General features: G+C 67.0%; 49 protein-coding genes (2 of these 49 running past the window's edge). 10 read left to right on the plus strand and 39 right to left on the minus strand.

Going from position 1 to position 57,671, the window contains the following annotated elements:
- From AASM09_RS12695 to mtnC, 5 genes are all read left to right on the plus strand, one after another.
- A protein-coding gene (locus AASM09_RS12695; RefSeq protein ID WP_100443543.1) for an amino acid permease crosses the window boundary here: on the plus strand, positions 1-1,371 show its 3' portion. It extends 105 nt beyond the left edge of the window; only the last 1,371 of its 1,476 coding nucleotides appear in the window; its start codon lies beyond the left edge, outside the window; the stop codon is at positions 1,369-1,371.
- Between the two features lie 82 nt (positions 1,372-1,453).
- Positions 1,454-2,881 carry an amino acid permease gene (locus AASM09_RS12700; protein ID WP_049429050.1) on the plus strand — a complete coding sequence of 476 codons (1,428 nt, stop codon included), beginning with the start codon at positions 1,454-1,456 and terminating at the stop codon, positions 2,879-2,881.
- A 498-nt stretch (positions 2,882-3,379) separates the two neighbouring features.
- Entirely contained in the window at positions 3,380-4,021 is a 642-nt protein-coding gene (locus AASM09_RS12705) for a methylthioribulose 1-phosphate dehydratase (protein ID WP_049426740.1), read from the plus strand.
- Between the two features lie 92 nt (positions 4,022-4,113).
- A complete protein-coding gene (locus AASM09_RS12710) occupies positions 4,114-4,671 on the plus strand; it encodes a 1,2-dihydroxy-3-keto-5-methylthiopentene dioxygenase (protein ID WP_049426741.1) in 558 nt (185 codons plus the stop codon).
- A 3-nt stretch (positions 4,672-4,674) separates the two neighbouring features.
- Positions 4,675-5,370, plus strand: a complete 696-nt coding sequence (gene mtnC, locus AASM09_RS12715) for an acireductone synthase (protein ID WP_049426742.1) — start codon at positions 4,675-4,677, stop codon at positions 5,368-5,370.
- Positions 5,371-5,545: 175 nt separating this feature from the next.
- On the opposite strand, the gene AASM09_RS12720 is transcribed toward mtnC, so the two are convergent.
- The 6 genes from AASM09_RS12720 to AASM09_RS12745 form a co-directional block, all read right to left on the minus strand.
- Positions 5,546-8,164: a beta-mannosidase gene (locus AASM09_RS12720; protein ID WP_049426743.1), complete on the minus strand. Its 2,619-nt coding sequence runs from the start codon at positions 8,162-8,164 to the stop codon at positions 5,546-5,548.
- A 90-nt stretch (positions 8,165-8,254) separates the two neighbouring features.
- Positions 8,255-9,481 carry an AGE family epimerase/isomerase gene (locus AASM09_RS12725; RefSeq protein ID WP_049426744.1) on the minus strand — a complete coding sequence of 409 codons (1,227 nt, stop codon included), beginning with the start codon at positions 9,479-9,481 and terminating at the stop codon, positions 8,255-8,257.
- On the minus strand, positions 9,478-10,473 hold the full coding sequence (locus AASM09_RS12730) for a carbohydrate kinase family protein (RefSeq protein ID WP_049426745.1): 996 nt from the start codon (positions 10,471-10,473) through the stop codon (positions 9,478-9,480). The genes AASM09_RS12725 and AASM09_RS12730 overlap by 4 nt, the downstream gene beginning before the upstream one ends.
- A 7-nt stretch (positions 10,474-10,480) precedes the next feature.
- Entirely contained in the window at positions 10,481-11,794 is a 1,314-nt protein-coding gene (gene fucP / locus AASM09_RS12735; RefSeq protein WP_049426746.1) for an L-fucose:H+ symporter permease, read from the minus strand.
- A 60-nt stretch (positions 11,795-11,854) separates the two neighbouring features.
- Positions 11,855-12,904, minus strand: coding sequence for a LacI family DNA-binding transcriptional regulator (locus AASM09_RS12740; protein ID WP_049426747.1), 1,050 nt, complete (start codon positions 12,902-12,904; stop codon positions 11,855-11,857).
- Between the two features lie 96 nt (positions 12,905-13,000).
- Entirely contained in the window at positions 13,001-15,466 is a 2,466-nt protein-coding gene (locus AASM09_RS12745; RefSeq protein ID WP_049426748.1) for a GH92 family glycosyl hydrolase, read from the minus strand.
- A gap of 1,050 nt (positions 15,467-16,516) precedes the next feature.
- Here AASM09_RS12745 and AASM09_RS12750 point away from each other — a divergent pair.
- The gene (locus tag AASM09_RS12750) at positions 16,517-19,594 is read left to right on the plus strand and encodes a TonB-dependent receptor (protein ID WP_049427561.1); all 3,078 of its coding nucleotides are present in this window, start codon (positions 16,517-16,519) and stop codon (positions 19,592-19,594) included.
- 202 nt (positions 19,595-19,796) lie between these two features.
- A complete protein-coding gene (locus tag AASM09_RS12755) occupies positions 19,797-19,991 on the plus strand; it encodes a heavy-metal-associated domain-containing protein (RefSeq protein WP_008267227.1) in 195 nt (64 codons plus the stop codon).
- A gap of 78 nt (positions 19,992-20,069) precedes the next feature.
- Here AASM09_RS12755 and cueR read toward each other — a convergent pair whose 3' ends face one another.
- The 19 genes from cueR to hisS form a co-directional block, all read right to left on the minus strand.
- Positions 20,070-20,525 carry a Cu(I)-responsive transcriptional regulator gene (gene cueR, locus AASM09_RS12760; RefSeq protein WP_049427559.1) on the minus strand — a complete coding sequence of 152 codons (456 nt, stop codon included), beginning with the start codon at positions 20,523-20,525 and terminating at the stop codon, positions 20,070-20,072.
- Between the two features lie 11 nt (positions 20,526-20,536).
- The gene (locus tag AASM09_RS12765; protein ID WP_049427557.1) at positions 20,537-23,038 is read right to left on the minus strand and encodes a heavy metal translocating P-type ATPase; all 2,502 of its coding nucleotides are present in this window, start codon (positions 23,036-23,038) and stop codon (positions 20,537-20,539) included.
- A 130-nt stretch (positions 23,039-23,168) separates the two neighbouring features.
- Complete coding sequence (locus AASM09_RS12770) at positions 23,169-26,126, minus strand: TonB-dependent receptor plug domain-containing protein (RefSeq protein ID WP_049427555.1); 2,958 nt, start codon at positions 26,124-26,126, stop codon at positions 23,169-23,171.
- Positions 26,127-26,531: 405 nt separating this feature from the next.
- Entirely contained in the window at positions 26,532-27,263 is a 732-nt protein-coding gene (locus tag AASM09_RS12775; protein ID WP_049427552.1) for a copper homeostasis protein CutC, read from the minus strand.
- Complete coding sequence (locus tag AASM09_RS12780; protein WP_049427551.1) at positions 27,260-28,258, minus strand: N(4)-(beta-N-acetylglucosaminyl)-L-asparaginase; 999 nt, start codon at positions 28,256-28,258, stop codon at positions 27,260-27,262. The genes AASM09_RS12775 and AASM09_RS12780 overlap by 4 nt, the downstream gene beginning before the upstream one ends.
- A 51-nt stretch (positions 28,259-28,309) precedes the next feature.
- Positions 28,310-29,332, minus strand: a complete 1,023-nt coding sequence (locus tag AASM09_RS12785; protein ID WP_049427549.1) for a glucokinase — start codon at positions 29,330-29,332, stop codon at positions 28,310-28,312.
- An 84-nt stretch (positions 29,333-29,416) separates the two neighbouring features.
- On the minus strand, positions 29,417-29,701 hold the full coding sequence (locus tag AASM09_RS12790) for a hypothetical protein (RefSeq protein ID WP_049427546.1): 285 nt from the start codon (positions 29,699-29,701) through the stop codon (positions 29,417-29,419).
- A 35-nt stretch (positions 29,702-29,736) separates the two neighbouring features.
- Positions 29,737-31,326 carry a calcineurin-like phosphoesterase C-terminal domain-containing protein gene (locus tag AASM09_RS12795; RefSeq protein WP_049427544.1) on the minus strand — a complete coding sequence of 530 codons (1,590 nt, stop codon included), beginning with the start codon at positions 31,324-31,326 and terminating at the stop codon, positions 29,737-29,739.
- A gap of 99 nt (positions 31,327-31,425) precedes the next feature.
- Positions 31,426-32,046 carry a bifunctional phosphoribosyl-AMP cyclohydrolase/phosphoribosyl-ATP diphosphatase HisIE gene (hisIE, locus tag AASM09_RS12800; protein WP_049427542.1) on the minus strand — a complete coding sequence of 207 codons (621 nt, stop codon included), beginning with the start codon at positions 32,044-32,046 and terminating at the stop codon, positions 31,426-31,428.
- Positions 32,036-32,812, minus strand: a complete 777-nt coding sequence (hisF, locus tag AASM09_RS12805) for an imidazole glycerol phosphate synthase subunit HisF (RefSeq protein WP_049427541.1) — start codon at positions 32,810-32,812, stop codon at positions 32,036-32,038. Before hisF ends, hisIE begins: the two co-directional genes overlap by 11 nt.
- Entirely contained in the window at positions 32,806-33,540 is a 735-nt protein-coding gene (hisA, locus tag AASM09_RS12810; RefSeq protein WP_049427539.1) for a 1-(5-phosphoribosyl)-5-[(5-phosphoribosylamino)methylideneamino]imidazole-4-carboxamide isomerase, read from the minus strand. The genes hisF and hisA overlap by 7 nt, the downstream gene beginning before the upstream one ends.
- The gene (hisH, locus tag AASM09_RS12815; RefSeq protein ID WP_006436751.1) at positions 33,537-34,139 is read right to left on the minus strand and encodes an imidazole glycerol phosphate synthase subunit HisH; all 603 of its coding nucleotides are present in this window, start codon (positions 34,137-34,139) and stop codon (positions 33,537-33,539) included. The genes hisA and hisH overlap by 4 nt, the downstream gene beginning before the upstream one ends.
- Complete coding sequence (hisB, locus tag AASM09_RS12820) at positions 34,136-35,209, minus strand: bifunctional histidinol-phosphatase/imidazoleglycerol-phosphate dehydratase HisB (protein WP_049426901.1); 1,074 nt, start codon at positions 35,207-35,209, stop codon at positions 34,136-34,138. The genes hisH and hisB overlap by 4 nt, the downstream gene beginning before the upstream one ends.
- Entirely contained in the window at positions 35,206-36,300 is a 1,095-nt protein-coding gene (gene hisC / locus AASM09_RS12825) for a histidinol-phosphate transaminase (RefSeq protein WP_049426899.1), read from the minus strand. The genes hisB and hisC overlap by 4 nt, the downstream gene beginning before the upstream one ends.
- Complete coding sequence (gene hisD / locus AASM09_RS12830) at positions 36,297-37,592, minus strand: histidinol dehydrogenase (protein ID WP_049426897.1); 1,296 nt, start codon at positions 37,590-37,592, stop codon at positions 36,297-36,299. The genes hisC and hisD overlap by 4 nt, the downstream gene beginning before the upstream one ends.
- A complete protein-coding gene (gene hisG / locus AASM09_RS12835; RefSeq protein ID WP_019338500.1) occupies positions 37,589-38,500 on the minus strand; it encodes an ATP phosphoribosyltransferase in 912 nt (303 codons plus the stop codon). The genes hisD and hisG overlap by 4 nt, the downstream gene beginning before the upstream one ends.
- A gap of 34 nt (positions 38,501-38,534) precedes the next feature.
- Complete coding sequence (locus AASM09_RS12840; protein ID WP_005416326.1) at positions 38,535-38,843, minus strand: YerC/YecD family TrpR-related protein; 309 nt, start codon at positions 38,841-38,843, stop codon at positions 38,535-38,537.
- Between the two features lie 197 nt (positions 38,844-39,040).
- On the minus strand, positions 39,041-39,337 hold the full coding sequence (locus AASM09_RS12845; protein WP_049426989.1) for a hypothetical protein: 297 nt from the start codon (positions 39,335-39,337) through the stop codon (positions 39,041-39,043).
- Positions 39,337-40,734, minus strand: a complete 1,398-nt coding sequence (gene hisS / locus AASM09_RS12850) for a histidine--tRNA ligase (protein WP_049426987.1) — start codon at positions 40,732-40,734, stop codon at positions 39,337-39,339. Before hisS ends, AASM09_RS12845 begins: the two co-directional genes overlap by 1 nt.
- A 126-nt stretch (positions 40,735-40,860) precedes the next feature.
- Between hisS and AASM09_RS12855 the strand changes: the two genes are divergently transcribed.
- On the plus strand, positions 40,861-41,613 hold the full coding sequence (locus AASM09_RS12855) for a Crp/Fnr family transcriptional regulator (RefSeq protein WP_049426985.1): 753 nt from the start codon (positions 40,861-40,863) through the stop codon (positions 41,611-41,613).
- A gap of 86 nt (positions 41,614-41,699) precedes the next feature.
- Here AASM09_RS12855 and thrC read toward each other — a convergent pair whose 3' ends face one another.
- The 6 genes from thrC to AASM09_RS12885 form a co-directional block, all read right to left on the minus strand.
- Entirely contained in the window at positions 41,700-42,986 is a 1,287-nt protein-coding gene (thrC, locus tag AASM09_RS12860) for a threonine synthase (RefSeq protein WP_049426983.1), read from the minus strand.
- A 29-nt stretch (positions 42,987-43,015) separates the two neighbouring features.
- Complete coding sequence (locus AASM09_RS12865; RefSeq protein WP_049426981.1) at positions 43,016-43,930, minus strand: homoserine kinase; 915 nt, start codon at positions 43,928-43,930, stop codon at positions 43,016-43,018.
- Positions 43,927-46,431 (minus strand): bifunctional aspartate kinase/homoserine dehydrogenase I, encoded by a 2,505-nt coding sequence (gene thrA / locus AASM09_RS12870; protein WP_100443546.1) that lies wholly within the window; start codon positions 46,429-46,431, stop codon positions 43,927-43,929. Before thrA ends, AASM09_RS12865 begins: the two co-directional genes overlap by 4 nt.
- Positions 46,432-46,515: 84 nt before the next feature.
- Positions 46,516-46,671, minus strand: coding sequence for a hypothetical protein (locus AASM09_RS12875; RefSeq protein WP_157804743.1), 156 nt, complete (start codon positions 46,669-46,671; stop codon positions 46,516-46,518).
- 117 nt (positions 46,672-46,788) lie between these two features.
- Positions 46,789-47,739, minus strand: a complete 951-nt coding sequence (locus tag AASM09_RS12880; protein ID WP_049430934.1) for a DMT family transporter — start codon at positions 47,737-47,739, stop codon at positions 46,789-46,791.
- A gap of 175 nt (positions 47,740-47,914) precedes the next feature.
- On the minus strand, positions 47,915-48,610 hold the full coding sequence (locus tag AASM09_RS12885) for a helix-turn-helix domain-containing protein (protein ID WP_049430935.1): 696 nt from the start codon (positions 48,608-48,610) through the stop codon (positions 47,915-47,917).
- Between the two features lie 72 nt (positions 48,611-48,682).
- Between AASM09_RS12885 and AASM09_RS12890 the strand changes: the two genes are divergently transcribed.
- Positions 48,683-49,471 carry a DUF6491 family protein gene (locus AASM09_RS12890; RefSeq protein ID WP_414488816.1) on the plus strand — a complete coding sequence of 263 codons (789 nt, stop codon included), beginning with the start codon at positions 48,683-48,685 and terminating at the stop codon, positions 49,469-49,471.
- On the opposite strand, the gene AASM09_RS12895 is transcribed toward AASM09_RS12890, so the two are convergent.
- From AASM09_RS12895 to AASM09_RS12905, 3 genes are all read right to left on the minus strand, one after another.
- Complete coding sequence (locus AASM09_RS12895) at positions 49,468-50,520, minus strand: linear amide C-N hydrolase (RefSeq protein WP_049430938.1); 1,053 nt, start codon at positions 50,518-50,520, stop codon at positions 49,468-49,470. The genes AASM09_RS12890 and AASM09_RS12895 overlap by 4 nt on opposite strands.
- Positions 50,521-50,587: 67 nt before the next feature.
- On the minus strand, positions 50,588-51,001 hold the full coding sequence (locus AASM09_RS12900; protein ID WP_049430940.1) for a DUF6691 family protein: 414 nt from the start codon (positions 50,999-51,001) through the stop codon (positions 50,588-50,590).
- Positions 50,998-51,435, minus strand: coding sequence for a YeeE/YedE family protein (locus AASM09_RS12905; protein ID WP_049430942.1), 438 nt, complete (start codon positions 51,433-51,435; stop codon positions 50,998-51,000). Before AASM09_RS12905 ends, AASM09_RS12900 begins: the two co-directional genes overlap by 4 nt.
- Before the next feature lie 86 nt (positions 51,436-51,521).
- Here AASM09_RS12905 and AASM09_RS12910 point away from each other — a divergent pair, with 86 nt between their 5' ends.
- A complete protein-coding gene (locus AASM09_RS12910) occupies positions 51,522-51,842 on the plus strand; it encodes an ArsR/SmtB family transcription factor (protein WP_049430946.1) in 321 nt (106 codons plus the stop codon).
- Between the two features lie 15 nt (positions 51,843-51,857).
- On the opposite strand, the gene AASM09_RS12915 is transcribed toward AASM09_RS12910, so the two are convergent.
- The 5 genes from AASM09_RS12915 to AASM09_RS12935 all read right to left on the minus strand — a co-directional run.
- A complete protein-coding gene (locus AASM09_RS12915) occupies positions 51,858-52,286 on the minus strand; it encodes a BLUF domain-containing protein (RefSeq protein WP_049430948.1) in 429 nt (142 codons plus the stop codon).
- 83 nt (positions 52,287-52,369) lie between these two features.
- Positions 52,370-53,503, minus strand: coding sequence for a hybrid sensor histidine kinase/response regulator (locus tag AASM09_RS12920; RefSeq protein ID WP_049430950.1), 1,134 nt, complete (start codon positions 53,501-53,503; stop codon positions 52,370-52,372).
- Positions 53,500-54,075 (minus strand): chemotaxis protein CheB, encoded by a 576-nt coding sequence (locus tag AASM09_RS12925; protein WP_343368467.1) that lies wholly within the window; start codon positions 54,073-54,075, stop codon positions 53,500-53,502. Before AASM09_RS12925 ends, AASM09_RS12920 begins: the two co-directional genes overlap by 4 nt.
- The gene (locus tag AASM09_RS12930; protein WP_049430956.1) at positions 54,075-54,899 is read right to left on the minus strand and encodes a CheR family methyltransferase; all 825 of its coding nucleotides are present in this window, start codon (positions 54,897-54,899) and stop codon (positions 54,075-54,077) included. Before AASM09_RS12930 ends, AASM09_RS12925 begins: the two co-directional genes overlap by 1 nt.
- Positions 54,896-57,671, minus strand: partial view of a response regulator gene (locus tag AASM09_RS12935; protein WP_049430959.1) — the 3' portion only. Its footprint extends 332 nt past the window's final position; 2,776 of the gene's 3,108 nt are visible here — the last part of the coding sequence; its start codon lies off the right edge, out of view; its stop codon occupies positions 54,896-54,898. Before AASM09_RS12935 ends, AASM09_RS12930 begins: the two co-directional genes overlap by 4 nt.

The following is a 57,671-nucleotide window of genomic DNA, read 5'->3' on the forward strand; positions in this document are numbered from 1 at the left end:
ACCCTCACGGCTAAACACCTCATCCTGCTTGGCGTAGGTGCGGTGATCGGCGCCGGTATCTTCGTGCTGACCGGCCAGGCCGCGGCCAACCATGCCGGCCCGGCGGTCATGCTGTCGTTCGTGATCGCCGGCTTCGCCTGCGCCCTGGCGGGCCTGTGCTACGCCGAGTTCGCGGCGATGATGCCGGTCTCCGGCAGTGCCTACTCCTATTCCTACGCCACCCTGGGCGAGGGCATGGCCTGGTTCATCGGCTGGTGCCTGGTGCTGGAATACCTGTTCGCCTCGGCCTCGGTCGCGGTGGGCTGGTCGGCGTACCTGATCAGCTTCATCACCACCACGCTGCACATGCCGTTCCCGGATGCCCTCAGCGCGGCCCCGATTGCCTGGACCGGCAGCGAGTTCATCGCTTCGGGCAAGCTGTTCAACCTGCCGGCGGTGCTGATCGTGGCGGCGGTGTCCGGCCTGCTGTACGTGGGTGTGACCCAGTCGGCCTTCGTCAACGCGATCATCGTGGCGATCAAGGTCACCGTCATCTGCCTGTTCATCGGTATCGGCGCGGCCCACATCGACCCCGCCAACTGGCAGCCGTTCATCCCGGAAAACACCGGCGTGCCGGGTGAGTTCGGCTGGAGCGGCGTGTTCCGCGCGGCCACCATCGTGTTCTTCGCCTACATCGGCTTCGATGCTGTCTCCACCGCAGCCGGTGAAACCAAGGACCCGCAGCGCAACATGCCGATCGGCCTGCTCGGCTCGCTGGCCGTGTGCACCATCGTCTACATCATCGTCTGTGCGGTGCTGACCGGCATGATGCCCTACCACCTGCTGGGCACCGACAAGCCGGTGGCCACCGCGCTGGAGCCCTACCCGACCCTGTCCTGGCTGAAGACGTTCGTGGAGATCGGTGCCATCGCCGGCCTGTCCTCGGTGGTGCTGGTGATGATGATGGGCCAGACCCGCATCGCCTACACGATCTCCCGCGACGGCCTGCTGCCGAAGTTCTTCGGCAAGGTCCACGCCCGCTTCCGCACCCCGTATGTCGCTACCATCGTGGTCGGCGTGATCGCTGCCGCCCTGGCCGGCCTGGTGCCGCTGAACGTGCTGGGCGAGCTGGTGTCGATGGGCACCCTGCTGGCCTTCGCCACGGTCTGCATCGGCGTGCTGGTACTGCGCTATTCCAAGCCGGAAATCCATCGCCCGTTCCGCGTGCCGATGGTGTGGATCATCTGCCCGCTGGGCGCGGCCACCTGCCTGTTCCTGTTCTGGCAGGCGTTCGTGGTGCACTGGCACCTGTTCGTGGGCTGGACGCTGCTCGGCCTGCTGATCTACCTGGGCTACGGCATCCGCAACAGCAAGCTGGCCAAGTCGCCCTGATCCGCCTACGGGCCGGCCTCGCGCCGGCCCGTCCGTTTTCCCCGCGCGCCAGCCACGGCGCGCTTCGACAAGACCACCACACATGTTCAAGCAACTGTGGGCCACCAAGCACCCGCACGCCGCCCATGAAGACGCCAATGGCCTGAGCCTGCGCCGCCACCTCGGCCCCTGGGGGCTGACCGCCCTCGGCATCGGCGCGGTGATCGGCGGCGGCATCTTCGTCATCACCGGCCAGGCCGCCGCCAACCACGCCGGCCCGGCCATCATGCTGTCCTTCGTGCTGGCCGCCATCTGCTGCGCCTTCTGCGCGCTGGCCTACGCCGAGTTCGCCTCGATGGTGCCGGTTTCCGGCAGCGCCTACACCTACACCTACGCCACCTTCGGCGAGCTCTCGGCCTGGTTCATCGGCTGGATGCTGGTGCTCGAATACGGCGTCTCCGCCTCGGCGGTGGCGGTCAGCTGGACCGGCTACTTCCTCAGCCTGCTCAGCCAGTTCGACATCCATCTGCCCGCCGCGCTGGTCAGCGCGCCACTGGACGCACAGCTGCGCCCCACCGGCGCGATCGCCAACCTGCCCGCCGCGGCACTGGTGATGCTGCTGACCTGGCTGTGCTACGTCGGCATCAGCAAGTCCTCGGCGATGAACATGGCCATGGTCGTGCTCAAGACCGGCTTGATCGTGCTGGTCATCGTTGTCGGCTGGAAGTACGTGGATACCAGCAACTGGACCCCGTTCATCCCGGCCAACGAGGGCCCCGGCAAGTACGGCATGGAAGGCGTGCTGCGCGGCGCGGCGATGGTGTTCTTCGCCTACATCGGCTTCGAGGCAGTGTCGGTGGCGGCGCAGGAATCGAAGAACCCGCAGCGCGACATGCCGATCGGCATGATGCTGTCACTGGTGGTCTGCACCGTGCTGTACATCGCGATGGCCGCGGTGATGACCGGCCTGGTGCCGTTCCAGCTGCTGGGCACCGATGAGCCGGTGGTGACCGCGGTGGCCGCGCATCCGCAGCTGGGTTGGCTGCGCTGGGTGGTCGAGGTCGGCGCGCTGGTCGGCCTGTCCTCGGTGGTGCTGGTGATGATCATCGGCCAGCCGCGCATCTTCATGATCATGGGCCGCGACGGCCTGCTGCCACCGGTGTTCACCAGGATCCATCCGAAGTACCGCACCCCGCACATCAACACCGTGATCACCGGCATCGGCATCGCGCTGCTGGCGGCGCTGTTCCCGCTGGACATCCTCGGCGAACTGACCTCGATGGGCACGCTGATCGCGTTTGCCGCCGTGTGCGCGGGCGTGCTGATCCTGCGCCGCACCCAGCCGGACCTGCCGCGCCCGTTCCGCATGCCGATGGCGTGGCTGATCTGCGGCCTGGGCGTGCTGAGCTGCCTGGCGCTGCTGTCGGCGATGACGATGCACAACTGGATGCTGATGGGCGTGTGGACGTTCGTCGGTTTCGTGATCTATTTCTGCTACGGGTTCAGGCACAGCCGCCTGCGGGGTCAGTGAGGTTTTTTGTTTTGCAGGGCCTGCGGCCCTGCACCCGCGTCTGAAGCCAGAGCAACGGCAAGAGCGGGTGTGTTGGTTTGGCGGGGAGGCATGGGTACGCGGGGGACGCCACGTGCCCATGCCTCCCCACCCCTGACAGTCTCCCGGCGTGTCCGGTAGATCCACGCCATGCGTGGATGAAGCGTTCCCGGAAGCGAATGTATCGGGACGAATCTTCTGTAGAGCCGAGCCATGCTCGGCTGCGAGCAAGCGCAGCGCCGCGACCCGCTTTTCGCTCTTCCTTCTTCACTCCGTGGCCGGCCGCAGCCGGAACCTGTCCGAGGCGGGGCGGGTGGGCCGTGCAGGGGCGTTGGCGCCATGGATGGCGCCATCGAGCTTACAGGGACGTACTTGCAGCGTCCCCGGCACGGCCCACCCGCCCCGCCAAACCCATGAACCGCTCTGCACGACCCGCCACGAGGGGCTCAGCCGTTGGCCGAATCCAGTAAAATCACCCGCATGAACGCCCCCACCTTCCCCTACGACACCGCCCGCCTGGGCGAACTGGCCCAGCTGCTGATCGACAACGTCCGCGAGCTGGCCCAGGCCGGCTGGACCCCGGCTACCAGCAGCAACTTCTCCCACCGCCTGGACGACCGCCACGCCGCGATCACCGTCTCCGGCAAGGACAAGGGCCGCCTGATCGAGGACGACATCATGGTGGTGGACTTCGATGGCAAGGCCGTCGGCCGCCCGCTGCGCCCCTCCGCCGAAACCCTGCTGCACACCCAGCTGTACCGCCGCTTCCCGGAAATCGGCTGCGTGCTGCACACCCATTCGCCGGTGCAGACCATCGCCTCGCGCTTGTACGCGCCGCAGGGCCATGTGCACCTGGAAGGCTACGAGCTGCTGAAGGCCTTCGCCGGCAACAGCACCCACGAGATGGCCATCGACGTACCGGTGTTCGCCAACACCCAGGACATGAACGTGCTTTCGCAGCAGGTCGATGATCTGCTCGACCGCCAGAACCTGTGGGGCTACCTGATCGATGGCCACGGGCTGTACGCCTGGGGCCGCGACATGGCCGAAGCGCGCCGTCACCTGGAGGCCTTCGAGTTCCTGTTCCACTGCGAGCTGGAACTGCGCAAGCTGCGCGGCTGAACCCGCGCGCAGGTGCAGATGCCGATCCGGAATCTGCACCCTGCGCCCACCCTGCTACCCTGTCTTTCCCCCGAGACGTTCAAGCTGCCGCCATGAGCCGACTGCGCATCTACGACGACACCCGCCCCGAATCGCCGCTGCTGGACACCCAGGACGGCGCTGTCATCGCTGCCGAACTGAAGCAGATCGGCGTCACCTTCGAGCGCTGGCAGGCCACCGCACCGGTCGCGCCGGGCGCCAGCCAGGATGAAGTGTTCGCCGCCTACCGTGCGGACATCGACCGCTTGGTCGCCGAGCGCGGCTTCAAGAGCGTGGACGTAGCCTCGATCGCCCCGGACAACCCCAACCGCGCCGAGCTGCGCAGGAAGTTCCTCGACGAGCACTTCCACAAGGAAGACGAGGTGCGCTTCTTCGTCGCCGGCTCCGGCCTGTTCACCCTGCACGTGGAAGACAAGGTGTACGAGATCGAGTGCGTGAAGGACGACCTGATCGCCGTGCCCGATGGCACCACCCACTGGTTCGACATGGGCGATGAGCCCAGCTTCGTGGCGATCCGCTTCTTCACCGAGCCGGATGGCTGGGTCGGTCACTTCACCGGCACCGACATCGCACAGAAGTTCCCCCGTTACGTCCCTACCCAGGCATCCTGATCCATGCAGCCCCGCGTCATCCTGACCGATATCGAAGGCACTACCAGCAGCATCTCGTTCGTCAAGAACGTGCTGTTTCCCTATGCGCGCCAGGCGCTGCCCGGCTTCGTCGCCGAACACGGCCAGGACCCGGACGTGCGCCGCTGGCTGGACGCGGTAGCCACCGAGATCGGCGGCGCCTGCCAGGACAGCCTGGTGGTCGAAACGCTGCAGGGCTGGATCGACCAGGACCGCAAGCACACCGCGCTGAAGGCCCTGCAGGGCCGGATCTGGGACGCCGGCTACCGTCGCGGCGACTACACCGCGCACTTCTATCCGGAAGTGACGGCGGTACTGAAGGGCTGGCACGCCTCGGGCCTGCCGCTGTACGTGTACTCCTCCGGTTCGGTGCCGGCGCAGAAGCTGTTCTTCGGTTTCAGCGACGCCGGCGACCTCAGCCCGCTGGTGTCGGGCTGGTTCGATACCGAAGTCGGCGGCAAGCGTGAGGCCGACAGCTATCGCCGCATCGTGCAGGCGATCGGCGTCCCGGCCGGCGAGATCCTGTTCCTGTCGGATGTGGTGGAAGAGCTGGACGCCGCCCGCGAAGCCGGCCTGCAGACCCGCCTGATCGACCGTCTGGATGATTACCCGCTGCCGCGCACCGGCCAGGCCACCAACGGCCATGAGCGGGTCGAGAATTTCCAGCAGATCCAGCTGTAACTCGAAAAGGGTAGATGCCAACCTTGGTTGGCATGCTCCCGGCGTGCCAACCAAGGTTGGCACCTACCAGAGCAGAATATGCCTGCCCGATGGTCCGGTAGATGCCAACCTTGGTTGGCATACGGCCGATGTGTCAACCAAGGTTGACACCTACCAGAACATGGTTCGCCTGCCCTCAACGATCGTTGAGTGTTTTTACCTTCAACGCTTCTCGCAGCGTCGTCAGATCCACCGGACCACGCACTGCAATGTCCCGGGTTTCACCCGGCAGCAGGTCCAGCAGGTTGTCTTCGATCTGCACATCCAGCGCACCGAAATCGATCCACGTCGCGCGCACGTATGCCGCGCTTTCCAGCCGTAGTCGATAGTGGTCGCCTTCTATGGACAACGTGGCCTTGAGCTTCTGCCGCGGCAACACCTGGTCCTTGGCCTCGGCGAAACCGACCACCTGCCTCGCGCTCACCTTGCCGTCCTGCAGCAGTTCGAACACCGCCACCGTGCGCTTCGGGTCGGCACCGGCCAGCAGTTCGGCGTCGCGGAAATCACCGATCGAGGTGACACCTTCCCCCGCCAACGTGACCGCCTCCTCACGGCGGCCCAGCACCTTGCCCTCCACGTCCATCACCCGCAGCCGCAAACGTGCCTCCCGCGCGGCGCCATCATTGATCAGGCGCACCCGCGTATTGCCCTCGTCGCGCAGCGCAGCCACCGTCACCGGCGCGAAGAAACGCCGCGCGGCAAAGTGCAGCGCCTTCCAGCGGCCGAAGTAGTCCACGCTGGACCATGAAGCGCCCGGCCAGACATCGTTGAGCTGCCAGTACAGCGAACCCATCGTGTACGGACGCGAGGCGCGGTGATGCAGCGCCGCCAGGGCGATGCCATCGGCCTGCATCACCTGGCTCAGGTAGACGAAGTCCTCGAAGTCCTTTGGCGTGCCGTAGCCCAGTTCGATGTAATGCAGCAGGCGGCTGTTGCCCTCGCCGGCCATGAATTTCTGGTGCGCGCGGATGACCGGGCTGTCGATGCGCTGCTCGGCACGGGTGGCGATCTGGTCCACCGTCGCCACCGACGGCCACGCCTGCAGCCCGTACTCGGACATGAAGCGTGGGGTCTCGCGCAGATAGGCCTGCACCGGCAGCGCCGGATTGCCCCAGACCTGCCAGTAATGCTTGTCGCCGCGGGTGGAATCGTTGGCTTTCTCGTCCAGATCATTGCTGGGCGAGCTGGACCAGTACGGCACGCCCAGCCCCTCCTCACCCACCACCTGGCGCAGGTCGTTGCCGAACAGGTCGACATAGCCCTGCCACACCTTCGCTGCAAACGCCGGGTCGGCCGCCTTCAGGTCGCGACCGTGGCCCCAGTCCTTCCAGGCGGTTTCTTCCTCGTTGTTACCACACCACAGCACGATGCTGGGGTGATGGCGCAGCCGGCGCACGTTGTCGCGCGCCTCGGCCATCACGCTGGCACGGAAGGCCGGATCGTAACCCGGCTGCATGCCGCCGCCGAACATGAAGTCCTGCCAGACCAGCAGGCCCAGCTCGTCAGCGATGTCGAAGAACGCATCATCCTCGTAGTAGCCGCCGCCCCAGTTGCGCAGCATGTTCATGTTGGCGTCGCGCGCGGCCGTCAGTACCTGGCGCAGGCGTGCGGCATCGGCGCGCGCGGGGAAGGCATCGAACGGAATGACGTTGGCGCCCTTGGCGAAGATCTCCACACCGTTGATGACGAAGGCGAAGCCCTGTCCACCCTTGCCGTCTTCCTCACGGCGCAGCTCAACCGTGCGCAGGCCGATGCGCTGCTCGCGCACCCGCGTTGCATCGGCGCCATCATCCAGGCGGGCCTGCACGGTGTAGCGGTCCTGTGCACCGTGGCCGACCGGCCACCAGCGCTGCGGCTTGACCAGTTCGACTGGTACTTCGACAGCGTTCTGGCCGGGCTTCAACAGCACCGTGCGCTGCACCTGGGCCACGCTGCGGCCTTGCGGATCGCGCACATCGACATTGACCACCGCAGAACCGGCAGCGTTGCCCTGCTCCACCTGCAGCAACACCGCCAGCTTCGCCTGTTCCGCGCTTAATGCATCGGTGCGCACGGCAAGATCGGTCAGGCGGTGCGCATCCCAGGCCTGCAGGTCGACCCCGCGCCAGACGCCGGCGGTGACATAGCGCGGGCCCCAGTCCCAACCGAAGTGGTAGGCCGGTTTGCGCGCGAAGTTGCCGACCATCGCGTCTTTGGGCTCATCCCCATAGGGCGAAGGATAGTTGCCGGCGATCTTGTGCGGCATCGCCTGCACGCCCGGCAGCAGGGTGCGGATGGGCGATCGGAACACGATCTGCAGTTCATTGCCATTCGCCCGCAGGCGCCGGTCCACGCGCGCACGCCACGTGCGGTGCGCGTTGTCTGCACGCAGCAGCGGCTTGCCGTTGAGGCTGACCTCGGCATAGGTATCCAGCCCGTCAAAGCGAAGCTCGGCATTGGGCTTGGCCAGCGTCGCCGCATCCACGTCGAAGCGGGCGCGGTATTCCCAGGCTGCCAGGCCGATCCACTGCAGCTCCGCCTCGGGCGCACCGACGTACGGATCGCGGATCAGCCCGTGGGCCAGCAGGTCGGTGTGCACGCTGCCCGGCACCTTCGCCGCACGCCACTGCTGCAGGCCCGGATGGGCTGCACCCTGCGCGTCGCCGGGCAGCATGCGGAACTCCCACTGCGCCTGCAACGGGGCCGCCAGTGCAGGGAACACAGAGGTTGCGACCAGCAGCAGGAGCAGGCGGACAACGAGGGAAAGGCGATGCACGGGATGCTCCTGTTTTTCCGCCGGGCCTGGCCCGGCGCTACCTGCAAGTCTGATTCGAGGTAGTGCCGGGCCATGCCCGGCGTACCCATCTCAACGCACGACGTTCAATACTTCGTAGCACGCACCCATGGTGTGGTAATCCACCTTGCCTGCCGGGCTCTTCTCGTCGCTGTACTTGCGGTTGTCGGCATCGAGGATGCGGAACCAGGCACCGTACTGGTGGTCGACGAAGTGCTCCCACGAGTACGCCCAGATGCGCTCGTACCACTGCCAGTAGCGGTCATCGCCGGTGCGCTGGGCCATCAGTGCGGCGGTGGCCAGGGTCTCGGCCTGAACCCAGAAGTACTTGTCGTCGTCGCAGACGAAACTGTCGCCACCGATCGGGGCGCCCTCCATGCCCGGCTGCCGGCGCGATTCCGGCGCGAAGCCGTAGTAGAGGCCACCACGCGCCTCATCCCAGCTGCGGGCCACGGCGACATCGAACAGATGCTGCGCGGTCGCCACCAGCCAATCGGCCTGCACATGGCGGTCCAGGATCAGCAGCAGCTTGGCCCACTCGGTCTGGTGACCGGGCTGGAAGCCCCACGGGCGGAACAAGTGCTTGGGGTCGTCCAGGTTGTAGTCCCAGTCGATCTCCCAGTTCACGTCATAGTGTTCCCAGACCAGGCCACCGGCCTTGGCGGCCTGGCGGCGGGTCATGTTGTCGGCCAGCTGCAGCGCGCGTTCCACATAGCGCTGCTCGCCACTGGCCTCGAACGCCGCCAGCATCGCCTCGCACATGTGCATGTTGGCGTTCTGGCCACGGTAGCCGGTAAAGTTCCACTGGCCATCGGCCTCGTCCTTGTACAGGCCGTGTTCCGGCTCCCAGAAGCGCGCTTCCAGCAGCTGCCAGGTCTCGTCCATCCACGCGCGGGCCTGCTCGATGCCGGCCTTCAACGCACAGCTGTAGGCCAGCAACACGAAGGCCACGCCGTAGCAATGGTTCATGTCGTCCTCGACCTTGCCGTCGCGCAGGGTCCAGGCATAGCCACCGGTAACCGGATTGCGATGCACCTCGCGCAGGTAGCGCACGCCGTGCTCGACCGCGTCGCGGTATTCAGCGTTGCCGAATTCGCGGTAGGCCATCGCGTAGTTGAAGACGAAGCGCGTGCTGCTGACCAGATGGCGATGGCTGGCATCGTAGATGCTGCCGTCATCGCGGAAGTAGTGGAAGAAGCCGCCGTTCGGGTCGATGCAGCGCGGGTGGTAGAACGCCATCGTGTCGGCGATATGCGCACGCAGGAACGCGGGCGAACGGAAATCGGGCGAGGTGTTCATGCGGTAATGTCCTGGGCCTGCAGCAGCTGCTGCACTTCATCGAGCGAGGGCATCGCGGCGAACGCGCCCTTGCGGGTAACAGCCAGCGCGCCGACCGCGGCGCCGAAGCGCAGCGTGGCGGTGATCGCCTCGGGGTCCTGGCAGAACGCGGCAAAGCCTGCGCCCGCCCCGCCACGCTCCAGCAGTCCGACCAGCACCCCACCGACAAAGGCATCGCCGGCGGCCGTGGTATCGACGGTGGCTACGCGGAAGCTGGTGACCGTGCCGTGGTTGTCGCGCGTGTACCAGTGCAGCGTGGCCGCACCATCGGTAACGATGACCCAGCGTGCCTGCGCAGCCAGCAGGCGCTTCAGCACCACTGCCTCACCATCGGCACCCAGCGGTGCCGCCAGGTAGTCCAGCTCCTCGCGCGACAGCTTGACCAGGTCGGCACGCTGCAGCGCCTGCCACAGGCGCGGCGTCGGATCTTCGCTGGCCGGCCACAGTGCCGGGCGCAGGTTGAGGTCCAGGCTGACCACCGCACCGGCGGCACGGGCGCGCTCCATGCCGGCGAAGGTCGCCTCGGCGATGGACGGCTCGGTCAGGCTGTTGGAGCAGACGTGGAAGCACTGCGCGCTGTCGAAGCACGCGGCCTGGAAGTCGCTGTCACGGAACAGCAGGTCGGCGGCCGGCGGGCGGTAGAAACTGAAGCTGCGCTCGCCGCTGGCATCCAGCGCGACGAAGGCCAGTGCGGTCTTGGCCGCATCGGTACGCACGATGTAATCCGTGCCTACGCCGTGTTCGACCAGGCTCTCGGCCAGGAAGTCACCAAACATGTCGCGGCCCAGCATGCCGACGAACTGGGTCTTCGCACCCAGTCGCGCTGCCGCCACCGCAACGTTGGCCGGCGCCCCGCCGGCGTACTGCAGGAACGCGCGCGGCGTGTCGGCCGAGGCCGGCGGCTGCGCCAGTAGATCGATCAAAATTTCGCCGAAGCAAACGATGGAACCCATTCCGGACTCAGCCTCCCTGCGTTGCGGAAGCCGGCGTACGTGCGCCGACCAGTCCGTAGAAAATGATGTAGCCGTAGCACAGCAGCGGCAGGATGAAGCTGGCCTGCACACCGATGTGGTCGGCCAGCACGCCCTGCAGGTACGGCACTACGGCACCGCCGACGATGGCCATGATCAGCAGGCTGGAGCCCTTGTTGGTCAGCGGGCCCAGGCGCTCGATGCTCAGCGCGAAGATGGTCGGGAACATGATCGAATTGAACAGGCCGATCGCCACCACCGAGTACAGCGCGATGTTGCCGGAGGTCAGCATGGTCGTGACCAGCAGTGCCACGTTGACCAGCGCGAAGATCGCCAGCAGGCGGCTGGGCGAGAAGCGCGCCAACAGCGCCGAGCCGGCGAAGCGGCCGATCATCGCCATGGTCCAGTAGGCCGACACGTAATGGGTGGCCTCCTGTTCGCTGAAGCCACCGATGTTCGGCATCGACAGGTAATTGACCAGGAAGCTGCCGATCGATACTTCGGCACCGACGTAGAAGAAGATGCCCAGCACGCCCAGCAGCAGGTGGCGCTTGCGCAGCGCATCCAGGTAGCTGTGGCGGTGACCCTGGTCGGCCTGTTCGGTGGCATCGCTCAGTGCCGGCAGGCGGAACAGGAACACGAACAGCGCCAGCAGCACCAGCGCAACGGCCAGGCCCACGTACGGGCCCTGCACGGCCTGCGCCTCGGCGGCGCGGTAGGCCAGCTGTTCGGCGGGCGGCAGCGCGCTCAGTTCATCGGCGCTCTTGACCGTGTTGGACAGGATCAGCATGCCGCCGAAGATCGGGGCGATGGCCGTGCCCAGCGAGTTCAGTGCCTGCGCCAGGGTCAGGCGGCTGGAGCTGGTCTGCTCCGGGCCCAGCAGCGCGACGTAGGGGTTCGCAGCAACCTGCAGCACGGTGATGCCGGTGGCCAGCACGAACAGTGCGCCGAGGAAGGCGCCATACACGCGCAGCTCGGCCGCCGGCCAGAAGCCCAGTGCGCCGATACCGGCGATCACCAGGCCGGCCACGATGCCCTTCTTGTAACCCAGCGCCGCCACCAGGCGGCCGGCCGGCAGCGACATCAGGAAATAGGTTCCGAAGAAGGTGAACTGCACCAGCATCGCCTTGGCGTAGTTCAGCTCGAACACTGCCTTCAGGTGCGGGATCAGGATGTCATTGAGGCAGGTCAGGAAGCCCCACATGAAGAAGATCGTGGTGACCACGGCCAGCGCCTTGCCGTTGGTGACGGCGGGTGCGTTGCCCGAAGAACCCGATGGACGGGGCGTTGCGGAGATCGGCATGCGGTACGCGCCTCGATGCGCGGAAGGTCGTTGTTGCGTGGAAGGGGTACGTGGAAGGAATCAGTTCGGCCGTGCGGCACTGCTTTCGCGGATGCGCAACTGCACCGGCGCCACCGTGCGCCGTGGTGGCGCGTCCGGTTCGTCCAATCGTTGCAGCAGCAGCGCGGCCGCCTGCCGGCCCCGCTCGCGCGGATCGGCGGTGAGCGTGGTCAATGGCGGCACCGCGACCGATGCCTCGGAAATATCGTCGAAGCCGGTCACGGCAAAGTCACCGCCCGGACGAATGCCTCGCGAGTTCAGGCCCAGCATCAGGCCCAGCGCGACGGTGTCGTTGTAGCAGACCGCCGCGCTGGGGCGATGGCCATCGGCAAACAGCTCATCGGTGCGCGCAGCGGCTTCCAGCCGGTTCGGCGCCGACTCGATCATCCAGCCCGGCGGCAGCGACAGGCAGGCCTCGGCCAGCGCCTGCTGGAACCCGGCACGCCGCTGGTGGCACGAGCTCGATGCGGCGTGGCCGCCGAAGAAGGCGATCTGGCGATGGCCGCGCTCGATCAGGTGGCGCGTCGCCAGATAGGCGCCGTGCTGGTTGTCCAGGGTCAGGAAGTCCCAGTCGGCCCCTTCCAGTTCGCGGTTGAACAGCAGCACGTTGGCATTGGCGCCCAATGCCTGGCGCAGCTGCGCGGTGTCGCTGCCTTCGGCCGGCGACAGGATCAGGCCGGCCGGGGTGTGCTCCATCAGCGTGGACAGCACCGCCTGCTGGCGCTCCGGCGATTCGCCGGTGCTGCCGAGCAGGGTCACATAACCACGCCCGCCCAACGCCTCGTCCACGCCGGACGCAAATTCGGCGAAGAACGGGTTGGACAGGTCGTTGATCACCAGCGCGATGCTCGACGAGGTACGACGGCGCAGGTTGGCGGCCGCGCGGTTGTAGACATAGCGCTGCCGGCGCAGCTCGGCCTCGACCTTGGCCCGGGTATCGACATTGACCAGCGGGCTGCCGCGCAGCACCAGCGACACGGTCGCCCGTGACACGCCGATGGCACGCGCGATGTCGGTCACCGTCACTGCCTTGCCGGCGCGTTTGCTGGGACTGCTGCCGTTGTCGTTCATCGTCTTCCCGGACTCCGCTGGAGGCTCAAGCCTAATGGATCAGGGCCGTGTCGTGCCGTGCCGTTCGCTGGGTCACCGCGAACGGCACAGTCCGGCTCAGCGCAGCTGGCTGCCCGGTGCCGCGCACCAGGATACCGGCAGGTCCTTCACCGCCGTGCCCCAGCCCTGCTCCGGCACCTTCGCATCCAGCGCAAAGCGCACGCGCGGGCCCTGCTGCAGGCGGCTCCAGTCCAGCCACACCGCTGCATGTGCCTGGCCATCGACCTGCACGCCCTGCACGTACTGCAGGCGGCGGCCATCGGCGCCCGGCGCGTCGATGCGCAGGGTGCGGCCATTGCCCATGTCCACTTCCACCCTGCTGAAACGCGGGGTGTGCAGCAGGAACTGGCCGCTGCCCGGCACCGCCGGGTACACGCCGATGGCGCTGAACAGGTACCAGGCCGACATCGTGCCGAGGTCGTCGTTGCCGGTCACGCCGTTCGGGGCGTTGGTGAACAGCTGCTGCGCGGCACGCACCACGGCAGCGGTCTTCCATGGCTGGCCGATCAGCGTGTACAGCCACGGCGAGTGCAGGTCCGGTTCGTTGTTCGGGTTGTAGCGGAACTGGTTGTAGTAGCTGTACGGCCCGACCACCCACTCCTTGCGGGCAGCGTTGAGCGGGTCGGCCTGCAGCGCATCCATCGCGAAGAACGCATCGAGGCGGCGACCGGCCTGCTCGCGGCCATCCATCGCTTCGACCAGGCCTGGCACGTCCTGCTGCGCCAGCCACTGGTACTGCCACGCGGTGCCCTCATGGAAGCCATGGTGCGAACGCGGGCTGTAGTGACCATCGGCCGGGGTGTACCACTGGCCGTCCTCGGTACGCGGGCGCGGGAAACCGGTGAAGCCGGTCTCGGCATCGCGCACCTGCGGGTCCCACACCTTGCGCCAGTTGCGGCCGCGCTCACGCAGCGTCGCCGCGTCCTGCGCGTGACCCAGGCCATCGGCCATCTGCGAGAGCGCGCAGTCGGCCAGCGCATATTCGAGCGTCGCCGAGCCACCGTGGTGCGGATCGACGTCCATGCCCTTGGATGGGAACGCACGGTCGTAGACCACGTAACCCTTGTCCAGGTAGGTGGGGTTGCCGGAGCGGCCGGCCATGCGCGAGTTCAACGGCGGCGTGCCGAAGGCGTTGCGGCGCAGCGCATCCCAGGCCTGCGATTCACTGCCCTTGAGCGCACCGAAGCGCCACAGGTCGACCATGAACGGGGTAACCGGATCACCGGTCATGATGTTGGTCTCGAAGTTGGCATAGCCCCAGCGCGGCAGCCAACCGCCCTGTTCGTCAATCGCCAGCAGGGTCCGGCCGATATCGCGCGCCACGTCCGGGCGGGTCAGCGCCAGCCACTGGTTCTGCGCGCGGTAGGTATCCCACAGCGAGAAGTACTCGTAGTAGGTCCAACCATCGGCGCGATGGATGCGATCGTCGTAGCCGCGATAGCGGCCATCAGCATCGTTGCCGGTCATCGGCTGCAGCAGTGCGTGGTAGACCGCGCTGTAGAACACGGCGCGGTCGTCGGCGTTGCCGCCCTGCACGCGCACCCGGCCCAGCTGCTCGCGCCAGGACTGCTGCGACAGGGCACGCATGCGGTCGAAACCGAGCAGCGCCCCACCCTGCATGCCCTCGGCGCGCAGGTTGGTGCGCGCGCCTTCGGCATCCACGTGCGAGATCGCGCTGACCGCCGTCACCGACTGGCCCTTGGCCAGATCGAAGCTGAGCCAGGCGCCATTCGGCTTCTGCTCGCCTTCCATGCTGTGACGCGCACCGGGCAGGCCACCGCCCTCGCCCCAGGTGCCATGCGCCTTGAACGGACGGTCGAACTCGATGCGGAACCAGGTGGTGTACTGGTGGCCGCCACAGAAGCTCTTGGTGACCAGCTTGCCTTCCACCACGCGGTCACCGACCACGTCGACCACGCTGCCGATGACCGAATGGCGCTCGTTGGCCTGTCCGACATTGACCAGCACGTGGCCATCGCCGCTGCGCTGGCTGAAGGTGTAGCGCTCGGCGGCGGCGCGCGTACGCGCGGTGGCCTCGGCGTCGATGCCGCCGTAGCTGGTCAGCCGCACCTTGTAGTAGCCGGCCTGGCCGATCTCGCCGTCATGGGTGTAGTTCGATGCGTAGGCCTTGTGGTCGAACTGCTTGGCGTTGCCGGTATCGAAATCGCCACCGGGGCCGATGCTGCCGGTGACCGGCAGGATGGACACCTGCCCGCCCTGCTCCCAGCAACCGGCGCCGGAGATGAACGAGTGGCCGAACCCGCGGATCTTCTCGTCGTCGTAGCGCCAGCCGGAATAGTGGCTGCCGATCGGGCTGACCTGGATCAGGCCAAACGGTGCCGACGCGCCCGGGAAGGTATTGCCGTCGTCCTTGCTGCCGATGAAGGTGTTGACCTCGCGCTCCAGCGCTGCCGGCGCAGCCTGCAGCAGCATCGGCATGGCCGAAAGCGCCAGCAGGCAGGCCAGGCGCGCCAGCGGGCGCGAGGTCGATGGGACGGCGGGAGCGGACGGCACTGGACGCATGTCGGGTTCCTGTAGTCGATGATGCGGAGGCAGACGGCCGGGGCCGTCCGGCACCGTTCCGCTGAGCCCCGCCGTGACCGGCAGAGAGCTCCCCCTGGAATGACGCCCGACCCATTCGACCGTGAATTTAGATCGATTCAAGTAGAGCATGCAGGTTCAGCCGAATGCATTCTGCGGCGCAGCATGAAAGGGGTGTTCGGCAGGGCTGCGCCCTGCACCTGCTACGAGCTGGAGCAACAGCAACAGCAGAAGCCGGTTTCCTGTGGGGAGTCGGGGTGGGTCCGGTTGCGGGGGACGCCGTAAACCCGTCCCTGGGGGCTTGGCCGCGGCATCCATGCCGCGGACACCCCCGCAACCGGACCCACCCCGCCTTCGACAGATTTCCGCGATCTGCAACCGATCCACGCCACGCGTGGATGAACCTCTGACAGATAACGAAATCAATCGGGGTCAGATCCGTTTTCCAAAGGAAAACGGATCTGACCCCATGCCGTTACCCCATGCCGTCTCGAAGACCCATCCATCCGTCACCGGGAGACTGGCGAAGGCGGGGCGGTGTGGGCTGGCAGGACCGTTGGCGCCATGGATGGCGCCATCGAGCCCCCATGGAAGGGTTTACGGCGTGTCCTGCAAGCCCACACCGCCCCGCCCAACCAGCAGACACCCCAGAGCCGGCTGTTGCCTTTGACGTTGCTCTGGCTTGAAGGCTTCTGCAGGTGCAGGGCGCAGCCCTGCCGACCCACCCTCCCCTGCGCACGAAAACGTTTCCACTGTTTTCAGCAAACCGTCATCCCCTCGCCACGCCAGTACCATATTGCGCAGCAGCATGCGTCCGCGGGCGACCCATGCTAAAAAACGCCCGCCCATCGCTTAGATCGATCCAAGACGACATTGCGATGGCCGGGAGTTGGGGGAGCAGCAACAGGACGTACCAGGCCACGCGCACGGTGCTACTGCCACTGCATGGCGATAGCGACAATGTCACTTCAAATTAGATCGATTCAAGTTGTCCGTGCCACGTCACCGGATCAATCCAGGAGAGAGGGAGAGATGGGAATGAAGCATTCAACACGTAAGCATGGCCAGGATGCATTGTCGCTGGCCATCGCGCTGGCCCTGGCCGCCGCCGTCGTTCCGGCCGGCGCCGCCGCGCAGCAGGCAACCACCACCGGCTCGCAGGAAGCCACCAACCTGGACAGCGTCCAGGTCACCGGCTACCGCTACGCCATTGAAAAGAGCCTTGAGCAGAAGCGCGACGCCAATGCCGTGGTCGAAGTGATCACCGCCGAGGACGTCGGCAAGTTCCCCGACAAGAACGTGGCCGACGCACTGCAGCGCGTGCCCGGCGTGGTCATCACCCGCAGTGGCGGCGAAGGCAAGACCGTCAGTGTGCGCGGCCTGGCCCCGGACCTGACCCTGACCCAGTTGAACGGCAACTACGTCGCCACCTCGGAAACCAACGACGAGGCCACCCGTTCGTTCAACTACACCCTGCTGCCGTCGAACATGCTGTCCAGCGCCGAGCTGTTCAAGTCGCCGGAAGCACGCATCGACGAAGGCGGCATCGGTGGCACGGTCATCCTGCATACCCGTCGTCCGCTGGACATGGAATCCAACTCGGGCTTCGTCACGCTCGAGGGCACGTCTTCCGACACCCATCACGATATCGATCCGCAGGCCTCGGCCCTGTACTCCTGGCACAGCAAGGATGAGCGTTTCGGCGTGCTGGTCGGCGTGACGCAGCAGAAGCGCACCACCCGCACCATGGAAGCCAGCACCGAGGACTACCAGTGGTATGGCGCCGGCAAGGCGCGCGATGCCTATGGCAACGTGCAGTCGCAGGATGGCATCCACTACTGGTGGGGCAAGTCCGGATTCAACAACCAGACCGGCGGCAACTACAGCGATTTCTTCATGCCGACCTCGGCCAACTTCGCGGTGAAGGAAGAAAAGCGCGAGCGCAAGGGCGGCCAGCTGACGTTCCAGTTCAAGCCAGTCGACAACGTCACGATGACGGCCAACTACTTCCGCTTCGAGCTGCAGGGTGACTACACCCAGAACATGCTGAAGATTCCGGAATGGAGCATGGCTCGTTTCAACGGCGATGGAAACTGGGCGGGCGGACGCCTGCTCAATGGGTTGGACTTCGACCCCAGCGGCAACACCGTCACCGGTGCACAGTTCGAAAAGCTGGCCGGAAAGACCTACTACTGCAGCGAAGACCAGGCCAAGGCCGCCGGACTCAAGCCCGGTGGCTGGGGCCCGGACGACTGCACGGTTCCGACGCCGCAGCTGACTGGCGGCTACAGCAAGGAAAAGGCACTATCGCAGACCGCTGACCTGACCATCGAATGGGATATCAGCCCGCTGTGGAAGGCCTCGTTCACCGGCGGCCGCACCTGGTCCGAAGGTGGCCCGTCGATGAACTTCCGGATGTCGGCCAAGCCGCGCCGCAAGGTCGGCAGCGATTACCTGTCGGGCAACCAGTACAGCGCCTGGGACCTCACCGGCACGCCCTCGGCCACCTTCTCGCCCGACCTGCAGCAGCAGCTGATGAACGGCATCGCCGAAGTCGACACCGGTTCGACCGATTCGTCGTGGAAGCGCACCGAGGTCAAGCAGAACTACTTCCAGGCCGACGTCACCAAGCTGTTTGAATCGGGCTGGCTGGACTCGATCCAGTTTGGTGCCAAGTACCGCGACGGCAAGGTCCACCGCAATACCGGTAACACCTACTGGACCTGCCAGGGCCGTGATCCGGCCGACTACAAGGACGGCCGTTACCAAGCGGGTTGCGACCCGACTGCCGGCGACGCGCAGCCCGGCTTCTTCCTGTCCAATCCGATCAGCAACATCGCCGGCGGTTTCAATGCGAATGTGTTCCCGGGCATCAACTACCCGGCCTACATCGACTACCTGAACAAGACCTACGGCGGTTCGCACAACCGTACCGAGGAAGACTTCGTCTACAACGTCAACGAAAAGATCTACTCGGGCTATTTCCAGGCCAACTTCCGCACCGAGCGTCTGCGCGGCAACGTCGGCGTGCGCGTAGTACGCACCAAGCAGTTCGCGCAGTCCTCCGACTCGATCGAGAAGTTCAACGATTACTTCCTGGACAACGCGTCCGGCGCGCCGATGGCGTGCACCGACCCGGCTGCTGCGGCCTACCCGGGCTATGGCTGCGAGAGTGGCTTCGTGCGACTGCCGTATGATCTGGCGCAGAGCAAGACCCATGAACTGATCGGCGTCGACCGCACGTATACCGATATCCTGCCGAGCTTCAACATCGCCTGGGACATCACTGACACCCTGGTGCTGCGCGGCGCCGTGTCAAAGGTCATCGCCCGTCCGGGCTACACCGATATCGCCACCCCGGGCGCTCTGAGCTTCTACAGCGCCGAATACGTCGACGATCGTCGCGTCGCCGGCGGTGCGCCGAACCCGGGTTGGGCCGGCGAAGGCAGCAACAAGCAGCTGCAGCCGTTCAAGGCCACGCAGTACGACCTGGGCCTGGAATGGTACTTCCAGCCGGGCGCCGTGGCCGGTGTCGGCCTGTTCCGCAAGGACGTGAGCAATTTCACCGTGCCGGTCGTGCGCGACACGCAGATGACTGTCGGCGGCGAAGTGGTGACCGTGCAGAACTACAAGACCAAGGCCAATGGCCAGGATGGTGTTTCGCAGGGCGTGGAACTGTATGGCCAGTACACCTTCGATTCCGGCTTCGGCGTGCAGGCCAACTACACCTACAATGACACCAACCTGGCATCGATCGTGATTGACGGACAGAACATCGGCTCTTCGCCGCTGGTCGGCAGCGCCAAGAACCAGGCCAACGTCACGGTGTTCTACGAGAACGACAAGTTCCTTGCGCGTGCCTCGTTCAACCGTCGCGGCGAAGTTGTGGGGGGCCTGCAGAACGGCATGACGGTCTACACCGAGCCGTATGACCAGCTGGATCTGAACGTGGCCTACAACCTGACCCCGGACTGGACGCTGACCGCCTCGGTGATCAATGCCACCAAGTCCGAGCAGCGCGTGCACCTGGGCAATGACACCAAGGCCCGCCTGATCTCCAACACCTATGCAGGCCGCCAGCTGTACTTCGGCGCCACCTGGAAGTTCTAAGGCCCGACCGGGCGTGCCGGGTCCTGCCCGGCATGGCCCCGCCCCGCTCCGTGCGGGGCCATTCCTCCACGGCAGCCGCGCTGGTACAGGTGGCTGCCGTTTTCATTGGCTCCGATATGCCCGGCGTTCAGTCCGGCGCTTGACCCTGCCATCGTTGGAAGGTGCACACTGGCTCCACCCAAGAGCACCGAAGGAGCTACAGATGGAATTCCATGTCGACGGCATGACCTGCGGCGGCTGCGCACGCAGTGTGACCCGTGCGATCCAGCAGATCGATCCCAACGCCAGCGTTGTGGCCGACCCGCCGACCGGCCTGGTCAAGGTGCAGACCACCGCATCGCAGGAGCAGGTCTTCGCCGCGGTGAACGACGCCGGGTTCCCGCCGCGCACCGCGTGATCCGCAGCGTCGCATCCACAACGAAGCCCGCCCGGTGCAACCGCATCGGGCGGGCTTTTTCATGCGCATGGCAGCGTCTCAGTGCTTGTGCGCGCGCCGACGCACCGCGCCGGTCTTCGGTGCATCAACCGGCAACTGCATTTCGTCGTCCTCGCCCAGCCGCTGCAGGATCGGGCACTCCGGGCGCTCATCCCCCGCACAACAGCTGATCAACGACTTCAGCGTGTCGGCCATCTGCCGCATGTGCTCGATGCGTTGTTCCAGGTCGGCGATGTGCTGCTCAGCCAGATGCTTCACGTCGGCACTGTGGCGTGAGGTGTCGTTCCAGAGGCCGAGCAGATCGGCGATCTCGGCCACCTGGAACCCGAGATCACGCGCGCGTCGGATGAAGCGCAGGCGGTGGATGTCCGCCTGCGAATATGCCCGGTAGCCGGACTCGGTGCGATCGGCCGCAGGAATCAGACCAATCTGTTCGTAGTAGCGGATCATCTTCGCCGACACGCTGGAGGCCTTGGCGGCTTCACCGATATTCATACGGTTCTCCTTCAGTGGCTCGCAGCGGGGGCATCCGCCATCGGCGGCTGGAAGCGGCGCAGGCGCAGCGCGTTGGCCAGCACGAACACGCTGGAGAGGGCCATCGCACCGGCCGCGAACACCGGCGACAGCAGCACGCCCCAGGCGGGGTACAGCACGCCGGCCGCCACCGGGATCAACGCGGTGTTGTAGGCGAAGGCCCAGAACAGGTTCTGGCGGATGTTGCCCAGCGTCGCCTTCGACAGCGCGATGGCATTCGGCACGCCCTGCAGGTTGCCTGACATCAGCACCACGTCGGCCGATTCCACCGCGATATCGGTACCGGTGCCGATGGCCAGACCAACATCGGCCTCGGCCAACGCCGGCGCATCGTTGATGCCATCGCCGACGAACGCGACATGACCATGCGCGGCCTTCAGCCGGCGCACTGCTTCAACCTTGCCTTCCGGCAGCACCTCGGCCACCACCTCATCGATGCCCAGCTGCCGCGCGATCGCCTGCGCGGTGCCGGCATTGTCGCCGGTGATCATCGCCACCTTCAGGCCAAGCCGGTGCAGCGCCGCGATCGCGGCCGGCGTGCTCGGCTTGATCGGATCGGACACCGCGATGATCGCGGCCAGGCGGCCGTCGATGGCGGCATACAGCGGCGACCTGCCCTGCGTTCCAAGCTGGCTGACCAGTTCAGCGAACGGGCCGATGTCGACGCCGAGCTCACGCATGAATCGATCAGCACCAACCTCCACGCGCGCGCCATCAACACTGGCACGCACGCCCATGCCGGTGACCGATTCGAAATCGGCCATCGCCGGCAGCGCGATGCCCTGCTCGGCAGCCGCGTCGACGATGGCGCGGGCTATCGGATGCTCCGAGCGCGACTCCACTGCCGCCACCGCTGCCAGCACCGTACCGTGATCAAACCCGTCGGCGATCTCCAGATCGGTCAAGCGCGGGCGGCCTTCGGTCAGCGTGCCGGTCTTGTCCACCGCCACCACCTGCGCATCCTTCAACAGCTGCAGCGCCTCGCCCTTGCGGAACAGCACGCCCATCTCCGCGCCGCGGCCGGTGCCGACCATGATCGAGGTCGGCGTTGCCAGCCCCATCGCACACGGGCAGGCAATGATCAGCACCGCCACCGCATTGACCAGCGCGAAGCTCAGTGCCGGTGACGGGCCGAAGATCAACCAGACCAGGAAGGTCGCCAGCGCAGCCAGCATCACCGCCGGCACGAACCACAACGTGACCTTGTCGACCACCGCCTGGATCGGCAGCTTCGAGCCCTGCGCCTGTTCGACCATGCGGATGATCTGCGCCAGCATGGTCTGCGCGCCCACCGCCGTGGCACGTACCGTCAGTGCGCCCTTCTGGTTGACCGTACCGCCCACCACGCCGCTGCCCGGCTGCTTCTCGACCGGAATCGGCTCGCCGCTGATCATCGATTCATCGATGTAGCTGCGGCCTTCAACCACCTCGCCGTCGACCGGCACGCGCTCGCCCGGCCGCACTTCCACCACGTCGCCGCTCTGCACTTCATTGACCGGGATATCGACTGCGCGGCCGTCACGGATCACGTGGGCGACCTTGGCCTGCAGGTTGACCAGGCGCTTGATCGCTTCGGAGGTGCGGCCCTTGGCCCGGGCTTCGAGGAAGCGGCCGAGCAGGATCAGCGCAACGATCACCGCTGCCGCTTCGTAGTAGACGTTCACCGTGCCCGGCGGCAACAGCCGCGGTGCAAAGGTCGCCACCACCGAATAACCGAACGCTGCGGCGGTGCCCACCGCCACCAGCGAATTCATGTCCGGCGCAAGCCGCAGCAGCGCCGGGAATCCCTTCTGGTAGAAACGGCGACCGGGGATGGCCAGCACCAGGAGGGTCAGTGCGAACTGCAGATGCCAGCTGGTCTGCATGCCGATGTTGGCCATCACCCATTGGTGCATGCCGGGAATCAGGTGCGAACCCATCTCCAGCACGAACACCGGCAGCGCCAGCGCGGACGCCACGATCAGGTCGCGCTTCAGTTCGGCGCGCTCGGCATCCTTCTTTTCAGCGGCTTCATCATCGGACTGCACACCGGCCTCGATCGGGCGGGCGGCGTAGCCGACCTTGTCGATGGCAGCCACCAGCGCGTCCACGCCCGCCACGCCGCGTACGGTGGCACGCTCGGTGGCCAGGTTCACGCTGGCCTGGCTGACCCCGGGCACCGCCCGCAGCGCGCGCTCCACGCGACCAACGCAGGATGCGCAGGTCATGCCCTCCACCGCCAGTTCAACGGTCGCGGCGGGTACGTCGTAGCCCACACGCTCAACCGCCTGGATCAGCGCCGCGCGATCAACCGGACCGGAGGGCCGGATGTCCGCGCGCTCGGTGGCGAGGTTCACAGAGACACTGCCGACGCCCTCGACCTTGGACAGCGCTGCCTCGACCCGGCCGACACAGCTGGCACAGGTCATGCCCTCGATGGGAAGGCTGATGGTGGAGGGGCTGGCGGGGACTGCAGTGGCGCGAGGCGTACTCATGATCGGATTCCCGGGGTTCCTTCTGGATGCGGACAGGCTAAACCTTGCCATTGTGGGAAGGTCAAATCCAGCTACCCCGGGACCGACCGGTAGCGCCGGGCCATGTCCGGCCTACCGCCTGCAACCCGCCTCAGAAGGTGAACACGTACTCCAGCGCGAACTCACGGCCCACCGCACCCAGCAGGCGGGTCGGGGCGAAGTCGTAGTCCAGCTTGTACGGATCCTTGTGGTTCCAGCTGGCCGAGTTGAACGCGTTGTTGACGTACACGTTCACCTTCGCGTGTTCGGTCACCTGGTAGCCCACGTTGAAGTTCCAGGTGATGAACGGCCCGACCCGGCCGAAGTACCGTGCGGTCTGCTGCCCGGCATTGGGATTCGGGTTGGGCGAGCCATCCGGACGCGTCGCCGGCTCCAGGCAGTTCAGCGACGGGCTGTCGCTGGGCACGTAGCCATCGGCGAACGGCAGGCAGCCGCCGGGATTGTCCAGGCGGTCGGTACCCCAGTGGTAGCGCACGCCCGGCACCGAGCCGACGCGGTCTGCGTAGACATTGGCGTTCCAGTTGCCACGCTGCCAGGCCAGGCTCGCGCGCAGCTTGCTGCGCAGGTCACGATCGCGCCGCTCCGGATTCGGGTCGTTGGCGTAGCGCTGTTCCTTGGTGGAGATCTGGTTGGTGTAGTTCAGGCCCAGCTGGAAGCTGCCCCACTGCGCGGTGTCCAGGCGATAGCGTGCGGTCAGGTCGATGCCACGCACCTCGCGGCTGGCCAGGTTGAACGGACCGCGCTCGATCGATACCAGGCGCCCGTTGCTGTCACGGTTCACGCGGGCCAGGATGCCGGCGCAGTACTCGCCACCGGCCGGATTGGCCCACGGCGTACCGTCCATGTTCTTGCCGGTCAGGCAGCCCGCTTCGCTGGCCAGCACCTCGTCGGCGCCAACGTCGACGATCATGTCTTCCAGCTTGATCGCCCAGTAGTCGGCGCTGACCGACAGGTTCGGCAGCACGTCCCAGACGAAGCCGACCGTCCACGAATCACCGGTTTCCGAGCGCAGCAGCGGCGTGCCACGGCGGTTCACATCGAACGTGTACCAGACATCGGTGTTGCCGACGCCGCAGTTGTTGACCAGATAGGCGCCGCTCTGGATGCAGCGCAGGCGGTCATAGGTCTGCACTTCGGAGCTGCTCGGCTGGCCCAGCAGGTAGTGCATGTCCGGCGCATGGAAGCTGGTGGCATACGAGCCACGCACCAGCAGCGATTCCACCGGGCGCCATTCCAGGCCGACATTCCAGGTGGTTTCCTTCTGGCTGCCGATGTTCAGCGCTTCGCTGCTGTCGTCGGCCTTGTAGTTGCCATAACGGTCATAGCGCGCGGCCGCGGTGGCGGTCACGCTCTCCAGCAGCGGGATCTTGAACTCGACGCCGGCCGAATAGCGCGTGCGCTCGCCACCACCACGGTCGACATTCTGCAGATCGAAGTCGATGCCGGCGCGTGGGTCAGGACTGAGGTGATAGCCCTGCTGCGCGACTTCAGCCACGGCTGCGAACGAGATGGGGCCGGCCCAGCCCTGGAACAGTTCGCCGGTGATGTCCGCCGACGCCTGGTTGACCCAGGAGGTCGCGCGGTTCTTCGCCACCGTACCCATCTGCCAGTACTGGTCCGGCGTCAGCGGATTCCACCAGCGCGATTCGTTCAACGCGTAGATCGCCTCGCCATCGGCAGTGGTGCCCAGCTTCGGGCCGAGGAAGTAGTCGTACGACTTCTGCTTGTCGACCACGTTCTGCCGCTCTTCCACACGGTAGTACGAACGCCCTACCGTTGCGCTCCAGTCGAAACGGTCGGCGAGGCGCCCGCGCAGGCCGGCACTCCAGTCCCAGGACAGTTCGCGATTGGTGTTGCGCAGCGTATCGAGGCCGCCCACCTCGTTTGGCGTGAACTGGCGCACGCCGAGGATCGGGCGGTTGCGGTTGGCATCCCAGTAGTAGCCGTTGTCATCGTCGATCAGCGACACGCCGGGCGGATTGGTGCCCCATATCGCCTCCGAGCGGTACACCGCCAGGTTGGTCCAGGCCTGCAGGTCGTTGCTGAAATCGAAGGTGGCATACAGGTTGCCGGACACGTTCTCGGCACCGCCGGTCAGCAGCCAGTTGGCGTAGTCGGCGCTCATGCCGCACAGGCGGCCGGTATTGGTGATGGTGTTGGCGGCGTAGTTGTAGACCAGCCGGTCGGCGGTGTAGTACTCGCCGTTGAACTTCTCGCAGGTGCCGGCCGGTGGCGCCAGGCGCTGGCCGTTGCTCGGATCAATCAGCGCCAGGCCGGCAGCGGGACGGAAGCCGACCTTGCGCTGTTCCATGTTCCAGGATGGGTACGGCGCATCGTCTGCGTCGTCCATCTGCGGGCGGTCACGGCCGAACAACGGATCGCGCTTGGTGTACTGCAGCGCGTAGGTCACGCTCCAGTTGTCACCGGTCTTGCCGCCGGCCCAGGACAGATCCCAGGTATCACGGCCGCCTTCGGTCGACGTGCCGCCGCGTACGCGCACTTCATCACCGTCGTAGTTCGTCTTCAGGATGACGTTGACCACACCGGCAATCGCATCGGAACCGTAGATGGCCGAGGCGCCTCCGGTCAGTACTTCGATGCGTTCCACCGCAGCAGCCGGAATGTTGCCGTAGTTGGAGAAGTTGGTCTCGCCGCCGTACGGCAGCGGGTAGTCGGCCACACGACGACCATTCACCAGCAGCAGCGAGCGGTTCGGGCCCATGCCGCGCAGGTTCAGGCCACTGGCATTGGGCGTATGCGAGCCCCATTGCGAAGCGGCTTCGACAGTGCCGGTCGCTTCGGTCAGCGTCTTAAGTGCGTCATACACGCTGACGAAGCCTTCCTTCTGGATCTGCGCAGCGGTGATCACGTTGACCGGTGCAGGGCCTTCGACGCTGGCGCGCTTGATGCGCGAGCCGGTGACGGTGACCGCGTCGAGATCCTTGGTGGACGAGCTTGAGGCTTCCTGCGCATTGGCAGCCAGGGGAAGCAGGGCCAGGACCAAGGCCTGGGACAGCAGGTGACGGCGCTTGCGGACGATCTGAGCCATGGGTGGTTGCTCTTCGAAAGTGTGGACGCACGGACGGGTGGTGGCGCGGCACTACGGCTGATCCGGGCACCTGGATCGGTTCAAGACCGACCCGGCGCCCTCCCCTGTGGATCGATCCAAACTAAAGCACAGCTGAACTATGCGCAGCATGCCGCAACGCACAAACCGGCGACGGCGTGCCGTTATTGGCTACCGGTATCGAGAGCAATCAATGGGTTGCGGACTATCGCTGAGAGAGCAGCGCAGGAATGCGTGACACGATTGCGACAATCACGCGCGGAACGGTTCTGTCCGCGGCAAGCCTGCTGCAGGGGTCAGATCCCTTCGCAGAAGGGCTCTGACCCAATTGCGTGCGCGGTCGGGGTCGGAGCCCTTCTGCGAAGGGATCCGACCCCGCGCCTGCAATCAGCCGTCCAGCGCCTGACGCAGTGCAGCCACGGTGGCGGTGGCGGTCTGGCTCCAGTCCGGGTCCAGGCCGCGCAGCGCCGGGTTCTGGAACTGCATGGCCGAGCGCCGTAGGCCCTTGGCCGAGGCGTGCAGTTCGCTGCAGCCACTCTTCCGCGCGACCGTGGCAATGTTGGCCGGGCCCAGTCCGGCACCAGCCATCACCGTGATGCGCCCCGCCGCCTGGGTAACCAGGCCCGCCAGCACCTCGGCACCGGCCTCGGCGCTTGCCTGGCCCCCCGAGGTCAATACCCGTTGGCATCCCAGCCCGATCACCTGCTCCAGTGCGGCAGGCAGGTCGCGGGCGGCATCGAAGGCGCGGTGGAAGGTCACCTGCAACGGCCCGGCGGCCTGCACCAGTTCGCGGCACAGCGGCAGGTCGATGTCGCCCTGCACATCCAGTGCGCCGATCACAACGCCATCGCAGCCGAGGGCACGGCACTGCGCGATGTCACGCAGCATCAGTTCGGTTTCCAGCGCGTCGTAGTGGAAATCACCCGGACGCGGGCGCACCAGCACGAACAGCGGAATCGACAGGCGTTCGCGGGCGATGGCGATGCTGGCAAACGACGGCGTGGTGCCACCCTCGGCCAGGTTGTCGAACAGCTCGATGCGGTCGGCGCCGCCGGCCTGGGCGGCCAGCGCCGAGGCCAGCGAGTTGCTGGCGATCTCCAGGGTGCGCAGCTTGCTCACGCCTGCGTGCTCGTGTAGATCGACGGCGAATCGCGCAGGTCGTCCTGGCGCTGCGCATCACACACCGCGTAGACGAAACCGCGGTGCAACGCGTACGCGCCCACCTCGCCCTGCTTGTTCATGGCCAGGAAGCACACCTGCAGCGTTCTGCTCGCTTCCGGGCGCTTGCGCACCACGCGGTCGATCGCCTCGCGACAGGCCTGCGCCGGCGAGCGCCCCTGGCGCATCAGCTCGACCACCAGGAACGAAGCGGCGTTGCGGATCATCTCCTCACCTACGCCCGAGGCGGTGGCCGCTCCCACTTCGTTGTCGACATACAGGCCGGCACCGATGATCGGGCTGTCGCCGACCCGGCCGTGCAGCTTCCAGGCCATGCCGCTGGTGGTGCAGGCACCGGCCAGATGGCCCTTGGCATCCAGCGCCAGCATGCCGATGGTGTCGTGGTTGTCGCTGTTGCCGGGGATGCCACGGCGCTCGGCGTTGATCTGCGGCTGGTACTTCTCGGTCTTCAGCCACTCGCGCCAGGCCGCTTCGGCCTGCGGCGTCAGCAGGCGCTGGCGTTCGAAACCCTGCTGCACGGCAAACTGCTGTGCGCCCTCGCCCACCAGCAGCACATGCGGGCTGTTCTCCATCACTTTGCGGGCCACCGAGACCGGATGCAGGATGTCGACCAGCGCGGCCACCGCGCCACAGCGGCCATCACCATCCATGATGCTGGCATCCAGGCTCAGCACGCCGTCGCGATCCGGGTTGCCGCAATAACCGACGGTGGGGTTGCACAGTTCGCTCTCGGCCCAGCGTGCACCGGCTTCGACCGCATCCAGCGCGCTGCCACCTTGCGTCAGTACTTTCCACGCAGCCTGGTTGGCCGGCACTCCGAAGTCCCAGGTCGAAACCACCTTGGCTCCACCCTGCGCGCGCGCGAGTACGCCCGGTAATGCTGCCATGCCTGCGGCCAGTGCGCCGGCCTGCAGGAACTGCCTGCGATCCACCATCTTCCCCTCCCAGTCTGCAATGTGCGGCCGGCCCTATGCCGGTCGCAGCGATCAGTCGTGCGCGGGCTGTCGTGCGGCGTGCCAGACCGCTGCACCGAGTACGCCCAGCTGGCCGTGCTCCACGCGCCATACCGGCACCTGGCGCAGCACCTCGGTCAGCACGCCCTTGTTGAGGAAGCGCTCACGGAAGCGGCCATCGGCCAGGAAATCCTGCACATGCGCGGAAATGCCTCCGGCCAGGTACACCGAGCGTGCACCGACGGCGATCGCTGCGTCGCCGGCCAGGCTGCCCAGCCAGGCGCAGAACACCTGCAGCGTCTCCACCGCCAGCGCATCCTCGCCGCTGCGGGCGGCGCCGATCAGCGCCTCGGTGCTGGACCACACCGGGGTGACGCCACGCAGTTCGCACAGGCACGGATACAGGTTCATCAGGCCGCTGCCGGAAAGCACGCGCTCGTTGTCCACGTGCGCCCAGCGCTGAAGCAGCTTGCCCAGCACCTGCAGTTCCAGCGCGTTGCCGGCGGCAAGCGCGGCATGGCCGATCTCACTGGCCAGCACCGGGCGCTCGCCATCGGCGAAACGCAGCGCGGCGCCCAGGCCGGTGCCCGCGCCCAGCACCAGCGCCGGGAACGCCTGCGCCGGATCGGCGTCGCCGTTCAATGGCACCAACGTCTCGCGCTGCAGGTACGGGATGGCCAGTGCCACCGCCTCGAAATCATTGATCAGCTGCAGCTCGCGCAGCCCGGACTGCGCGCGGGTGGCCGACAGCGATACGGTCCACGGCAGGTTGGAATTGATCAGCACATCGCCATCGAGCAGGCCGGCGATGGCCACCACGGCAGTCTGCACCGGCTGGCTGAGGCCAGCGGTGAAATCAGCAAGGATCGCCGCCAGGCTGGGATGCTCGGCGCAGGCGTAGGTGCGATGGCTGCCCAGCAGCGGCGCCTGGCCGGGTTGCGTTTCAGCCAACGCCAAACGGGCGAAGGTGCCGCCGACATCGGCGACGACCAGATGGCGCGGAAGACCGCCGCGGGCGGAGTCGGAGGAAACCGGGGACGCTGCTGCGATGGTCACGCTGGCCTGCTTGGATCGATCGAATCGCCCCGATTCTCAGGCATCAGGGCGGCTTTGCCTAGCACGCCGGTGGTTCAGGTTGGCCTACATGCCTTCCTGTTCGGCCACCTGCACGCCGTCCACCAGCACGCGCAGGCGCTGCGGGCGGAAGCCGGCGAACAGCAGCGGCCGGGTGCGTTCCACCAGCACTTCATGGCCAGCAATGTGGCACAGCCACGACTGTACCAGCGAGAACGAGAAGTGGGTGCCCGGATGCAGCGGGTGCTGCACCCAGACCTTCTCGGTGGCGCTCTGCAGCAGCATCGCGCCGGTGAACCAGTGGCGACTGAGGGTCACCGGCGTGGTGCCGGCCATGAAGCGGATATCCATGCGGGGTCCTTTCGCTGGAGAGGCCTTGCGGCGTGTCAGGGCTGGGCAGTCTGCAGGCTGTAGCTGGTGGTGGCAGTGAACACTGCGCCATCGGGCTGGGTGGAGCGTACTTCAACCTTGTGGCTGCCCACCGCCAGATCGGTCGGCAGCGCGCCACGCCACAGGTGAGGCGATGCGGTGGCCTCCGGCGATCGATCGTAGCCACGCAGGCTGTTTGCCATATCGTCGGCCACGTTTTCCACCATCAGGCGCGGGTCGGGCTGACTGACCTGCTTCATCGGCTGCCAGGCGCCGCCGTCGACGCGGTACTCGACCACGCTGGCGTCCTCGCCCATGTAGACGTTGGCATAGATGCCCCACGCCGGGTAGGCACCCTGGCGCAGCACCTTCGGTGCATGCAGGCCGATCTGTTCGCTGGCCGGCTTGCCCGCCACCCGGTAGTGCAGCGTGTAGCTGCCGTTGCCGGCCACATCCAGCAGCGCATAGCCCTTCGGCGTGCCATCGCTCATGGTGCTGTCCGGCACACCGGCGGCATTCTTCACGCCCGACCAGAACGCGCCGCAGTTGGCACCGACGTTGTACTCGTGCAGCGGCTTGTCGCCCTTCCAGCCGTCGGCCTTGCCATGGTAGACGTGCTGCTGGGTATGGCTGTGGCCGCTGAGCACCAGCACGTTGCGGAAGTCCTTCAACAGGTCGAACAGGCGCTGGCGATCGGCGTGGCGGAAGGTCTCGCGCCCCGGCGCGGCGTCGAACAGCGGGATGTGCATGCCCAGCACCAGCAGGCGGTCCTTGTGCAGGCCCTTCAGATAGCTGGCGAGGAAAGCGAACTGGTCTTCGCGCAGGCCGCCGACATACTTCGGCCTGGCCCTGGGGTCGTACACCACGTCGTCGAGGAATACGAAGCTGGCGCCGCCCTCTTCCACCGCGTAGGTGTCCGGGCCATAGATGTTGCGCCAGCTGTCCAGCGAATGGTCGTCGCTGGCTGCATCGAAGTCGAGGTCGTGGTTGCCCGGCACATGGAACCACGGCACGCCCAGCGACGTGGTGACCTTGTTGATCGCCGGGTACAGGGTCAGGTCGTCGTTGACGATGTCACCCAGGGTTGTACCCAGGCGCGCCCTGGTCTGGCCAACCAGTGGCGCCACGATCGACTGCTGGTAGTAGCCGATGTCCTTCAGGCTGGCCGTCTGCGAATCGGTGAACACCAGCATCTGGAATCCACGGCGACTGTCATGGCGGTCCGGATGCAGCGCGAAATCCCAGTTGCGGGTGACGTCGCTGGTCGCGGCGATGCCGCCGTACTTCAGTGCCGGCGAACCCTTCGGGCGGTAGTGGCGCCAGAACGACGGCAGGCCATCGGTCGCCTTCGGGAAGGCGTAGGCGTCCGGCTTGATCACGAACACGGTCTGGCCGTCACGCACCGGAAGGCTGTAGCTGCCATCGGCGGCGGTCTTGACGATGGTCTCGCCATTGGAGACCTGCACCCCGGCCAGGCCCGGATCGGTGGCACCTCGGCCTGGCTTGCCGTCGCGCTCCAGATAGACCTTGCCGGTGACCACGGTGTCCGCGGCCCAGGCCGGCGAGGTCAGCAACAGGCAGCACAGCCACGCGGCAGGCAGTTTCATGGGACGGTCCGGGAGAGAAGAAGACTCCCTATTGTAGAGCCGAGCCATGCTCGGCTGCATTGAAAAGGTAGGTGCGGACCGTTGGTCCGCACGCCTCCTTCAACGATGGCGCTTTTCCAGCACTGCCCGCGCATCCTCCAGCGACAGACCACGCGCGCGCAGCAGCACCAGCAGGTGGTACAGCAGGTCCGAGGCCTCGCCCAGCAGCGCCTCGTCATCCTGCGCCACCGCCGCCAGCGCGGTTTCCACGCCCTCCTCGCCCACCTTCTGCGCGATGCGGCGGATACCACCCTCGAACAGACTCGTGGTGTAGCTGCCCGGTGGCCGCTGCGCCTCGCGCATCGCCACCAGCTGGCCCAGCCCGCCAAGGAAGTCCTTCGGCGCGCCATCGAAGCAGCTCTCCGCACCGGTGTGACAGGTCGGCCCGGCCGGGCGCGCCATCACCAGCAGCGTATCGGCATCGCAGTCCACGCTGATCGACTGCACCAGCAGCACGTTGCCGGACTGCTCGCCCTTGGTCCACAGCCGCTGCTTGCTGCGGCTGAAGAAGGTCATGTGGCCGATGGCCAGCGTGGCCGCCAGCGACTCTGCACTGACATAGCCCAGCATCAGCACCTGCAGGGTATCGGCATCCTGCACGACAGCGGGCAGCAGGCTTTCGCCCTTGCCCCAGTCCAGCGCCTGCAGCGCATCCAGTGACGGCCTCACTTCAATAGACATCCCGCACCTCGATCTGCTGCTCGCGCAGGTAGCGCTTCAATTCCGGAATGGCGATGGCGCCACTGTGGAACACGCTGGCGGCCAGCGCGCCATCCACATCGGCCTGGTCGAAGGCCTCGGCGAAGTGTTCCATCGCACCGGCGCCACCGGAGGCGATCAGCGGCACCTGGCAGAGTGCCCGTGCCTGCTGCAGCTGGGCGACATCGTAGCCACGGCGTACACCGTCACTGTCCATGCAGTTCAACACGATTTCGCCGGCACCAAGCCGCTGTGCTTCGACGATCCAGTCCAGCGTGCGCAGCGGCACTGCCTGGGTCTTGTCCGGGTCGCCACTGAAACGGCGCACCCGCCACTGGCCATCAGCCTCGCGCACTGAATCGATGCCCACCACCACGCACTGCACGCCGAACTCGTCGGCCAGCTCGGTGATCAGTTCCGGGCGCCCCAGCGCCGGGGAGTTGATCGACACCTTGTCGGCACCGGCGAACAGCACGCGGCGTGCCGTTTCGACGCTGTCGATACCACCGGCCACGCAGAACGGGATGTCGATCAGTCGCGCGATGCGCTCGATCCAGGCCACGTCCACTGAACGCGCCTCGGGGCTGGCGCCGATGTCATAGAACACCAGCTCGTCGGCGCCCTGGTCACGGTAGCGCTGCGCCAGCTCAGCGATATCGCCCATGTCGACGTGGTCGCGGAAACGCACGCCCTTGACCACGCGGCCATCGCGCACGTCCAGGCAGGGAATGATGCGCCGGCTCAACATGCCAGTGCCTCCGCCAGGTCCATGCGCTGCTCCAGCAGCGCCTTGCCAAGGATCGCGCCACCGCAGCCTGCACGTCGCGCTTCGGCAACGTCGGCCACGTCACGGATGCCGCCGGAAGCCTGCACCGCCACGCCCGGCAGCAGCGCCGACAGGTGCTGGTAGAGGCTGATGTTGGGCCCGGCCAGCATGCCGTCGCGGGCGATGTCGGTGCACAGCAGGTGGTGCATGCCGGCGCGTGCGTAGCGCTGGGCCAGATCATCCAGGGTCACCCCGGCGTTCTCGGTCCAGCCGTGCACCGGCAGCTGCCACTGGCCCTGTGCATCCTGGCGGGCATCAAGCGCAATGGTGATGCGTTCGGCGCCGAATTCCTCCAGCCAGCCCACTACCTCGTCGGGGCGGCGCACGGCCAGTGAACCGACCACCACGCGGTGGGCGCCGGCATCGAGGATGCGCGCCACGTCATCGCGACCGCGTACGCCACCGCCGGTCTGCACCCGCAACGGCGTCTGCGCGCGAATCGCTGCCAGCAACGGCGCCAGCGTATAGCCGCCGGCACGCGCCGCATCAAGATCGACCAGGTGCATCCACTGCGCGCCCTGCGCAGCAAAGGCCTGCGCGCGCGGCAGGCAGTCGTCGCCATACGAGATTTCCTGCGCGTAGTCGCCCTGGCGCAGCCGCACCACGCGGCCATCACGGATATCCAGCGCGGGGTAGACGATGAAACTCATGCAGCAGTGCCCTCAAGGAAGTTGCGCAGCATCAGCGAGCCGGTTTCGCCGGAACGCTCGGGATGGAACTGCGCGCCGTAGTAGCGCCCCTGCTCCACCACGGCCGTGAACAGGCCACCGTGATCGCAGGCAGCAACGGTGTGGGTATTCAGCGGCGCCGCATAGCTGTGCACGAAATAGGCGCTGGCCCGCTCTGGTACACCCTGCAACAGCAGCGACTCACGTAGCGGCAGCAGGCGGTTCCAACCCATGTGCGGCACCCGGATGCCGCAGGCCGGTACCAGCTTGCGCACCACCCCGGGAATCAGCCCCAGCGTTTCCACGCCGGCTTCCTCGGAGCGCTCGAACAACAGCTGCATGCCCAGGCAGATGCCCATCAACGGTACTTCCAGCCGCTGCAACGGCTCGACCAGGCCCTGCGCATGCAGGCGCTGCATGCCGGGACCCGCCGCACCGACGCCGGGCAGGATCACCCGCTGCGCGCCGACCAGCCCATCGGCATCGCGCACCAGCCGAACGCTGGCGCCAAGGCGTTCGAGCGCATAGCGCACCGAACCAAGATTGGCACCGCCCGCGTCGATCAGCGCTACGTCACTCACAGCGCCCCCTTGGTGGTCGGCAACGCCGTGCCCTGCCGGGCCAGCGCCGGGCGCAGCGCGCGCGCCAGCGCCTTGAAGCAGGCCTCCACCTTGTGATGGTCGTTGTCACCGCGTACCTGCAGGTTGAGGTTCAGCCCACTGGCATCGCACAGCGAACGGAAGAAGTGCGGCACCAGTTCGGTCGGCATGTCGCCCACCCGTTCGCGCTTGAACTCGCCGTCGAACACGAAGTAGGGGCGGCCGCTGAAATCCAGCGCAGCGCTGGCCAGGGTCTCGTCCATCGGCAGGGTGAAACCGTAGCGGCCGATGCCGCGCTTGTCGCCCAGTGCTTCGCGCAGGGCCTGGCCCAGAGCCAGCCCGGTGTCTTCGATGGTGTGGTGCTCGTCGATGTGCAGGTCGCCCTCGGCCTGGATGTCCAGGGCGAAACCGCCGTGCTTGCCGATCTGTTCCAGCATGTGGTCGAAGAACGGCAGTCCGGTGGCGATGCGCGCATCACCGGCACGGTCCAGATCGAGTTCAACGCGGATCTTCGTCTCCTTGGTGTTGCGCTGGACCACGGCAGTACGCGGCGCGTCGGCCAGCGCATGGGCGATGCCCGGCCAGTCCCACTCGCCACCAAACTGCTCGGTACGCAACTGGAAGCCACGGATGTTGAGATTGTCGGCGAACTGCAGGTCGGTGATGCGGTCGCCCACCATGCCGGAGCGTGCCCAGTCGATGCTGCGGTCCTGCAGATAGGCGGTCATCAGCCCGATGCCCGGCTTGCGGGTCGGTGCATTGTCCTGCGGCCAGCTGCAATCGATCAGCACGTCACGGAAGGTGATGCCCTGGCTCTCGAAGATCTGCAGCATCAGATCATTGGGGCCATCGAAGCTGGCGCGCGGGTAGCTGTCGCTGCCCAGGCCATCCTGGTTGGTGACGATCACGAACTGGTAGCCGGCATCCCGCAGCTTCAGCAGCGCCGGGATCACCTGCGGCACGAAGCGCAGCTTCTCGTAGGCATCGATCTGGAAATCGGACGGCTCCTCGATGAGGGTGCCGTCGCGGTCGATGAACAGGATCGGGGTCATGCTGCGGCCCTCCGCGCCGACAGGGTCGCAAGCACGCGGTCGTTCTCTTCGGGGCTGCCAATGCTGATGCGCAGGGCATCGCCCAGTTGCGGCGCGGCGCGCTGGTCGCGCACCACCACGCCAGCAGCCAGCAGCGTATCGAACGCGGCCTGGGCATCGGCGAAGCGCACCAGCAGATAGTTGCCGGCCGAGGCATACACGCGGCGCACGCCGGGCAGGCCGGGCAGCGACGCGAACAGGCGTTCACGCTCGGCGATGACCGTGGTCACGCGTTCGGCGGTGCGCCCCAGTACGGCCGGTTGCAGCGCCTGCACCGCCAGTTCCGCGCATGGCGTCGGCACCGGGTACGGCGCCTGGCAGCGACGCAGGACGGCAATCAGTTCCGGTGCGGCGATAAGTGTTCCGATGCGCGCGGCGGCAAGAGCGTGCGCCTTCGACAACGTTCTCAGCACCGCCAGATTCGGGTTCACGGCCAACAGCGTGGTCGCCGACGGACGTTGCGCGTACTCGACATAGGCCTCATCCACCACCACCAGCGCCTGCCCGCGCAACGCAACCGCCACGCGTTCGACCTCGTCCAGGGCGATATCACTACCGGCCGGGTTCGATGGTGCGCACAGGAACACCAGCTTGGCATTGCGCGCCTTGGCGGTGTCGATCACCGCATCCAGATCGGTGCGCAGGCCATCCTCGCTGTCCACAAGCGGCACTTCGATCAGCGCGGCGCCCTGCAACCGTGCACACACGGCGTACATGCCGAACACCGGCGGCGTGACCAGCACGCCATCACGTCCGGGCACGCACAGCGCGCGCACCAGCAGATCAATGGCTTCGTCGCTGCCGCGGCCGACCAGCAGCTGCTGCGGTTGCACGCCATACAGTGCGGCCAGGCTCTCGCGCAGCGCCAGCGGCTGCGGTTCGGGATAGCGCCGGCTGCTGCCGTCGGCATCGGCCGGATTGGCCCAGGCCGACTCGTTGGCGTTCAACCAGACCTCGCCCTGCACCGCCGCACTACGCGCCGAGCTGTAGCCGGCGAAGGCCTGCAGATCCGGGCGCACCAGTGCCAGCACGTCATCAATGGCGGCGCTCATGCGGCGGCCTCCATGCGCAGGGCCACTGCACGCTCATGCGCATCCAGGCCTTCGGCGCTGGCGATGATGCGTGCGCAGCCGCCGATTGCTGCCAGTCCTGCAGCGCTGGCACTCTGCACGCTGATCAGGTTCTGGAAGCTGGCGACGCTGACACCGCTGTAGGCACGTGCAGCGCCTGCTGTCGGCAGTACGTGGTTGGTGCCGCTGCAGTAGTCACCCAGTGCTTCCGGCGTGAAATCGCCTAGGAACACCGAGCCGGCCGCCTGCACCTTGTCCAGCCAGTCGCGCGGCTGGCGCAGCGCCAGGATCAGGTGTTCGGGCGCATACCGGTTGCTGATTGCAAAGGCGTCAGCCAGCGAATCGACCTCGATCAGGCGCGACGCCGACAGTGCCTGGCGTGCGATCTGCTGGCGCGGCAGCAAGGCCACCTGGCGTTCCACTTCCGCCTCGACCGCCACCAGCATCGCGGTATCGTCGGTCAACAGAAGCACCTGTGAATCCGGGCCGTGCTCGGCCTGCGACAGCAGATCGGCAGCCACGAACGCCGGGTTTGCGCCCGCATCGGCAATCACCAGCACTTCCGACGGGCCGGCCGGCATGTCGATGGCGGCGGCGCCGTCCTGTGCGACCTGCTGCTTGGCTTCGGTAACGAAACTGTTGCCGGGCCCGAACAGCTTGTCGCACGCCGGGATGGTGGCGGTGCCATAGGCCATCGCGGCAATCGCCTGCGCGCCGCCGAGCTTGAACACGCGCTGCACGCCGGTCAGGCGCGCGGCCACCAGCACCGCAGGGTCGGCCGTGCCATCGGCGCGTGGCGGCGTGCACAGCACCACCTGCGGGCAACCAGCCAGTTGCGCGGGCACGCCCAGCATCAACGCGGTGGACGGCAGCGGCGCACTGCCTGCCGGTACGTACAGGCCGACCCGGCCGATCGGCCGCAGCATGCGTTCACAGACCACGCCCGGCGCGGTCTCCACGACATAGCCCTTGCCCATGCCAGCCTCGTGGAAGCGCGTGATGCGCTCGGCAGCTTCCCCCATGGCCTGGCGCAGATCCACGGGTACCGCCGCTTCGGCGGCCGCGAACTCGTCATCGGACACTTCGAAGGACGCCAGCTCCACGCCATCGAAACGAGCGGTAATCGCACGCAGCGCCTCGTCGCCCTGCGCGCGCACCTGCGCGATCAGCGCCGCCACCGCATCGCGGGTCTGCTGCGCCACGGTCTGCACCGGGCGGGTCAATGCCGCGCTGCGCGCGGCCTCATCAAGTTGCGACCAGATCAGACGATTCATGCCAGCGACCGCTCCACGCTCAACACCATCAGACCCTGTGCACCGGCGCGCTCGAGTTCTTCCATGCGTTGCCAGCTCAACGGACCCGGGCACATGGTCTGCAGGCGCAGTGCGCCGCCATCGGCCGGCAGCCGCACCAGCGGCTCGGCATCGGCCAGCAATTGTGCCAGCGCATCGACGCGATCCTCGCTGGCGCGGAACATCAGCAGCTTGCGGTCCTGGCGCTGCACCACGCCGTCGAGACGGCGCAGCAGCATCGCACGCAGCGACGCGCGTGCGTCATCCGGCACGCGCACCGCGCCCGCCAGCACTGCCTCGCTGTCGAGCAGGTTGTGCACCGGGGTCAACTGGTTGGCGCGCAGCGTAGCGCCGCTGGAGACCAGGTCGCAGATCAGGTCGGCGGTACCAAGGCGCGGCGCGATCTCCACCGAACCGGACAGCTCGACCACCTGCGCATCCACGCCCTGCTCATCCAGCCACTGCTTGAGGATGGCCGGATAGCTGGTGGCGATCCGTGTGCCAGCCAGCTGCGCCGGACCCTGCCACTGCCACTCCTCGGGCACCGCCAGCATCAGCCGGCACTGGCCGAAGCCCAGTCCGCGCAGCGCCTGATAAGCATCCGGCAGGCCGATCTGGCGGCGCGCGGCGGCCTGCTCATCCAGTTCATTGCGGCCGACGATGCCGAGGTCGCAGACACCGTCGGCGATCAGGCCCGGGATGTCATCGTCGCGCACCAGCAGCAGGTCCACCGGCAGCGACTCGCCGTAGCAGAACAGCTTGTCGCGGCTTTCGCGCCAGCTCAGGCCACAGGCACTGAGCAGATTGCGGGCGGGCTCGGCCAGCCGGCCACTCTTCTGGATGGCGATACGCAACCGGTCTCGTGCCGGTGCTGCCTGGGTTGCACTCATGGGGGAGGTCTCGAAGGTCGGAACGGGGCGCGGATCAGCGCGAAGCAAGGCGGTCTATGGCGGCGGCATAGCCTCGATGGCCATGCTCGAGCGTGCGTGCCACCCGTCCGGTGGTGGTCACGCTGACCCCGGTGCGCTCGTGGATCTCGCGATACGGCACGCCCTGCTGCAGCAGCGGCACCACCTTCCAGCGGTCGGCCATGGCTTCCAGTTCAGCGGGGGTGCACAGGTCGCGCAGGAACGCTTCCACCTGCTCAGGCTCGCGCAGGGCGGCAAAGGCCCGGGCCAGGGCTTCCAGGTCGGCCTTCGGGTCTTTGGCGGCAATTTCGGGGCGGGCTTTCACGGGGTCGTTTCCATGCATCAATGTAATAGCGCGTTAGTACATTAGCGCATTCTTGCGCGGTGCGTCAAATCCGGGCGGCGTGGGGTCAGATCCGTTTTCCTGCGGAAAACGGATCTGACCCCTTAACGGGCAGCCGGAAACGAAAAACGCCCACCAAAGGTGGGCGTTTTTCTTTTTAATCATAGATTCGGCACAACTCAGGGCTTCAAGCAGCGCACCTCGGCCTGCAGCGCCCCGCGCCGCAGGCATTCGCCGAGCAGGCTGCCCTGCCGGCTCGGCAGGGACTGGATGTTTTCCAACGCACCCACGCCCGCCGGGCACTTCTGTGCGGCCAGGGCCTGCAGGTCGCCTTCGAGTTGCGCGCGGTCGATCACATGACAACGATCAACCTGCAGCCGGTAGTGGTCCGGACCGATGCGCGTGCTGTGCAGCGACGGGTCACTCTGGCAGCCGGCCAGCAGGAGGACGAACAGCCCTCCTGCCGCGACCCGCATCACACCATCGCCTTCGACTGCTCCAGCTCCACCTGCAGGGTGCTGGCCAGCTCATCGCGGGAGACTTCGAACTGCTGCTCGCGCAGCAGGTCCTTCACCGCCACCACGCCGCGCGCCAGCTCATCCTCACCCGCCAGCACCACGAAGCGGATACCGGCCTTGGCGGCGTACTGGAACTGCTTGCCGATCTTCTTCGGCTCCATCTGCACTTCGGTGTTGATGCCACCGGCGCGCAGGCGACGGGCGATGTCCAGCGACTGCGGCATGCCCTGCTCGTCCATCAGCGCCACCAGCGCCTGCACGCTGCTGGCTTCGATGCCGTCGATCAGGCCCGCCTCGCGCAGCTGCCAGAACAGGCGCGACAAGCCGATGGAGATGCCCACGCCCGGCAGCTTCGACTTGCTGTAGTGGCTGGCCAGGTCTTCATAACGGCCGCCCGAGCAGATGGAGCCGATCTGCGGGTGGTCGGTCAGCGTGGTCTCGTACACGGTACCGGTGTAGTAATCCAGGCCACGCGCAATCGAGAAATTCAGGCAATAGGCGCTTTCCGGTACGCCCAGGGCCTGCACCAGCTGCAGCACTTCGCGCAGTTCGGCAACACCGGTGCGCAGCGTTTCCGACGAAGCTGCGCCGGTTTCCAGCGCAGCCAGCTGGGTCAGTGCATCGGCATGGCCCTGCGAACGCACGGCCACGAACGCGAGGATCTTCTCGACCTGTTCGGCCGGAATGTTGAAGCCCTCGCCTACCAGCGTCTCGCGCACGTAATCGGCACCACGCTTGTCCAGCTTGTCCACTTCGCGCAGCACCGCCAGCTGGCGCTCACCCTCGGCCACGCCCAGGCTTTCGAAGAAGCCGCGCATCAGCTTGCGGTTGTTCAGCTGGATGCTGAAGTCGCCGATGCGCAGTTCCGAGAACACCGCCTGGATGACCGCCAGCACTTCAGCGTCGTAGCGCACGCTCAGGCTGTCCTTGCCGATCACGTCGATGTCGCACTGGTAGAACTCGCGAAAACGACCGCGCTGGGCGCGCTCGCCACGGTACACGCGCTGCATCTGGTAGCGGCGGAACGGGAAGGTCAGTTCATGTTCGTGCTCGGCCACGTAGCGCGCCAGCGGCACGGTCAGGTCGAAACGCAGCGCCATTTCCGGCAGCGAACGATCACCCGATTCGGCGGCGTTGGCCAGCGCACCGGTGGACTGCACGAAATACACCTGGCGCTCGGTCTCGCCACCGGACTTGGTCAGCAGCACGTCGGACAGCTCGAACACCGGCGTCTCCACCGGCAGGAACCCGAAGCGCTCGTAGTTGCGGCGGATCACGTCCAGCATGCGCTGGAACGCAATCTGCTCGCGCGGCAGCAGTTCAAGGGTGCCGGGCGGGGTACGGGGCTTGATCACGGGCGGAACTCCTGCTGGAACGGGACGTGGGAGGGGGCGACATTCTAGCGCCCCCGCCTCGGGCAGGGTCGAACGGCCGCTTGAAGTATCATAAGGCCCTCCCCGCCCGCGATACGCCCCCGCAACATGTCACGGCCTTCCGGCGCCCCGCCCGCCACCAACGATCCCGCCTCGCCGTCCTGCACCACGCTGGACTGCCTGCACTGCTCGGTTCGCCACCTTGCGGTGTGCTCGGCGCTGTCGCCCGATGAAGTGCAGGCACTGGAACAGGTCACCGTTTCCCAGCAGGTCAGCATGGGCAGCACCCTGGCCCGCACCGGCGAAGAGCGCGACCATGTCTATACATTGACTGGCGGCGCCCTGCGCCTGGTGCGCACCCTGGCCGACGGCCGCCGCCAGATCAATGGCTTCGTACTTCCCGGCGACTACCTGGGGCTGAGCGGCAGCGACCACCACCGCTACGATATCGAGGCTATCGCCGACAGCCGCGTGTGCCGCGTTGCGCTGCCGCAGATGAAGGCGCTGCGCAGCCGCTTCCCGCACCTGGAGCGCAAGCTGCTGCAGCGTGCCTGCCAGGAACTGGACGCCGCACAGGACGCCGCACTGGCACTGGCGCGGCTACAGCCGGCCGAGAAACTGGCCGACTTCCTGCTGCGCCTGGCCGCGCGCGAGGCCAAGCTGGGCGGCGATGGCCTGCGCGTCTCGCTGCCGATGGGCCGTGGCGACATCGCCGACCATCTGGGCCTGACCATGGAAACGGTCAGCCGCACCTTCACCAAGCTGCGCCAGCAGGGGCTGATTGCCCTGCCCCACCTGAACGTCGTGGAGATCCTCGACGAGGACGGATTGCGCGGACTGGCGGGCGAAGGCCTGGCCTGACCTCCGCCAGCGCTCGCCGGGAATGGCCCGGCGCTACCCCGCTCGCTGACCTTCGGTAGCGCCGGGCCATGCCCGGCGGCTCTTGCTCAACCCAACAACACCTCACGCAACGCCGCGTAATCGGCCGCCAACGGTTCCGCGTGCGCAGGCCGCTGCAACAGTGCATCCAGCGCCGGCGGCACCGCCACCGCTTCGCCAATCAACGGCTCCACCACCGCCTCGAACTTGGCCGGATGTGCGGTGGCCACCACCGCCCAGTCGCCCTTGGCACCGCGTGCGCGCAGGTCCTGAAGCACCTTCACCGCCGTCGCCGTGTGCGGGCAGAACAGCTCGCCATTGCTGGCATGCGCAGCCGCAATCGTGGCGCGGATGGTCACGTCGTCCACCGCAAACGCACGGAAGGCCGCACGCAGCTCCGCGTCATCGCTGTGGTAGAGCCAGCGCAGACGCTCGAAGTTGCTCGGTGCGCCCACGTCCATCGCATTGGCCACGGTGGCCACGCTGGCCTGCGGTTGGTAATCACCGCCATTGAAGTAGGCCGGCAACACCGCGTTGGCATTGGTCGCCAGCACGATCTGCCCGATCGGCACCCCCAGCGCACGCGCCAGCACCGCAGCCATTGCGTTGCCAAGGTTGCCGGTCGGCACCACCAGGTTGAGCCGGCGACGGGTTTCAGCATGATGGGTCAGTGCCGCATGCGCGTAGTAGCTCATCTGCGGCAGCAGGCGGCCCAGGCTGATGCTGTTGGCCGAGCTCAGCGGCACCTGCGCCTGCAGTTCACGGTCGGCCAGCGCCTGCTTGACCATGGCCTGGCAGTCATCGAATGCACCGGCCACACGCAGCGCCTGGATGTTGTCGCCGAAGCAGCCCAGCTGGTGTGCCTGGCGTGGTGACACGCGGCCATCCGGATACAGCACCACCACCCGCACACCGGGCTGGCGATGGAACGCCGCCGCCACCGCGGCACCGGTATCGCCGGAGGTGGCGACGACAATGGTCAGGTCGCGGTCCTTGCCGGCCTGCAGCCGCGACAGCGTACCGGCCAGGAAGCGCGCGCCGATGTCCTTGAACGCTGCCGTTGGTCCATGGAACAGCTCCAGCACGTGATCACCGTTGCCGAGCGGGCGCAGCGGCACTGGGAAATCGAACGCTTCCCGGCAGATCGATGGCAACACAGACTCCAGGGCGTCGCCGGCAAAGAACGGCGCCAGCAGGTCGGCGGCGGTATCGGCCAGCGCCGCACCGGCCTGCAGCTCACGCGGCGCCGGCAGCACCTGGGGCACATACAGCCCACCATCGGACGCCAGTCCTGCGGCGATGGCCGCGCTGAGGCCAACGGCTGGAGACTGGCCGCGGGTCGAAACAAATTGCATGGGTTGGGTATCCAGTAAGGGGGAAGGATTCAGCACAGCCGGGCTCCCGGCGCATCCAGCGGCGACACCCAGGCATCGCTGTCGAAACCGGCGACGGCGAATGCCGCCTGCACCGGCGCCACGGCAGCGTGGGCCCGCTCGGCATCTTCAAACCAGGCGAACACGCTCGGACCGGCACCAGAGATGCCTGCCCCCATCGCCTGTGCCGATAGCGCCGCATCGCGTGCTGCCTCGAAGCCCGCAATCAGGCCGGCGCGTCGTGGCTCCACCAGCACATCACGCAGGCCAGCACGGACCAGCGCGGCGTCGTTGCGATGGCAGCCGCTGAGTACCAGCGCGAGGTTCGCGCTCTGCGCCACGAACTCACCCAGCGCATAGCTGCCCTGCAGCGCCTGGCGGGCGCGACGCGTCTCAAGCACCGCGTGTGGGTGCACCAGCAGGCTGTGCCACGTGGCCGGCACCGGGATCGGCAGCAGGCGATCGGCCGTGCACAGCGCGAGGCCGCCCAGCAGCAACGGACCCACGTTGTCACCGTGGCGGCCACCGCTGGCCACTGCTTCGCCATCCAGCGCAAACGGGTAAAGCGCCTCGCGCGACAGCGGCGCATCCAGCAGTGCGTTGGCCGCCACCAGCGCCGCCACGCACGATGCCGCCGATCCGCCCATGCCCGAGCCGAACGGAATGCCCTTGTCGATCTCGATGGCGAAACCGAAGTCCAGTCCGAGCCCTGCGCGCAGCGACATCAGCGCAGCTCCGGCGGTATTGCCGGCCGCTTTCAACGGCAGCTCGACCGCACTGCCCCGGATCGCCTCGATGCGTACCATCGGCTCATCGATGCGGCGCACGCTCACAGTATCGCCAACCCCGGCGATGGCATGACCAAGAATGTCGAAGCCCACCGCCACGTTGGCCACCGACGCAGGCGCAAACGCACGTGCGATCACAGGCGCGCTCCTTCACCGGCAGCCACCCGCAGCAGGTCGGCGAACACTCCGGCGGCGGTCACTTCCGGACCCGCACCCGGCCCCTGCACCACCAACGGGTTGTCGCAGTAGCGGCGGGTACGGAACTGCACCACGTTGTCGGTCAGCCGCAGGTTGGCGAAGGCGTGATCGGCCGGCAGCTCCTGCAGACCCACCGAAGCACCATCGGCGCCAAGCCGCGCCACATAGCGCAGCACGGCACCGCGCGCCCGCGCATCGTGCAACCGCTGCAGCAGGCTGGCATCGGACTCGCCCAGGCGCGCCATGAAGTCATCCACACTGCCCTCGCGCAGCAGCGCCGGCACCAGGCTTTCCACCTGCACCTGCTCCAGGCTGAGCGCATGGCCGGCCTCGCGCGCCAGGATCACCAGCTTGCGTGCCACGTCCACGCCGGACAGGTCATCGCGCGGGTCCGGCTCGGTGTAGCCCATCGACCGCGCCTGCGCGACCAGCGAAGAAAATGGCTGGCTGCCGTCGAAGCGGTTGAACAGCCAGGCCAGCGTGCCGGAGAAAATACCTTCGATTGCCAGCACCTCGTCGCCCGTATCCATCAGATCACGCAGTGTGGTGATCACCGGCAGGCCCGCGCCCACCGTGGCCTCGTAGCGGAAGCGCGCACCACTGGCGGCCGCAGCAGCACGGATGCGCTGGTAGCGTGGCAGCGGCCCGGCACCGGCCTGTTTGTTCGGGGTGACCACATGGATGCCGGCCGCCAGCCAGCCCTCATAACGCTCGGCCACCTCGGCGCTGCCACTGCAATCGATCACCACCGCATGCGGCAGGTGCGCGGCCAGCAGGTGTTCGGTGAAACGATCGAGGTCGCTGGACTCGCCCGCGTCCTGCAGTGCCTCCCGCCAATCGGCGTGCAGGCCATCCACTTCCAACCGCATGCGCGAGCGCGAGGCCAGCGCACGCAGGCGCAGGTCGACATTGGCCTTGGCCAGCAGTTGCGGGCGCGCCGCCAGCAGCTGGTCAAGCAGTGCCGCGCCGACATTGCCCGGCCCGATCACGCCCACCGCAAACGTCTGCGGCGACAGCCAGAAGCCGGCATGTGCGGCGCGCAATGCGCGGGTGGCATCGGCACTGTCCACCGCCACCGAGATGTTGCGCTCCGACGAGCCCTGCGCGATCGCCAGGATGTTCACCTGCGCACGACCCAGGGCTTCGAACAGGCGGGCCGCCACGCCCGGCTGGCCGGCCATGCCATCGCCCACCGCGGCCAGCACGCTGACGCCCCCGCTGACCTGGACGCGCTGCACTTGGCCGACCGACAGTTCATGCGCGAATGCGTGCAACAGCGCCTCGCGCCCCCGCGCGGCTTCGGCGGCACGCACCACGCAGCAGATCGAATGTTCCGACGAGCCCTGCGAGATCATCACCACCGACACCTGCGCCTGGCGCAGCGCGGCGAACACACGCTCGGCCGTACCGGGCACGCCGATCAAGCCGGTGCCTTCCAGGTTCAGCAGGGCCAGCCCGGGGCTCAGGGTCAGGCCCTTCACCGGCCCACGCGGTGAGCGCTCTGCCGAGATGCGCGTACCGGGATGCGCCGGCTGGAAGGTATTGCGGATGAAGATCGGCAGGCCCAGGCGGATCGCCGGCGACATCGTCTGCGGGTGCACAACCTTGGCCCCGAAATAGGCCAGCTCGCAGGCTTCGTCGTAGCTCAGCGATTCCAGCTGTACCGCCTCGGGCACCAGCCGCGGGTCGGCCGACAGCACGCCATCGACATCTGTCCAGATGTGCAGTTCATCGGCGTTGAACAACGCGGCGAAGATCGCACCGGAATAGTCGCTGCCATTGCGTCCGAGCGTGGTGATGCGATCGTGGCGGTCACGGGCGACGAAACCCGTGGCAACCACCCGCGGCTGGGGATGCTGCAGGCGCCACTTGGCCAAGCGGTCCGCACTAGCTTCCCAGTCGACATCCACACCCAGTTCGCCATGGCCGACCACCAGCACATCGCGCGCATCCAGCACCGCGCAGTCTTCGCCCAGCGCCTGCAGGTGCGTGCCGAGCAGCTGCGCGGAGAATACTTCGCCCAGGCCCTGCACGCGGTCGAGTACTTCGCGCGGCAGCTCGCCGATCACCGCCAGCGCCGCCAGTACCTCGGCCAACTGCTCGAAGCGGGCATCGATCCATTCCACGGTCTCGCCCACCTGCTCGCCCAGCAGCGCCACGGCGGCGCCCCGATGGCGTGCGCGCAGCGCATACCAGGCCTCGCGCCACCCTTCGTCGCCCTTGGCCGCCAGCTGCGCCAGCTCGATCAGCGCGTCAGTGACGCCCTTCATTGCCGAAACGACAGTGACCTGCAGCGATTCGGGACGCGCCAGCAGCAGGCCGGCGACATGGCGGTAGCGCTCGGCGTCGGCCACCGACGTGCCGCCGAACTTGTGCACGACGATGGACGGTGCGGCCAGATCGGCCGGGGCAACGGGTTGGGCGGGGGCGTGGGAAGACATGCAGACCTCGGCAGGAGGCCCCGTCGCATGCAAGTGTCGAGTCTCCCCGCCACCTGGATGGTGCGGGGCCGTGGTTTTCGGGAGTTACACGAAGACGACGGGCCGCACCAGGCGAGTGGTGACGGTGGTGGTGGTAATGGTGGTGATGGCGACCGGCACAGTCGAACGGCCCGCAGTGGCGGGGGCGATCAGGCTGGCGTGGGCGGCATCAAGGACCATGGCGTACAGAAAACACTGCACGCCGGGCGGCTGTCAAGTGCTGCGATGCAAAATTTCTCTGCGGCGATCATCGGCCAACGTGCCGGCATTTGGTTGCAACTGAGACAAAGTGGACATCAGCGCGCTTGCGGGCCGTATTCAGCCGGCATGTTCGGCGATTGCCCGCGGCGTGCGATGTGCATGCGCGCACAGCATCACACCCGCCACCAGGAACACGATTGCCAGCGCCTCCAGCAGCGTCGGCCAACGCTGCTGCCAGGCGAAGGCGTACAGCAGCGCGAACAGCGTCTCGAACACAATCATCTGCCCGGTGAGGGTCAGTGGCAGCAGGCGACTGGCCCGGTTCCAGAATGCGTTGCCGAGGATCGAGGCCACCACTGCCACACCCGCACTGATGGCCCAGAACCCGCTCCATTGCGCCGCCGAATGGCTGCCGGTGTGACCGATGAAGGCCATCGGCACCAGCAGCAGGGCCAGGCCACCGGTGGTGACGCCGGTCAGCAGTGACCAGTCGTGGCTGGACAGGTCCGGCCGGCGCGCCAGCCAGCGGCTGTTGCCGATCGAGTACAGTGCCCACGAGAACAGCGCGCCAAACGCGCACAACAGGCCGATCAGGCGCTGCCGCCACGGGGTTGCCAGGTGCTCGGACATCAGTGCCTCCCAGCCGACCAAGGCCACGCCGAGCACGCACAGGCCCAACGCCGGCAGCAGCTGCTTCAAAGGCACTGCACCCTGTTCGCGCACGCCGACCAGGGTGACCACCGCCGGAATCAGGCCGACAATCAGGGACGCCGCCGCGCCGCCTGCCCACTGCACCGCGGTGGCCAGCAACAGGAAGTACACGAGGTTGCCAGCCAGGCTCAGCCACAGCAGGCCGATCCATTCGGCGCGACCGAGCTTCGGCGCCAGCCGTTTCCAGCGCGGCAGCAACAGGGCTACGGCAATCAGGCCATAGACCAGGTAGCGACCGGCGGACAGTTGCAGGGCGTTGAACGACTGCAGCACAGCGGGCGCGAGGAAGACCACGCCCCAGAGCGCGCCGGCGGCAACGCCATTGGCGATGCCCAGGGCCATCGGGTTGTTGCGCATTCGGGTTCTTCGGGGGAGAGAGAACAGGCCGCGCAGTGTAAGCGCTGGCCGGTGCACGCTCTTGACCCAGGCTACTGCCCTGCGCTGTCGCTGATCTGTAGAGCCGAGCCCATGCTCGGCTGCGATTGCCCGCTGTGTAGATAAAGGCAGCCGAGCGTGGGCTCGGCTCTACAGGTCAGATGGCGCCCCGGCGCCACGCTGCGGGGGTCTGGCCGCACTCGCGGCGCAGCGCTCGGGTCAGTGCGCTCTGCTCGGAATAGCCTGCAGCGAGTGCGATATCGCAGATCGACGCGGTGCTGGTGCGCAGCTGGTGCTTGGCCCAGCGCAACCGGCACGCACTGAGCCAAGCCTGCGGGCTGAGCCCGAACTCACGCTGGAACAGCGCATGCAAGCGGCTCTCGCCGACACCCACGAACGCGGCCATGCGCGCCACCGGCCACGCCTGGCCGGGCTCCGCCTGCACTGCCGCGCACAGCCCCTGCATGCGTGCGCCACTGCCGGCGGGGGCAAACACCTGCAACAACTGCGGCAACAGCGCCGGCATCGGTTGCCCAGCCTGTACGCTGGCAAGACGCCGGCGCAGCGCCAATGGCAGGTAAAGCCAGCGTTGGCGGCACAGATGCTCCTGCGTGCCGTCATCGAGCACACCCGGGGCACAATCGACGATCACGAAACCATTCGGCCCATCCGCCATCTGGTCATGCGCCTCACCGGCGGCAACGAATGCCCCCTGCAGGACGTCCAGGCGACCACCGCGGCCTTCCATTTCGAATTGCAGTTCACCCCGCAGCGGCAGCACCCACTGCGCATAGTCATGGCGGTCCAGGCCGGTGGCCTGGCCGTAGTGCCGCAGGTGGAAGATGGCGCCCATCGGCGCAGTGTGCGCGTGTAATACCGGCCGCGCAAACCGCTGCTATAGTCGATCCGTCATCCAACGCAGGGAATGCAGGTCATGACCGATCAGTACGTGCGCCTGGTGCTTGCTGCCGGCCTCGGCCTGGCCCTCGCCGCGACGGCCTCCGCACAGCAACGTATGCCACCGGCACCGCATTGCATGGACGCTGTCGGAGTGCAGGAAGTGGAGCAGGCCTCGCCGCGCTCGATTGCCCTGCGCGCTGCGTCCGGCCAGGCCTATCGCATCGATTTCAGCGAGGATTGCCCCGGGGTCCGCGCAGCCACCACCTTGAAGCTGGAAGCGCCCGCCGGTTGGGCCTGCGGCCGACCCAGCGAGCGCGTCGTGGTTGACGGCCGCAGCTGCGCCGTCAGCGCGGTCACGCCGGTACAGAACCGCGACTATGCCAGCGTGACCCGCGACAGCGACCGCCTGCGCACCGCTACCCTGCCCGCCATGACCATCCGCGAACGCAAGGAGGTGCGCCGCAGCTTCGGCGGCTCGCCCTCGTACTGCTTCGCGACCCGCAACGTGCGCGCATGGTCGTCCGATCCGCAGGGCATGCTGGTGGAGACCAATCCGCGCCGCAATGGCGGGCATCGCTACTACCGCGTGGAACTCGGCAGCCATTGCCGCCAGCTTGATCGTGCGCCACAGCTCAGCTTCCACTCCGGCCTGCAGAATGGCCTGATCTGCGGCAATCCCGGCGACCGGGTCACGACCGCCGGGTTCGAAGCAGGCGACCTGCGCCATGACGGGATCGCGCCGCTGCCGCAGTACACCCGCGGCAGCTGCACGATCCAGGCGGTCTACCCGGCCTCCGGCCAGGCGTCGAACTAACCGTCGACGCCGAGGAAGGTGAACGGTGCGCTGGGCACGAACTGGCCCAGTGCATCGCCGGAGAAGGTATTGCGCTGGTCCGGGCCAAGATCCAGCTTGAGCACCTTGCCACCGAAATCGACCTTGTTCAGATCGACCCAGAACGTGTTCGGGGTCAGTGCGGATTCGAAGAAGTACAGCCTCCGCTTGTGGTCGGCCACGGTGCGCCAGCGCGTGGATGAAATGTTCGGCTCGCCCGGCGTGGTGATGCCGTAGGGCACCGAGGTATTGCGGATCACGCTGAACACACTGGCCAGCGCCACGACCGGGTCTTCGGCCTTGGGAATGGCGTTGATGTAGAAAGAGGCGCGCGCGAAGCGGTCGGCGGAACGGTTGGTGCCCGGCAGCATCACCGTGCCACCGATCTGCTGCCAGTAGGTGTTGAGCGCCAGCTGCTGCTCGAAGATCGGCGAGTTGGTCATCACCTGGTAGCGCCGGTCATGATGGATCACCTGACGACCGCCGATGTACTCGACGATGGCGCTGTCGCCGCTGGCATCGGACAGCGACAGGTGCAGCGTCGCCTGGCGATCCTCACCGGGCACCTTGTCCGTGACGATCGAATACGGTTCACGCCTCAGCGCTGCCACCGCCTCGTCCACCGTGGCGAAGTTGTCCAGCACGTACTGTGCCCACAGCGAGATGGCCAGGCCCGGTTTGGTGCCACGCTGCTGTGGATACTCCGATTCGACCAGCCACAGCAGGTTGGCCACCAGGCCCTTTTCGTTCATGCCATCGGTGGTCGACACGTCGTAGCCGGTCGCCACCACCGAGCCGTAGCGCGCGGTCCAGGCCAACGACTTCGGGCCTGCCTGGCCGGTGCGCGCAATGCCGCGCGGCAGTATGTAGAGGTTGGTCGCCACATCGACCTTCCAGTCCATCGAGCGCGCGGTGATCACATCACCGTTGTCGCCCAGGTACACCGCGCGCGTGCAGGCCAGAGCCGGTGCCACGGCTGCGGCCAGCGCGACCACCAGCATCCCTCTTCCCATCCACTTCATCCGTGCCATGTCGTTGCACTCCTTTCCCCGTGATCCGAAGATAGGACCCCAAGCAGGGTGACACAAGGGTGAAGCCTCAACGGACGAAGCGGTCGTGCAGCCAGAATCCTGCAAGCATCGCCGGCACGAACCACAGGGATTCGCGCGATGCCACGGCCAGCCCGGCGATGGCCGGGCCCGGGCAATAGCCCGCCCAGCCCCAGCCGATGCCGAACAGCGCGGCACCCAGCAGCAGGCGAGCATCGACACCCCGGGCAGCAGGCAGCTGGAAGTGGAGCGAGAACCACGGCTGCACGCGCCGCAGCACCCAACGCTGCCCGACCGCACTGACCAGCAGCGCCGAGCCCAGCACCCACATCAGCGTGGGATCGAAGTCGCCCGTGATGTCGAGGAAGCCGAGGACACGACGCGCGTCGGTCATTCCCGAAAGCGCCAACCCCATGCCAAACAATGCGCCCGCCGCGCCGGCGGCCCAGACTGCGCGGCTCATGCCAGGCCTCCGCCATGACGGACCAGGAAGGTGGTCAGCATCGCGCAGGCCATGAACACCAGCACGGCTGCCAGCGAACGCTTTGAGCCGCGGGCCATGCCGCAGACGCCGTGACCACTGGTGCAGCCATTGCCCAGCCGTGTACCGAAGCCGACCAGCAGCCCGGCTCCGATCAACTGCCAGGCCGGCAAAGCATCACGCAGCAACACGCGTGGCGATGCCTCGGGCACCGATTGCCACCACAGGACCAGCCCAGCCGACGCGAGCAGTCCGGCCAGGAAGGCCCAGCGCCAGCCACGCTCGCCTTTGGCTGCGTGCAGGCTGCCCGCGGCGATGCCGCTGATGCCCGCCACGCGTCCGATGGTGGCGAGCAACAGCACCGCAGCGGCGCCGATCAACGCACCACCTGCCACTGCACTCCATGGCACGTTCATGCCCCGCCCTCTTCACTGCCGCACATGGGATTGTCCATTTATTTAGATTATTCTAAATTAGATCATCCTAAACAAAATGGTCAACCATGGCCCGCACCCAGCTCGACAGCGCCGCGATGGCCGAACACGCTTCACAGGCAGCCACGCTGCTCAAAAGCCTCGCCCACCCGGCCCGGTTGCGGGTGCTGTGCCGCCTGGTAGAAGGTGAGGCACCGGTGCCGGAACTGCAGGCACTGACCGGCCTGAGCGCATCGGCGCTGTCACAGCACCTGGCGGTACTGCGCGGACTGGATATCGTGGCGACCCGGCGCGAAGCACAGGCAATCCACTACCGGGTCATTGAAGGGCCGGCGCTGGGCGTGCTGCAGGCGCTGCATGCGGCCTACTGCGGTGGTACTTCGCGCTGAATCCGGCGCAGGCCTTCAACCAGCGTGCAGCACCGGCTGCACCACCTGATCGAGCAGGTCCACCGGCGTCGGTGCCGAACGGTCGCCCTGCAGGGTGCGGGTGAACCCTGACCAGTCACTGGAAGAAAGCTGGCGCAGCATCGCCGCGTCGACCGGGAGCGACCGCATCGCCCAATAGGGAAACTGGCGCTGGCCCAGGCGCCCGCGTGCCAGTTCGATGATGTCGATGTGGCTTCCTGCCTGCAGGATGCGCTCGTAGACCGAATCGATGCCGTCCGGCGGACCCTCGATGTACTGCAGGAAACGTTCGCCGTCATGCAGCAGCACGCCGGTCACCCCTGCCAGCTTGTTGAAACGTGCCGCGTCTTCCACCAGCCGATGCAGGCGCTCGGCGGAAAGGTCCGGCAGCGCCCGGCTGACGTAGGCGATGACGCGCAATGGCATGGCGCTTCCCTGGCAGGATGTGCACCCACGGTAGCAGTTGCGGACGAGTCCGTCTCAGTCCGCCGGGCCGTTGCCTGAAGAGTTCAGGTTGCCGCCATGACCGCGCCGTCGAAACGCCGTGGCAGCACTGCCTCGAACACCACCTGCCCCGCTTCGTTGCGGGCCGCAATGCGCCCGCCGTGCGCGCGGACGAACTGATCGACGATGTACAGGCCAAGGCCCAGGCCCTTGCTCTGGTGGAAGCTGGCCTTGAAGGGCTCGAACAGTCGCGGCAACAGCGCATCATCGATCCGGCCGGCGTTACTGACCCGCAGCAGCACGCTGCGCGGGTCGCGCCCATCCACCTCCACCCTGGCCTCGCTGCCATGGGTCAGCGCATTGCCGACCAGGTTGGCGGCGACCTGGCCAAGGCGATCCAGATCGCCCTGCAGCCGCGTGTCTCCCTGCATGTCCAGGCGGATCCGGTCCATCCCATGCGCGCTGCCTGCTTCGGCCACTACCGCGCGCGTCACGTCGGCCAGATCGCAGGCACTTGCCTCCAGCCTCAGGCCACCGCTGCGGATCCGCGAGAAATCCAGCAGCTGCTCGACCATCCGCGCCATCCGCAGGGTGCTGGCTTCCAGGTGCTGAAGAGTCTGCTGCGCGCCTGCGTTGCCTTCCGGAAGCTCCAGCGCCAGCTTGTCGGTGCACAGCAGGATCGCCGACAGCGGCGTGCGCAGATCGTGGGTCAGCACCGCGGCCATCGTCTCGTTGAGCTTCAACGCGCGCTCCAGTGCCTCGTTGCGCGCCTTCAGCAACTGCCGCTGCTGGTACAGCTCGATGAAGACATTGACCTTGCTCAGGATCACCTGTGGCGCCACCGGCTTGTGCAGGAAATCCACGGCGCCGCTCTCGTAGCCCTTGAAGACGCGCAGCGGATCGTCAGGCGAGGCGGTCAGGAAGATGATCGGCACGTCGCGACTGCGATGCGAACCGCGCATCAGCTCGGCCAGGGTGAAGCCATCAATCTCGGGCATGTGCACGTCGAGCAGGGCCAGGGCCACTTCGTGCTCCAGCAACAACTCCAGTGCCTGCGCACCCGAGCCAGCCAGCAGCAGGTTGACCCCTTCGCGCTGCAGCAATGCCTGCATGGCTACCAGGTTCTGCGGCACGTCGTCGACGATCAGCAGGTTGACCCGGGTCTGCGAGTGCGCAGGGTCCGGTGGCAGCAGGTTCATGCAAACGACTCCTTCAGGCGGCGACACATCATTTCAAGAGGCAGCACGGCATCGGCACCGGCGTACTGCAGGGCGGACGCCGGCATCATCGACGCCTCGGCTTCCTCGGGACATTGCAGCCAGGCACGGCCACCGGCAGCACGCACCGCGGCGACATCTTCGCTGCCATCGCTGCTGGCGCCGGTCAGCAACAGTGCAAGCACCTGCGGGCCGAACACCGCGGCGGCGGATTCAAACAACGGGTCGATGGCCGGCCGCGAGAACAGCACCGGCTCATCCACCGACAACGCCAGCGAACCGGCGTCTTCCACCAGCAGGTGGTAGTCCGGTGGCGCGAACGTCACCGTACCGGGCTGCAGTGGCTGCTTGTCCTCGGCCTCGCGCACCGGCAACGCGCAGTACGGCGCCAGCACCTCGGCGATGCGGCTGGTGCGGTCACGCGGCAGGTGCAGCACGGCCAGCACCGGCGCCGGCAGCCCCGACGGCAACGCACCCAGCACGGCCTGCAGGGCCGCGACCCCACCCGCCGACGCACCGATCACCAGCAGCGCGGGACGCGCCGGCACCACCATCAGGCCACCTTCCGGTACAGGCGGTGCTCGCGCGAACAGACCTCGAAGGCATCGTGGTGACGCCCGAACTGCAGCGACTCCTTGCTGCCCAGGCCGAGGAAGCCACGATGCACCAGCGCCTCGCGGAACAGGCCGACGGCGCGGTCCTGCAGGTCGCGGTTGAAATAGATCAGCACGTTGCGGCACGACACCAGGTGCACTTCGGAGAACACGGTATCGGTGGCCAGGCTGTGATCGGCGAACACCACGTTGCGGCGCAGCTGGCGGTCGAACACCGCACCATCGTACGCGGTGGCGTAGTAGTCGGACAGCGACGCCGTGCCACCGGCGGCCAGGTAGTTGCGGCTGAACTGGGCCATCCGGTCGATGCCATAGGCACCCGCCTCGGCGGTGGTCAGCGCGGCCGGATTGATGTCGGTGGCATAGACGATGCTGCGATCAAGCAGACCCTCTTCGTGCAGCAGGATCGCCAGCGACCACACTTCCTCACCAGTGCTGCAGCCGGCCACCCACAGCTTCACCGAGGGATAGGTGCGCAGTACCGGCACCACCTGCTCGCGCAGCTCACGGAAATACGCAGGGTCACGGAACATTTCCGAGACCTGCACCGTGAAGAACTGCATGGCCTGGGCGAACAGTTCCGGCTCGTGCAGCAGGCGGTGCTGCAGGTCAGACAGGCGCTCACATTCGTAACGCTGCATGGCCTGGCGCATGCGCCGGCGCAGCGACGATACCGCGTAGCTGCGGAAATCATAGTGGTAGCGCTGGTAAAGCGCCTCCAGCAGGACCTTCAACTCCAGGTCGAACAGGGCCTGTTCGTTCATTGCCGCGAGCACCAGACCCGGCACAGCGAGACCAGCTTGTCGACGTCGATCGGCTTGGCGATGTAATCGTTGGCGCCCGCCTGCAGGCAGCGCTCGCGATCGTCGGGCATGGCCTTGGCGGTCAGCGCGATGATCGGCAGGTCCTGCAGGTGGCGCTGCGCACGGATCTCGCGCATCGCGGCAAGGCCATCCTTCTCCGGCATCATGATGTCCATCAGCACCAGGTCGACCTCGCGCTCGGCCAGCCGATCCACCGCTTCCTGGCCATTGCGCGCGATCTCCAGCGTGACGCCGAGCGGTTCGAGCACACTGGACAGTGCGAAGATGTTGCGCACGTCGTCCTCGGCCAGCAGCACCGTCCGACCGTCGAGCACGGTGTCGCGACGGCGGGCCTCGCGCAGCAGGCGCTGCTGGTCGCTGGGCAGGCTGGCCTCCACGCTGTGCAGGAACAGGGTCACCTCGTCCAGCAGTCGCTCGGGCGAACGTGCGCCCTTGATGATGATGCTCTTGGAATAGCGGCGCAGGCGCTGCTCTTCCTCGCGGCTGAGCGCGCGGCCGGTGTAGACGATCACCGGCGGGAAACCGACGTCATCGTTGCCGGCCATGTGTTCGAGCAGGTCGTAGCCGCTGCCATCGGGCAGCGACAGGTCCATCACCATGCAGTCGAACGTGACCGTGCTGAGCTGTTCCAGCGCACCGGCCAGGGTGCCCACCGCGACGATCTGCAGCTGGTCGCGACCCAGCAACAGTTCCAGGTTGTGGCGCAGCTCGTTGTCGTCCTCGACGATCAGCAGGCGCCGCACGTCGCGCTGGCTGGTCTGTTCCAGCTGCTCGATGGCCGTCACCAGCCGCTCGCGCGTGGTCGGCTTGATCGCAAAACCGATCGCGCCCAGCTCGCGCGCCACCTGGCTGCGGTCCGTCGCCGAGACCACATGCACCGGGATGTGCCGGGTATCAGGGTTGCGCTTCAGGCGCTCCAGCACGCTCAGGCCCGACACGTCCGGCAGGCCGATATCGAGCAGGATGCCGTTCGGACGCAGTTCGCTGGCCAGCGCCAGCGCCTCTTCCGCCGTGCCTGCCACCACGCAGTCGAAGTCCAGTTCATGGGCCAGGGCCACCAGTGCTTCGGCGAACGTGGCATCGTCCTCGACCGCCAGGATCAGGCGCCCGGCGCGCTGGCGGCGACCGCGGTCGTCGGCTACGCCGGCCATCGCAGCAACCGGCGCTGCCGCGGTCGCAGCGCGTACGGGCGCGGCCGGCAGCACGACCGGCGCCGTCGGCGGCGCTGCCACGGGGACCTCGGCAGCGTCGGCTGCGCTCGCCGCGGGCGCACCCTGCAACGGCAGCTCCAGGATGAAGCAGCTGCCGCGCCCGGGCTCACTGTCGACCTGGATGCCGCCGCCCATGCGCTCGGCCAGATCGCGCGAGATCGACAGGCCCAGGCCGGTACCGCCGTAGCGACGGCGGGTGCTGCCATCGGCCTGGCGGAACGCTTCGAAGATGACATCCAGCTGCTCGCGGGCAATGCCGATGCCGGTGTCACAGACCTCGAACCGGATGCGGCCGTTGCCGCCGGCACGCACGTGCAGGCTGACCTTGCCATGCTCGGTGAACTTCACCGCGTTGGCCAGCAGGTTCTTCAGGATCTGCTGCAGCCGCTGGCCGTCAACCACCATCTGGCTCGGTGCCAGGGCGTCGGCCTCGATCTGCAGGGCCAGGCCCTTCTGCCGCGCCATCGGCTCGAACGTCTCGCGCAGGCGCTGCAGCGCGCTCTCGACCACCACCACTTCATCGGACAGTTCGACATGGCCGGCCTCGATGCGCGACAGGTCGAGGATGTCGTTGATCAGCGCCAGCAGGTCGTTGTTGGACGACAGGATCGCGCGGGCGTACTTCACCTGCTCCTCGGTGAGCGTGCCGTCCTTGTTGTCGGCCAGCAGCTTGGCCAGGATCAGCGAGCTGTTCAGCGGCGTGCGCAGCTCGTGCGACATGTTGGCCAGGAATTCGGACTTGTAGCGCGACGTAGCCGCCAGCTCGTTGCTGTTGCGCACCAGCTGTGACTGTGCAACCAGCAGCGCCTGCTTCTGCGCTTCCAGCTCGTGGGTGCGCTCTTCCAGCTGCACGTTGCTCTGTTCCAGCTCGGCCTGCTGCTCTTCCAGATGGCTCTGCGACTGCTGCAGGCTGCGGCTCTGCTCTTCCAGCTCTTCGTTGGCCACCCGCAGCTCTTCCTGCTGCGCCTGCAGTTCCTCGCCCTGCCGCTGTGATTCTTCCAGCAGCACGACCAGCTGTGCGCGCAGCAGCGAAGCGCGCAGGGCCATGCCGATCGTCTCGGCGCAGCGCTCCAGCAGCTCACGATCCAGATCACGCTGTTCACCCGCCCGCGCGCGGCCCAGCTCGACGACACCGACCACCGCACCATCGCTGCTGATCGGCGCCAGGATGCGCTCGCGCACCGGCAGCCGGCCCAGGCTGGTCTGCAGTTCGAGCACGGCAGCGTCTTCGCCGCGCAGGTGGCGGATGCGTTCGTCCCGCGCAACCTGCCCGGCCAGTCCTTCGTGCAGGGCCAGGGAGGCCGGCGTCCCAGAGGGCAGCGCCACGCCACCGGTCAGCTGCAGCCGACCGCCGTCCAGCCGATAGACCGCACCGACCTCTGCGCCCAGCTGCCCGGCCAGGCTCACTGCTGCCGCTTCGGCGATCTGCTCCGGCCCGAGGTCACCGCGCAGGCTCATCGCCACGGCATTCTCAGCCTCCTGCAGCCAGAGCGCGCGCATC

This window comes from Stenotrophomonas maltophilia (assembly GCF_039555535.1).
Lineage (GTDB): Bacteria > Pseudomonadota > Gammaproteobacteria > Xanthomonadales > Xanthomonadaceae > Stenotrophomonas > Stenotrophomonas maltophilia_Q.

Bases quoted from the DNA above. Each gene is read 5' to 3' on its own strand.
- hisD (WP_049426897.1), bottom strand. From the start codon at position 37,592: ATGAATCGTCTGATCTGGTCGCAACTTGATGAGGCCGCGCGCAGCGCG.
- AASM09_RS12725 (WP_049426744.1), bottom strand. From the start codon at position 9,481: ATGAACACCTCGCCCGATTTCCGTTCGCCCGCGTTCCTGCGTGCGCAT.
- AASM09_RS12905 (WP_049430942.1), bottom strand. From the start codon at position 51,435: ATGAACGTGCCATGGAGTGCAGTGGCAGGTGGTGCGTTGATCGGCGCC.
- hisG (WP_019338500.1), bottom strand. From the start codon at position 38,500: ATGAGTGCAACCCAGGCAGCACCGGCACGAGACCGGTTGCGTATCGCC.
- AASM09_RS12900 (WP_049430940.1), bottom strand. From the start codon at position 51,001: ATGAGCCGCGCAGTCTGGGCCGCCGGCGCGGCGGGCGCATTGTTTGGC.
- AASM09_RS12855 (WP_049426985.1), top strand. From the start codon at position 40,861: ATGTCACGGCCTTCCGGCGCCCCGCCCGCCACCAACGATCCCGCCTCG.
- thrC (WP_049426983.1), bottom strand. From the start codon at position 42,986: ATGCAATTTGTTTCGACCCGCGGCCAGTCTCCAGCCGTTGGCCTCAGC.
- AASM09_RS12795 (WP_049427544.1), bottom strand. From the start codon at position 31,326: ATGAAACTGCCTGCCGCGTGGCTGTGCTGCCTGTTGCTGACCTCGCCG.
- AASM09_RS12705 (WP_049426740.1), top strand. From the start codon at position 3,380: ATGAACGCCCCCACCTTCCCCTACGACACCGCCCGCCTGGGCGAACTG.
- hisB (WP_049426901.1), bottom strand. From the start codon at position 35,209: ATGACCCCGATCCTGTTCATCGACCGCGACGGCACCCTCATCGAGGAG.
- AASM09_RS12890 (WP_414488816.1), top strand. From the start codon at position 48,683: ATGCAGGTCATGACCGATCAGTACGTGCGCCTGGTGCTTGCTGCCGGC.
- AASM09_RS12730 (WP_049426745.1), bottom strand. From the start codon at position 10,473: ATGGGTTCCATCGTTTGCTTCGGCGAAATTTTGATCGATCTACTGGCG.
- hisA (WP_049427539.1), bottom strand. From the start codon at position 33,540: ATGAGTTTCATCGTCTACCCCGCGCTGGATATCCGTGATGGCCGCGTG.
- hisF (WP_049427541.1), bottom strand. From the start codon at position 32,812: ATGTTGAGCCGGCGCATCATTCCCTGCCTGGACGTGCGCGATGGCCGC.
- AASM09_RS12710 (WP_049426741.1), top strand. From the start codon at position 4,114: ATGAGCCGACTGCGCATCTACGACGACACCCGCCCCGAATCGCCGCTG.
- AASM09_RS12925 (WP_343368467.1), bottom strand. From the start codon at position 54,075: ATGGTGGTGCCGGCGCGTCCCGCGCTGCTGGTGATCGGTGCGTCGGCG.
- AASM09_RS12885 (WP_049430935.1), bottom strand. From the start codon at position 48,610: ATGGGCGCCATCTTCCACCTGCGGCACTACGGCCAGGCCACCGGCCTG.
- hisC (WP_049426899.1), bottom strand. From the start codon at position 36,300: ATGAGCGCCGCCATTGATGACGTGCTGGCACTGGTGCGCCCGGATCTG.
- fucP (WP_049426746.1), bottom strand. From the start codon at position 11,794: ATGCCGATCTCCGCAACGCCCCGTCCATCGGGTTCTTCGGGCAACGCA.
- AASM09_RS12740 (WP_049426747.1), bottom strand. From the start codon at position 12,904: ATGAACGACAACGGCAGCAGTCCCAGCAAACGCGCCGGCAAGGCAGTG.
- hisIE (WP_049427542.1), bottom strand. From the start codon at position 32,046: ATGTCTATTGAAGTGAGGCCGTCACTGGATGCGCTGCAGGCGCTGGAC.
- AASM09_RS12745 (WP_049426748.1), bottom strand. From the start codon at position 15,466: ATGCGTCCAGTGCCGTCCGCTCCCGCCGTCCCATCGACCTCGCGCCCG.
- AASM09_RS12880 (WP_049430934.1), bottom strand. From the start codon at position 47,739: ATGCGCAACAACCCGATGGCCCTGGGCATCGCCAATGGCGTTGCCGCC.
- AASM09_RS12755 (WP_008267227.1), top strand. From the start codon at position 19,797: ATGGAATTCCATGTCGACGGCATGACCTGCGGCGGCTGCGCACGCAGT.
- thrA (WP_100443546.1), bottom strand. From the start codon at position 46,431: ATGTCTTCCCACGCCCCCGCCCAACCCGTTGCCCCGGCCGATCTGGCC.
- AASM09_RS12920 (WP_049430950.1), bottom strand. From the start codon at position 53,503: ATGAACCTGCTGCCACCGGACCCTGCGCACTCGCAGACCCGGGTCAAC.
- AASM09_RS12910 (WP_049430946.1), top strand. From the start codon at position 51,522: ATGGCCCGCACCCAGCTCGACAGCGCCGCGATGGCCGAACACGCTTCA.
- AASM09_RS12845 (WP_049426989.1), bottom strand. From the start codon at position 39,337: ATGCGGGTCGCGGCAGGAGGGCTGTTCGTCCTCCTGCTGGCCGGCTGC.
- AASM09_RS12895 (WP_049430938.1), bottom strand. From the start codon at position 50,520: ATGGCACGGATGAAGTGGATGGGAAGAGGGATGCTGGTGGTCGCGCTG.
- AASM09_RS12930 (WP_049430956.1), bottom strand. From the start codon at position 54,899: ATGAACGAACAGGCCCTGTTCGACCTGGAGTTGAAGGTCCTGCTGGAG.
- AASM09_RS12915 (WP_049430948.1), bottom strand. From the start codon at position 52,286: ATGCCATTGCGCGTCATCGCCTACGTCAGCCGGGCGCTGCCGGACCTT.
- cueR (WP_049427559.1), bottom strand. From the start codon at position 20,525: ATGAATATCGGTGAAGCCGCCAAGGCCTCCAGCGTGTCGGCGAAGATG.
- mtnC (WP_049426742.1), top strand. From the start codon at position 4,675: ATGCAGCCCCGCGTCATCCTGACCGATATCGAAGGCACTACCAGCAGC.
- AASM09_RS12765 (WP_049427557.1), bottom strand. From the start codon at position 23,038: ATGAGTACGCCTCGCGCCACTGCAGTCCCCGCCAGCCCCTCCACCATC.
- AASM09_RS12700 (WP_049429050.1), top strand. From the start codon at position 1,454: ATGTTCAAGCAACTGTGGGCCACCAAGCACCCGCACGCCGCCCATGAA.
- AASM09_RS12790 (WP_049427546.1), bottom strand. From the start codon at position 29,701: ATGGATATCCGCTTCATGGCCGGCACCACGCCGGTGACCCTCAGTCGC.
- AASM09_RS12750 (WP_049427561.1), top strand. From the start codon at position 16,517: ATGGGAATGAAGCATTCAACACGTAAGCATGGCCAGGATGCATTGTCG.
- AASM09_RS12770 (WP_049427555.1), bottom strand. From the start codon at position 26,126: ATGGCTCAGATCGTCCGCAAGCGCCGTCACCTGCTGTCCCAGGCCTTG.
- AASM09_RS12780 (WP_049427551.1), bottom strand. From the start codon at position 28,258: ATGGTGGATCGCAGGCAGTTCCTGCAGGCCGGCGCACTGGCCGCAGGC.